The 56,500-nt window shown below is 72.8% G+C and carries 51 protein-coding genes and 1 pseudogene (2 of these 52 running past the window's edge); 24 read left to right on the top strand and 28 right to left on the bottom strand.

Features of this window, described 5'->3' with window-relative positions; translation table 11 throughout:
- The 3 genes from ACFV20_RS08560 to ACFV20_RS08550 all read right to left on the bottom strand — a co-directional run.
- A protein-coding gene (locus tag ACFV20_RS08560) for a TetR/AcrR family transcriptional regulator (protein ID WP_385653961.1) crosses the window boundary here: on the bottom strand, positions 1-281 show its 5' end (the start). The gene continues 355 nt to the left of window position 1, outside the view; the window shows 281 of its 636 coding nt (coding positions 1-281); it begins with the start codon at positions 279-281; the stop codon falls past the left edge of the window.
- 70 nt (positions 282-351) lie between these two features.
- The gene (locus ACFV20_RS08555; RefSeq protein ID WP_385653958.1) at positions 352-603 is read right to left on the bottom strand and encodes a YiaA/YiaB family inner membrane protein; all 252 of its coding nucleotides are present in this window, start codon (positions 601-603) and stop codon (positions 352-354) included.
- A gap of 60 nt (positions 604-663) precedes the next feature.
- Positions 664-1,815: an acyl-CoA dehydrogenase family protein gene (locus ACFV20_RS08550; RefSeq protein ID WP_385653955.1), complete on the bottom strand. Its 1,152-nt coding sequence runs from the start codon at positions 1,813-1,815 to the stop codon at positions 664-666.
- Between the two features lie 74 nt (positions 1,816-1,889).
- Between ACFV20_RS08550 and ACFV20_RS08545 the strand changes: the two genes are divergently transcribed.
- From ACFV20_RS08545 to ACFV20_RS08535, 3 genes are all read left to right on the top strand, one after another.
- Positions 1,890-2,540, top strand: coding sequence for a TetR/AcrR family transcriptional regulator (locus ACFV20_RS08545; RefSeq protein ID WP_221760243.1), 651 nt, complete (start codon positions 1,890-1,892; stop codon positions 2,538-2,540).
- A 46-nt stretch (positions 2,541-2,586) separates the two neighbouring features.
- Positions 2,587-3,297 carry an ArsR/SmtB family transcription factor gene (locus ACFV20_RS08540; RefSeq protein ID WP_385653951.1) on the top strand — a complete coding sequence of 237 codons (711 nt, stop codon included), beginning with the start codon at positions 2,587-2,589 and terminating at the stop codon, positions 3,295-3,297.
- 557 nt (positions 3,298-3,854) lie between these two features.
- A complete protein-coding gene (locus ACFV20_RS08535) occupies positions 3,855-4,823 on the top strand; it encodes a DMT family transporter (protein ID WP_385653950.1) in 969 nt (322 codons plus the stop codon).
- Here the strand turns inward: ACFV20_RS08535 and ACFV20_RS08530 are convergent.
- From ACFV20_RS08530 to ACFV20_RS08480, 11 genes are all read right to left on the bottom strand, one after another.
- Positions 4,812-6,191, bottom strand: coding sequence for an MFS transporter (locus ACFV20_RS08530; RefSeq protein ID WP_385653948.1), 1,380 nt, complete (start codon positions 6,189-6,191; stop codon positions 4,812-4,814). The two genes, ACFV20_RS08535 and ACFV20_RS08530, sit on opposite strands and share 12 nt — an antisense overlap.
- Positions 6,192-6,381: 190 nt before the next feature.
- Positions 6,382-7,464 carry a Zn-dependent alcohol dehydrogenase gene (locus tag ACFV20_RS08525; protein WP_385653945.1) on the bottom strand — a complete coding sequence of 361 codons (1,083 nt, stop codon included), beginning with the start codon at positions 7,462-7,464 and terminating at the stop codon, positions 6,382-6,384.
- A gap of 48 nt (positions 7,465-7,512) precedes the next feature.
- Complete coding sequence (locus ACFV20_RS08520) at positions 7,513-8,901, bottom strand: aldehyde dehydrogenase family protein (RefSeq protein ID WP_385653944.1); 1,389 nt, start codon at positions 8,899-8,901, stop codon at positions 7,513-7,515.
- Between the two features lie 146 nt (positions 8,902-9,047).
- Complete coding sequence (locus ACFV20_RS08515) at positions 9,048-10,379, bottom strand: ABC transporter ATP-binding protein (RefSeq protein ID WP_385653942.1); 1,332 nt, start codon at positions 10,377-10,379, stop codon at positions 9,048-9,050.
- 198 nt (positions 10,380-10,577) lie between these two features.
- The gene (locus tag ACFV20_RS08510; protein WP_385653939.1) at positions 10,578-11,804 is read right to left on the bottom strand and encodes a class F sortase; all 1,227 of its coding nucleotides are present in this window, start codon (positions 11,802-11,804) and stop codon (positions 10,578-10,580) included.
- A gap of 166 nt (positions 11,805-11,970) precedes the next feature.
- Positions 11,971-12,558, bottom strand: coding sequence for a hypothetical protein (locus ACFV20_RS08505; RefSeq protein ID WP_385653938.1), 588 nt, complete (start codon positions 12,556-12,558; stop codon positions 11,971-11,973).
- A gap of 100 nt (positions 12,559-12,658) precedes the next feature.
- Positions 12,659-13,972 carry an MFS transporter gene (locus ACFV20_RS08500; protein ID WP_385653935.1) on the bottom strand — a complete coding sequence of 438 codons (1,314 nt, stop codon included), beginning with the start codon at positions 13,970-13,972 and terminating at the stop codon, positions 12,659-12,661.
- Between the two features lie 23 nt (positions 13,973-13,995).
- Complete coding sequence (locus ACFV20_RS08495; RefSeq protein WP_385653933.1) at positions 13,996-15,447, bottom strand: CitMHS family transporter; 1,452 nt, start codon at positions 15,445-15,447, stop codon at positions 13,996-13,998.
- A gap of 135 nt (positions 15,448-15,582) precedes the next feature.
- Complete coding sequence (locus ACFV20_RS08490) at positions 15,583-17,850, bottom strand: molybdopterin oxidoreductase family protein (RefSeq protein ID WP_385653932.1); 2,268 nt, start codon at positions 17,848-17,850, stop codon at positions 15,583-15,585.
- Positions 17,851-18,388: 538 nt separating this feature from the next.
- Positions 18,389-19,009 carry a TetR family transcriptional regulator gene (locus ACFV20_RS08485; RefSeq protein ID WP_385653930.1) on the bottom strand — a complete coding sequence of 207 codons (621 nt, stop codon included), beginning with the start codon at positions 19,007-19,009 and terminating at the stop codon, positions 18,389-18,391.
- A complete protein-coding gene (locus tag ACFV20_RS08480) occupies positions 19,006-19,602 on the bottom strand; it encodes a hypothetical protein (protein WP_385653927.1) in 597 nt (198 codons plus the stop codon). Before ACFV20_RS08480 ends, ACFV20_RS08485 begins: the two co-directional genes overlap by 4 nt.
- A gap of 168 nt (positions 19,603-19,770) precedes the next feature.
- On the opposite strand from ACFV20_RS08480, the gene hmgA reads away from it, so the two are divergent.
- The 3 genes from hmgA (at position 19,771) to ACFV20_RS08465 (ending at position 23,271) form a co-directional block, all read left to right on the top strand.
- On the top strand, positions 19,771-21,147 hold the full coding sequence (gene hmgA / locus ACFV20_RS08475; protein WP_385653924.1) for a homogentisate 1,2-dioxygenase: 1,377 nt from the start codon (positions 19,771-19,773) through the stop codon (positions 21,145-21,147).
- Between the two features lie 27 nt (positions 21,148-21,174).
- Positions 21,175-21,921, top strand: a complete 747-nt coding sequence (locus ACFV20_RS08470; RefSeq protein ID WP_385653922.1) for a GntR family transcriptional regulator — start codon at positions 21,175-21,177, stop codon at positions 21,919-21,921.
- 195 nt (positions 21,922-22,116) lie between these two features.
- The gene (locus ACFV20_RS08465) at positions 22,117-23,271 is read left to right on the top strand and encodes a type ISP restriction/modification enzyme (RefSeq protein ID WP_385653920.1); all 1,155 of its coding nucleotides are present in this window, start codon (positions 22,117-22,119) and stop codon (positions 23,269-23,271) included.
- Here ACFV20_RS08465 and ACFV20_RS08460 read toward each other — a convergent pair.
- A complete protein-coding gene (locus tag ACFV20_RS08460; RefSeq protein WP_385653919.1) occupies positions 23,268-24,008 on the bottom strand; it encodes a TetR/AcrR family transcriptional regulator in 741 nt (246 codons plus the stop codon). The two genes, ACFV20_RS08465 and ACFV20_RS08460, sit on opposite strands and share 4 nt — an antisense overlap.
- Positions 24,009-24,071: 63 nt before the next feature.
- On the opposite strand from ACFV20_RS08460, the gene ACFV20_RS08455 reads away from it, so the two are divergent.
- Positions 24,072-25,100, top strand: coding sequence for an ATP-binding cassette domain-containing protein (locus tag ACFV20_RS08455; protein WP_385653917.1), 1,029 nt, complete (start codon positions 24,072-24,074; stop codon positions 25,098-25,100).
- Complete coding sequence (locus ACFV20_RS08450) at positions 25,097-25,879, top strand: ABC transporter permease (RefSeq protein ID WP_385653914.1); 783 nt, start codon at positions 25,097-25,099, stop codon at positions 25,877-25,879. Before ACFV20_RS08455 ends, ACFV20_RS08450 begins: the two co-directional genes overlap by 4 nt.
- Before the next feature lie 177 nt (positions 25,880-26,056).
- Here ACFV20_RS08450 and ACFV20_RS08445 read toward each other — a convergent pair whose 3' ends face one another.
- From ACFV20_RS08445 to ACFV20_RS08435, 3 genes are all read right to left on the bottom strand, one after another.
- Positions 26,057-26,323, bottom strand: coding sequence for a hypothetical protein (locus ACFV20_RS08445; RefSeq protein WP_234848210.1), 267 nt, complete (start codon positions 26,321-26,323; stop codon positions 26,057-26,059).
- A 126-nt stretch (positions 26,324-26,449) separates the two neighbouring features.
- Positions 26,450-27,268: an anti-sigma factor domain-containing protein gene (locus ACFV20_RS08440; RefSeq protein WP_385653913.1), complete on the bottom strand. Its 819-nt coding sequence runs from the start codon at positions 27,266-27,268 to the stop codon at positions 26,450-26,452.
- Entirely contained in the window at positions 27,265-27,807 is a 543-nt protein-coding gene (locus tag ACFV20_RS08435) for a sigma-70 family RNA polymerase sigma factor (protein ID WP_385653912.1), read from the bottom strand. The genes ACFV20_RS08440 and ACFV20_RS08435 overlap by 4 nt, the downstream gene beginning before the upstream one ends.
- A gap of 227 nt (positions 27,808-28,034) precedes the next feature.
- Between ACFV20_RS08435 and ACFV20_RS08430 the strand changes: the two genes are divergently transcribed.
- From ACFV20_RS08430 to ACFV20_RS08415, 4 genes are all read left to right on the top strand, one after another.
- Complete coding sequence (locus tag ACFV20_RS08430; protein ID WP_385653910.1) at positions 28,035-29,567, top strand: DUF4331 domain-containing protein; 1,533 nt, start codon at positions 28,035-28,037, stop codon at positions 29,565-29,567.
- A gap of 106 nt (positions 29,568-29,673) precedes the next feature.
- A complete protein-coding gene (locus ACFV20_RS08425) occupies positions 29,674-31,341 on the top strand; it encodes a tetratricopeptide repeat protein (protein ID WP_385653908.1) in 1,668 nt (555 codons plus the stop codon).
- Entirely contained in the window at positions 31,338-32,981 is a 1,644-nt protein-coding gene (locus ACFV20_RS08420; RefSeq protein ID WP_385653906.1) for a nickel transporter, read from the top strand. Before ACFV20_RS08425 ends, ACFV20_RS08420 begins: the two co-directional genes overlap by 4 nt.
- A gap of 115 nt (positions 32,982-33,096) precedes the next feature.
- Positions 33,097-34,755: a serine/threonine-protein kinase gene (locus tag ACFV20_RS08415; protein WP_385653904.1), complete on the top strand. Its 1,659-nt coding sequence runs from the start codon at positions 33,097-33,099 to the stop codon at positions 34,753-34,755.
- A 4-nt stretch (positions 34,756-34,759) separates the two neighbouring features.
- On the opposite strand, the gene ACFV20_RS08410 is transcribed toward ACFV20_RS08415, so the two are convergent.
- A complete protein-coding gene (locus tag ACFV20_RS08410; RefSeq protein WP_385653902.1) occupies positions 34,760-35,566 on the bottom strand; it encodes an SGNH/GDSL hydrolase family protein in 807 nt (268 codons plus the stop codon).
- A 332-nt stretch (positions 35,567-35,898) separates the two neighbouring features.
- On the opposite strand from ACFV20_RS08410, the gene ACFV20_RS08405 reads away from it, so the two are divergent.
- The 6 genes from ACFV20_RS08405 (at position 35,899) to ACFV20_RS08380 (ending at position 42,181) form a co-directional block, all read left to right on the top strand.
- Positions 35,899-37,104 (top strand): S8 family peptidase, encoded by a 1,206-nt coding sequence (locus ACFV20_RS08405; RefSeq protein WP_385653899.1) that lies wholly within the window; start codon positions 35,899-35,901, stop codon positions 37,102-37,104.
- 496 nt (positions 37,105-37,600) lie between these two features.
- On the top strand, positions 37,601-38,422 hold the full coding sequence (locus ACFV20_RS08400) for a glycosyltransferase family 2 protein (RefSeq protein ID WP_385653896.1): 822 nt from the start codon (positions 37,601-37,603) through the stop codon (positions 38,420-38,422).
- A complete protein-coding gene (locus ACFV20_RS08395; RefSeq protein ID WP_385653894.1) occupies positions 38,419-39,408 on the top strand; it encodes a glycosyltransferase in 990 nt (329 codons plus the stop codon). Before ACFV20_RS08400 ends, ACFV20_RS08395 begins: the two co-directional genes overlap by 4 nt.
- Positions 39,401-40,201, top strand: coding sequence for a polysaccharide deacetylase family protein (locus ACFV20_RS08390; RefSeq protein ID WP_385653890.1), 801 nt, complete (start codon positions 39,401-39,403; stop codon positions 40,199-40,201). The genes ACFV20_RS08395 and ACFV20_RS08390 overlap by 8 nt, the downstream gene beginning before the upstream one ends.
- Before the next feature lie 75 nt (positions 40,202-40,276).
- Positions 40,277-41,371 (top strand): DUF5925 domain-containing protein, encoded by a 1,095-nt coding sequence (locus tag ACFV20_RS08385; protein WP_385653889.1) that lies wholly within the window; start codon positions 40,277-40,279, stop codon positions 41,369-41,371.
- A 33-nt stretch (positions 41,372-41,404) separates the two neighbouring features.
- Complete coding sequence (locus tag ACFV20_RS08380) at positions 41,405-42,181, top strand: DUF72 domain-containing protein (protein WP_385653887.1); 777 nt, start codon at positions 41,405-41,407, stop codon at positions 42,179-42,181.
- Between the two features lie 198 nt (positions 42,182-42,379).
- On the opposite strand, the gene ACFV20_RS08375 is transcribed toward ACFV20_RS08380, so the two are convergent.
- Positions 42,380-42,748, bottom strand: a complete 369-nt coding sequence (locus ACFV20_RS08375) for a GntR family transcriptional regulator (protein ID WP_385653885.1) — start codon at positions 42,746-42,748, stop codon at positions 42,380-42,382.
- Between the two features lie 71 nt (positions 42,749-42,819).
- Between ACFV20_RS08375 and ACFV20_RS08370 the strand changes: the two genes are divergently transcribed.
- Positions 42,820-43,749, top strand: coding sequence for a GNAT family N-acetyltransferase (locus ACFV20_RS08370; protein ID WP_385653883.1), 930 nt, complete (start codon positions 42,820-42,822; stop codon positions 43,747-43,749).
- A complete protein-coding gene (locus ACFV20_RS08365; RefSeq protein ID WP_385653881.1) occupies positions 43,730-44,263 on the top strand; it encodes a DUF402 domain-containing protein in 534 nt (177 codons plus the stop codon). Before ACFV20_RS08370 ends, ACFV20_RS08365 begins: the two co-directional genes overlap by 20 nt.
- On the opposite strand, the pseudogene ACFV20_RS08360 reads toward ACFV20_RS08365, so the two are convergent.
- Positions 44,257-44,541 (bottom strand): annotated as a pseudogene (locus ACFV20_RS08360) (class I SAM-dependent methyltransferase); the annotation flags it as partial. The gene ACFV20_RS08365 and the pseudogene ACFV20_RS08360 sit on opposite strands and share 7 nt — an antisense overlap.
- 138 nt (positions 44,542-44,679) lie before the next feature.
- Between ACFV20_RS08360 and ACFV20_RS08355 the strand changes: the two are divergent.
- Positions 44,680-44,814: a hypothetical protein gene (locus ACFV20_RS08355; protein WP_385653879.1), complete on the top strand. Its 135-nt coding sequence runs from the start codon at positions 44,680-44,682 to the stop codon at positions 44,812-44,814.
- A 30-nt stretch (positions 44,815-44,844) separates the two neighbouring features.
- Here the strand turns inward: ACFV20_RS08355 and ACFV20_RS08350 are convergent, their stop codons facing one another.
- Positions 44,845-45,294: a GNAT family N-acetyltransferase gene (locus ACFV20_RS08350; protein WP_385653876.1), complete on the bottom strand. Its 450-nt coding sequence runs from the start codon at positions 45,292-45,294 to the stop codon at positions 44,845-44,847.
- 182 nt (positions 45,295-45,476) lie between these two features.
- Here ACFV20_RS08350 and ACFV20_RS08345 point away from each other — a divergent pair, with 182 nt between their 5' ends.
- Positions 45,477-46,508 (top strand): lytic polysaccharide monooxygenase, encoded by a 1,032-nt coding sequence (locus ACFV20_RS08345; protein ID WP_385653873.1) that lies wholly within the window; start codon positions 45,477-45,479, stop codon positions 46,506-46,508.
- A 112-nt stretch (positions 46,509-46,620) separates the two neighbouring features.
- On the opposite strand, the gene ACFV20_RS08340 is transcribed toward ACFV20_RS08345, so the two are convergent.
- Entirely contained in the window at positions 46,621-47,481 is an 861-nt protein-coding gene (locus tag ACFV20_RS08340) for an esterase/lipase family protein (RefSeq protein WP_385653870.1), read from the bottom strand.
- Positions 47,482-47,643: 162 nt separating this feature from the next.
- Complete coding sequence (locus ACFV20_RS08335; protein WP_385653867.1) at positions 47,644-48,090, bottom strand: MarR family winged helix-turn-helix transcriptional regulator; 447 nt, start codon at positions 48,088-48,090, stop codon at positions 47,644-47,646.
- An 80-nt stretch (positions 48,091-48,170) separates the two neighbouring features.
- Between ACFV20_RS08335 and ACFV20_RS08330 the strand changes: the two genes are divergently transcribed.
- Positions 48,171-48,545, top strand: a complete 375-nt coding sequence (locus ACFV20_RS08330) for a cupin domain-containing protein (protein ID WP_385653864.1) — start codon at positions 48,171-48,173, stop codon at positions 48,543-48,545.
- A 15-nt stretch (positions 48,546-48,560) separates the two neighbouring features.
- On the opposite strand, the gene ACFV20_RS08325 is transcribed toward ACFV20_RS08330, so the two are convergent.
- Complete coding sequence (locus ACFV20_RS08325; RefSeq protein WP_385653861.1) at positions 48,561-49,571, bottom strand: hypothetical protein; 1,011 nt, start codon at positions 49,569-49,571, stop codon at positions 48,561-48,563.
- Positions 49,541-53,014, bottom strand: coding sequence for a DNA polymerase III subunit alpha (locus ACFV20_RS08320; protein ID WP_385653860.1), 3,474 nt, complete (start codon positions 53,012-53,014; stop codon positions 49,541-49,543). The genes ACFV20_RS08325 and ACFV20_RS08320 overlap by 31 nt, the downstream gene beginning before the upstream one ends.
- A gap of 224 nt (positions 53,015-53,238) precedes the next feature.
- Here ACFV20_RS08320 and ACFV20_RS08315 point away from each other — a divergent pair, with 224 nt between their 5' ends.
- Positions 53,239-54,255 carry a DUF3533 domain-containing protein gene (locus tag ACFV20_RS08315; RefSeq protein ID WP_385653857.1) on the top strand — a complete coding sequence of 339 codons (1,017 nt, stop codon included), beginning with the start codon at positions 53,239-53,241 and terminating at the stop codon, positions 54,253-54,255.
- A 269-nt stretch (positions 54,256-54,524) separates the two neighbouring features.
- Here ACFV20_RS08315 and ACFV20_RS08310 read toward each other — a convergent pair whose 3' ends face one another.
- Positions 54,525-55,607 carry a S1 family peptidase gene (locus tag ACFV20_RS08310; protein WP_385653855.1) on the bottom strand — a complete coding sequence of 361 codons (1,083 nt, stop codon included), beginning with the start codon at positions 55,605-55,607 and terminating at the stop codon, positions 54,525-54,527.
- Between the two features lie 398 nt (positions 55,608-56,005).
- Positions 56,006-56,500: the 3' portion of a S1 family peptidase gene (locus tag ACFV20_RS08305; protein ID WP_385653853.1), read on the bottom strand. The gene runs 411 nt beyond the window's last position; 495 of the gene's 906 nt are visible here — the last part of the coding sequence; its start codon lies off the right edge, out of view — the gene reads right to left on this strand; the stop codon is at positions 56,006-56,008.

The raw sequence follows: 56,500 nt of genomic DNA, 5'->3' as shown, positions 1-56,500 counted from the left end.
GGGGTGCCCTCCCGCCGGGCCGCCGTCCGCAGGATCTCCAGGGCCTTCTCGTGCCCGATCCTGCTGATGCGGTGCAGCAGCTCTTCCTTGGTCTTGTAGTGGATGTAGAGCGCGGCCGGGCTCATCCCGGCGCGGCCCGCGATGTCCCGGGTCGTCGTGGCGTGGTAGCCACGCTCGGCGAAGGCCTCCACCGCGGCCACCAGCAGCCGCCGCGCCGCGTCGGGCGTGACCTCGCCCCACGCCTGCGCCTCGCCGCCGGCCGTCTCCTCCGCCGTACTCATCGCTCGCCCCTCTCCACTGTCAGGAGCAACACCATACCGCCGAAGGTGAGCGGGCGCTTAGTGTGGCCGCTCAGCGCTTCTCGTAGGGGGCGTACGAGGGGGCCGCTCCCGTGCCCTCCTGCCGGTCCCGGATCACCTTGGACAGGGTGAAGGAGGAGGTGACCAGGTACAGGACGGCGATGGCGAGGAAGGCCCGCACCCAGGCGTCGGCGCTCAGCTGGTAGATGCCGATGGCGGTGGCCGCCATGGCGACGGCGAAGGAGGCGACGGCCTGTCCGTAGAAGGCGGCCGTGTTCTGCTGCTTGCCCGGTGTGTCACTCATGGGGGAAAGCATCGGCGGACGTGGCCCGCGCCACATCCGCCGAAGTACTCAGACGCCTACTCAGAACGCCGAGACCCCCGTCAGCGCCCGCCCGATGACCAGCTTCTGGATCTGGCTCGTGCCCTCGTAGAGGGTCATCACCCGGGCGTCCCGCAGCAGTTTGCCCGCCGGGTACTCGTCGATGTAGCCGTAGCCGCCGAAGACCTGGAGCGCGTTGTTGGCGGCGCGGACGGCGGCCTCCGAGGCGAACAGCTTGGCCTTGGACGACTCCACGGCGAACGGCCGCCCCCGGTCGATGAGGTCGGCGACCCGCCAGGTCAGCAGGCGCGCGGCGTCGACGTCCAGGGCGATGTCGCTGAGCAGTTCCTGGACGAGCTGGTGGTGGGCGATGGTCCTGCCGAACTGCTCGCGCTCCCCGGCGTAGCGCACGGCCGCGTCGAGGGCGGCCTGGGCGATGCCGACGCAGCCCGCGGCGACCGACATCCGGCCCTTGGCGAGCGCCGACATCGCGATCGAGAAGCCCTTGCCCTCCTCCCCGAGCAGGGCGGACGCCGGTATCCGCACGTCCTCCAGGACGAGTTCGGCGGTGGCCTGGCCGCGCAGCCCGAGCTTGCCGTGGACGGCACGGCGGGTCAGGCCGGGCGTGCCGGTGGGGACCAGGAAGGCGGAGACGCCCTTGTGGCCGGGGGCGTCCGTGGAGCGGGCGAAGAGCAGGACCACATCCGCCCAGGTGCCGTTGGTGATGAACATCTTGGTGCCGTTGAGGACGTAGTCGTCGCCGTCCCGTACCGCCCGGGTCACCAGGTTGCCCGCGTCGGAGCCGGTGCCCGGCTCGGTCAGGCCGAAGCAACCGACCTCCGTGCCGGAGGTCAGGCCCGGCAGCCAGCGCCGCTTCTGCTCCTCGCTCCCCCAGGCGGCGACGGTCTTGGCCACGAGCCCCAGGGAGACGGAGACGATGCCGCGCACGGACGAGTCACCCCGCCCCAGCTCCTCCGTGACCAGGCAGTACGCGAGGTGGTCACCGCCGGAGCCGCCGTACTCCTCGTCGATCGTGAGGCCGAGGAAGCCGACCTCGCCGAGCTTCTCGACGATGCCCCGGTCGACCTCCTCGGCACGGTCCCAGGCGACGACGTGCGGGGTGATCTCGCGCTCCACGAAGTCCCGCGCGAGCTGCCGGACCGCGCTCTGCTCTTCGCTGAGCTCCAGATTCACCACAGGTCACCCCACTGAAAGCCGAAAGCTGTACGTTTAAATTAGCACTGCTAGTTTCTCCGTGCAGCCCTACTATGTGCGCCATGGCCCGACCGCGCAAGCCCCTGCTCAGCACCGACCGGATCGTCGAGACGGCCCGCGCGCTCGTGGACGCGGAGGGGCTGGCCGCCGTCTCCACGCGGCGGCTCGCCGCCGAACTGGGGGTCAGCGGGCCCTCGCTGTACAACCACTTCCGCACCAAGGACGAGATCCTGGAGGCGGTCGCCGACTCGGTGAGCGGCCAGGTGGACCTGTCGATGTTCCAGGACGGCCGGGACTGGCGGACCGCGCTGCACGACTGGGCCGTCTCCTACCGGGCCGCGCTGCGCGACCACCCGAACATCGTCCCGGTGCTGGCCCGCGGCCCCGGCCGCCGCCCGGCCGGACTGCGCCTCGCGGACGCCGTCTACGGCGCGATGGTCGCGGCGGGCTGGCCGCCGGCCCAGGCCACGTCCATCGGCGCGCTGATGCGGTACTTCGTGATGGGCTCCGCGCTCGGCTCCTTCGCCGGGGGCTTCGTGGACGACGCGAGCGCCTACGATCCCGCCGACTACCCCCACCTCCAGCAGGCCCATCTCCTCGCCGAGCGGCAGGAGAAGATCGACGAGCGCGCCTTCGAGACGGGGCTGACGGCCCTGCTGGACGGGCTTGCGCAGCAGTACGAGCAGGTGCGGCGCACGGCGTAGGGACGCTTCGGCACGGGCCGAACCGTCCGTGTCCCATGCTGGAGTCATGACCACGAGGGATCCGCAGGCGACGGCCCTGGCGGGGCTCGCCGCGCTGTTCGCGGACGAGACCCGGGCCGCGTGCCTGCTGGCGCTGCTGGACGGACGGGCCTGGACCGCGAGCGAACTGGCGCGGCACGCGGGAGTCGCCGCGTCGACGCTGAGCGAGCACGTGAGCCGGCTCGTCGCGGGCGGACTGCTCGCCGAGGAACGGCAGGGCCGGCACCGGTACGTCCGGCTGGCCGACGCGCGGGTCGCGCAGCTGCTGGAGGACCTGGCCGCCCAGGTCACGCCGGACCGGGCGGAACGGCCGCGCACCCTGCGGGCGTCGAGCGCCGGCGCGGCCATGGCCCGGGGCCGCACCTGCTACGACCATCTCGCCGGGCGCCTCGGCATCGCGGTCACCGACGCGCTGACGGCACGCGGGCTGCTGGAGCAGGAGACCGGGTTCGCGCTCACCGACGCGGGGCTGGCCTGGTTCGCGTCGGCGGGCATCGGCCTGGAGCGGCGGGGCCGGCGTCCGCTGGCCCGGGCGTGCCTCGACTGGACCGAACGCCGGCCCCACCTCGCGGGCGTGGCGGGCGCGGCTCTGTGCCGGCACGCCCTGGACGCGGGCTGGTGCGTGCGCATCGGCTCCGAGCGCGCCGTGAAGGTGACGGCGGCCGGCGAACGCGCCCTGCTCGACCTGCTGGGCGTGCAACCGACGGCACTGCGGTAACCAGGCACGACACCCCGACCGACCCCCGTGCCACACACACCACCCGGCCCGCCCGGCACGGCACACCCCGGCGACGCACGCCACCGGGCCGACCCGACACGACGCAACCGCCTGCCCCGTAAGCACCCCGGCCGACCCTCCGGTCACGCACGCCACCCGACTCGACGCAACCCCTGTCCCGAGAGCCACCCCGACCCGTCCTCCGGCCGCACCCGCCACCCCGCCGACCGGCACCGCGCACCCCGGCAACGCACGCCATCGGACCGACCCGACACGACGCAACCGCCTGCCGCGTAAGCACCCCGGCCGACCCTCCGGTCACGCACGCCACCCGACCGACCCGACCCGACGCAACCCCCGTCCCGAGAGCCACCCCGACCCGTCCTCCGGCCGCACCCGCCACCCCGCCGACCGGCACCGCGCGACCCCATGCACGCCCCTCGGCCGGCCCGGCACAGCGCGGTCTGCGGCCGTGGGCGGCGTCCTTGCCGGTGGTGGCGGTGCCCCGTCCGAAATCCGCGAGCCTTCGGGCCCCTGCCCCTCCTAGCCTCTGGAGCATGATGTCGAACTCCCCGTCCCGTCCCGGCCGCCGGGCGGAGCTGCTGGCCGCCGGTGCGGCCTCGGTCACCGTCGTGCTGTGGGCGTCCGCCTTCGTGTCGATCCGCAGCGCCGGCGACGCCTACGCGCCGGGTGCCCTGGCCCTCGGGCGGCTGCTGGCCGGGGCGCTGACGCTGGGGGTGATCTGTCTGCTGCGGCGGGAGGGGCTGCCGCCACGCCCGGCCTGGCGCGGGATCGCGATCTCCGGCGTGCTGTGGTTCGGCTTCTACATGGTCGCCCTGAACTGGGGCGAGCAGCAGGTCGACGCGGGGACGGCCGCCCTGGTGGTGAACACCGGGCCGATCCTCATCGCGCTGCTCGGGGCCCGGCTGCTGGGCGACCCGATGCCGCCGCGGCTGCTGGCGGGAATGGCCGTGTCGTTCGCCGGTGCCGTGACGGTGGGTCTGTCGATGTCGGGCGAGGGCGGTTCCTCGGTGCTCGGGGTCGTGCTGTGCCTGCTGGCGGCGATCGCGTACGCCGCGGGTGTCGTGGCGCAGAAGCCCGCGCTGGGCTCGGCGAGTCCCTTGCAGGTGACGACGTTCGGGTGTCTGGTCGGCGCGGTGCTGTGCCTGCCGTTCGCCGGGCAGCTCGTCGAGGAGGCCGCCGCGGCGCCCGTCTCGGCCACGCTCAACATGGTCTACCTGGGCGTCTTCCCGACCGCCCTCGCCTTCACCACGTGGGCGTACGCCCTGTCCCGGACGACCGCGAGCCGGATGGGCGCGACGACGTACGCGGCGCCGGCGCTGGTCGTGCTGATGTCCTGGCTGTTCCTCGGCGAGGTGCCGGGGCTGCTCACCCTGGTGGGCGGTGTGCTGTGCCTGGCGGGCGTGGCGGTGTCCCGGTCGCGGTCGCGGGCGGCGGCCCGGGCGGTGACTCCGGGGGTGGTTCCGGAGCCACTGCCCGAGGAGAGCGGGGACTCAGCTCGCTGACTCCGCCCGCGTCTCCGGTTCGCCCTTCACCTCCGGCGCGTCGGGTGCTCCGGCGCCGCGCGCCCGGTCCGCGAGGATCTTGATCGACACCAGGGCGATCACCGAGAGCACGACGATGTAGCCGGACACGGCCATCGACGTGCCGGTCGCCTCCAGCAGCAGCACCATCATGAACGGCGCGAGCCCGCCGCCCGCGACGGCCGCGATCTGGTAGCCGAGGGAGGCGCCGGTGTAGCGCATCTCGGGCGTGAACAGCTCGGCGAACAGGGCGGCCTGGGGGCCGTACATGATGCTCAGGAAGCAGCTGGCGACGAACGTGCCGACCGCGAGCCACAGCAGCGAGCCGGTGTCGATCAGCAGGAAGAGCGGTACGGCCCACAGGGCGATGCCGGCCGCGCCGAAGGCGTAGATCCGGATGCGGCCGACACGGTCGGAGAGCGCGGCGGCGGCCGGGATCAGCACCAGCTGGGTGAGGCTCACGCACAGCGAGACCAGGAGCACCGGGCCCTTCTTCATGTCCAGTTCCCGGGTCGTGTAGTCGAGGACGCCGGTGATGAGGATGTAGAAGGTGGCGGTGTTCACCGCGAACGAGCCACCGGCCAGGAACACCGTGCCCAGGTGGCCGCGCAGGATGGTGCGCAGCGGCGAGTTCTGCTCGGACTTCTCCTTCTCGGCGAGCGCCCGCTCGGCTTCGCGGAACGCCGGGGTCTCCTCGACGCGGGTGTGGATGTACCAGGCGAGGGCGAGCACCAGCAGACCGACCAGGAACGGCACGCGCCAGCCCCAGGCGGCGAACGCCGAGTCGGTGGTGAGCGCGCCGGCCAGCAGGAAGACGGTGTTGGCGGTGACCACGCCGATGGGGACGCCGAGTTGTACGACGCTGCCGTAGACACCGCGTTTGCCTTCCGGGGCGTACTCGGTGGCCAGGAGCATCGCGCCGCCCCACTGGGCGCCGACGGCGACGCCCTGCGCGACCCGGAGCAGGACGAGCAGGATCGGGGCGGCCACGCCGATCGTGTCGTAGGTCGGCAGCAGGCCGATGGCGGTGGTGGAGACGCCCATGAGGGTGAGCGCGAGGACGAGCATCGGCTTGCGGCCGCGTTTGTCGCCGAGGTGGCCGGCGACGACGCCGCCGATCGGCCGGGCGAGGAAACCGACGGCGAAGGTCGCGAACGAGGCGAGGACGCCCGCCGTGGCGCTGCCGGAGGGGAAGTAGAGGTCGCCGAGTACCAGGGCGGCGGCGATACCGAAGACGAAGTAGTCGTACCACTCGACGGCCGAGGCGAGCGCCGCCGCGGTGGCCACCCGGCGGCGGTTGCCGACGGCGGGTGAGGTGGTGACGGGTTGAGCGGAAGGTGCCGTGTCCATGCGGTTGCACGCTCCGGGGGTGCGGGGACGGAACGGGGGGTGGCTCGGGTTCCGGGAACGTACTGACCGGACGGTATGGACGTCAACGGGTCGCGCACCAGGAGTTTTGCCTGTACTTGGCAGGGACCACGGGCCCGGGCATGCCGAAGGCCCCGGCCTCGCGCGGAGGCCGGGGTACGCGGGAGCCGGGCTAGAAGACGACCAGCGCCCTGCCGCCCTTGCCCGCCAGCATGTTTTCGAAGGCCGCCGGAATACCGTCCAGGGAGATGCGTTCGGTCACCAGCGCGCCCAGGTCGAGACGGCCCGCCCGGATGTGGCCGGCCAGGACCGGGAGGTCCACCGCCGGGTCGGAGTTGCCGTAGACGCAGCCGGAGAGGGTGCGGCCCCAGTGGAAGATCTCCAGGGCGTTGAAGGTGACCTGCTGGTCCTTGCCGCCGATGCCGACGACGGTGGTGCGGCCGCCACGGCGGGTGGAGTCCCAGGCCGCCCGGATGCTGACCGCGCGGCCGGCGCACTCCACGGCCACGTCCACGCCCTGCTTGCCGGTGAGGCCGCGGATGTCGCGGGCGGTGGTGTCGGAGGCGACGACGTAGTCGGTGGCACCGGCCGCCCTGGCGAGGTCCTCCTTCTCCGGGGACACGTCCACCGCGACGATCCGCGAGGCGCCCGCGATCCGGGCGGCCTGGAGGGCGGACAGACCCACTCCCCCGACGCCGAACACCGCGACCGTCTCGCCCTGCCGGACCCGGGCCGAGTGGTGGACGGCACCGTAGCCGGTGAGGACGGCGCAGCCGAGGAGGGCCGCGTCGGTGAGCGGGACGCCGTCGGGGACGGGCAGCGCGCAGGCGGCGGAGACGACCGTCTCCTCGGCGAACGCGGCGACGTTCAGACCGGGGTGCAGGTCGGTGCCCCCGGTGGTGCGGGCGTAGACGTCGGCGGCGCCGCTGAGGGCGTTCGCGCACAGCCACACCTCGCCGAGCGAGCAGGCGTGGCAGGCGCCGCAGGACGGGGCCCAGTTGAGGACGACCCCGTCGCCGGGCGCGACATGGGTGACGCCCTCGCCGACGGCGACGACCGTGCCGGCACCCTCGTGGCCGAGGACGGCGGGGACGGGCACGCGCATGGTGCCGTCGGACAGGGACAGGTCGGAGTGGCAGACCCCGGCGGCGGCGAGCCGGACGCGGACCTGGCCGGGTCCGGGGTCGGGCAGCTCGATGCCGGTGATCTCCAGCGGGGAGCCGACGGCGGGCAGAACGGCGGCGCGGACAGCCATGACGGTGGGAACTCCCTGGCTAGAACTGGCTGGGCTGGCTGGAGCTGGCTAGAACTGGAGGGACTTGGTCTGGAGGTACTCGGCCAGGCCGTGCACGCCGAGTTCGCGGCCCACGCCGGACTGCTTGTAGCCGCCGAAGGGCGCGAGGGGGTTGAAGCGGCCGCCGTTGATGTCGACCTGGCCCGTCTCCATACGGCGCGCGAAGGCCACCGCCTCGGACTCGCCCCCGGCCCAGACGGCACCGGCCAGGCCGTAGACGGTGCCGTTGGCGATGCGCAGGGCGTCCTCCTCGTCCTCGTAGGCGAGGATCGACAGGACGGGGCCGAAGATCTCCTCCTGCGCGATGGTCATGTTCTCGGTGACGTCGGCGAAGACGGTCGGGCTGACGAAGTAGCCCCTCTCGCGCGGGGCTTCGGGGCCGCCGGCGACCAGGCGGGCGCCTTCCGCGACGCCCTTCTCGATGTAGCCGCGCACCCGGTCCCGCTGCTTGGCGTTGACGACCGGGCCGATGCGGTCGCCGTACTTGGCGGCGGCCTCGGCGGCGAGCTCGACGGCCTGGTCGTACCGGTCGCGATGGACCAGCATCCGCGTCCAGGCGCTGCACGTCTGACCGGAGTTGGACATGACGTTGGCGACCCCGACGTTGACCGCCTTGGCCAGGTCGGCGCTCGGGAGGATGACGTTGGCGGACTTGCCGCCCAGCTCCAGCGCGACCTTCTTGATCTGCCCGGCGGCGATCGCGGCGATCCGCCGGCCGACGGCGGTGGAGCCGGTGAAGGAGACGAGGTCGACACCGGGGTGCTCGGCGAGGGCCTGGCCGGCGACCGGGCCGAGGCCGGTGACCAGGTTGAAGACACCGGCCGGGACGCCCGCCTCGTGCACGGCGTCGGCGAACAGGCGGGCGACCAGCGGGGTGTCCTCGGCGGGCTTCACCACGATCGTGCAGCCCGCCGCGAGGGCCGGGGCGACCTTGGCGACGATCTGGTGCAGGGGGTAGTTCCAGGGCGTGATCGCGGCCACGACGCCGACCGGCTCCTGGTGCACGACCGAGTTGCCGGTCTTCTCCTCGAAGGCGTACGTGGCCGCCAGTTCGGCGTAGGAACCCGCCACCGCGATCGGCACACCGGCGTGGACGGCCTGCGAGAACTTCAGCGGCGATCCCAGTTCGGCCGTGACGGTCTCGGCGATCTCGTCGGCGCGGGCCACGAGCACGTCCCGCAGGGCGGCCAGACGCGCCGCGCGCTCGGCGGGCGGGGTCGCGGCCCAGCCGGACAGGGCGGCGCGAGCGGCCCGTACGGCACTGTCGACGTCCTGGGCGGTGCCCGCCGGGACCGTACCGATGACCTGCTCGTCGACCGGGTTCACGACCTCGATCACGTCCGGGCCGGCGGCGGGGCGCCAGGCGCCGTCGATGTACATGCCGTCGTGTGCCTTCATCGCGCTTCCTCCGGGGGGCGGGGCGTCGTCGTCCGGCACATAAACTAGCGGCGATAGTTTTCTGGCGCCAGACACCACCGGTCACTGGCGCCAGACACCACCGGTCATGAGAGCACGCGGACGGTCCCACCCGGGTGTGCCGCTCCTCACTCCCCCAGGTCGGGCAGGCGGTCCGGGTGCGGGCAGATCCGGTCGCCGTGCTGATCGAAGACGAACAGGTGGGCGAGGTCCACGAGGAGCGGCACCTGCATGCCGTGACGGAGGGCCAGGTCCGGGGTGGTGCGGACGATGAGGTCGCCGGGCAGGCGCACGTCGGCGGTCGCGGGGGCGGCGGCCTCGGGACGGTCCACGGCGATCACGGGTCCGGCCCGCCCGGCCCCGGTCCGCTCCCGCAGCCGGGTCAGGACCGAGCCGTCGCGGCGGCGCCGGACGGGGCGGCCGGGGCGGGGGCGCGGGGCCTCCAGTTCGGGGACGACGGCCGGGCTGGAGCCGGTGTTGAAGTGGACGAGGATCTCGTGCCCCTGGAACTCCACGTGCTCGACCAGGCCGGTGATCGGCACCTCGCCCGGGCGGGCCGCGCTGTGCTTGGCGATCCGGACGGCCTCCGAGCGCAGCCCGACGATGACCTCGCGGCCCTGCTGGACCCGCAGCAACTGGTGGTCGAGGGAGAGCGGCTCGGGCAGGCGCAGGAACTGCTTGCCCAGGCTGATGGTCATCGCCCCGTCCAGCGGGGCGCGCACCAGGCCGCGCAGCAGGTTGATGCGCGGGGTGCCGATGAACGCCGCGACGAAGACGTTGCTGGGCAGCGCGTAGACCACGCGGGGGGTGTCGACCTGCTGCAGGACGCCGCCGCGCAGCACCGCGACGCGGTCGCCGAGCGACATGGCCTCGGCCTGGTCGTGCGTGACGTAGATCGTGGTGACGCCCAGTTCCTGCGTGAGCCGGGCGATCTCGGCCCGCAGATGGGTGCGGAGCTTGGCGTCGAGGTTGGACAGCGGCTCGTCCATCAGGAAGGCGGAGGGATGGCGGGCGATGGCCCGGCCCATGGCGACCCGCTGGCGTTCGCCGCCGGAGAGCTGACCGGGCAGACGGTCGAGGAGGTCCTCGATGCCGAGCATGCGGGCGGTGGCGTCGACGCGGGGGCGGGGGTCCGCGCTCGGATCCTCGATGCGCAGCGGGAAGCCGATGTTGTCGCGGCCGGTCATGTTCGGGTAGAGGGCGAAGTTCTGGAAGACCATCGCCATGTGCCGGCCGGACGGCGGCAGGTCGTTGGCGTACTCCCCGTCGAGCAGCAGCCGGCCCTCGTCGATCTCCTCCAGCCCGGCGATCATTCTGAGCACGGTCGACTTGCCGCAGCCGGACGGGCCGAGCAGCACGAGGAACTCGCCGGGCGTGATGTCCAGCGTCAGGCGGTCCACGACGCGGGCGCCCCGCGTGTAGGCCTTGCTCACGTCGTGCAGGGAGATGGCGCGTGTCATGAGGGGCCCCCGAGGGGTCATCAGGGCGCTGGTGCTCCCCGGTCGGAAGCCCCGTGCGGGTCGTACGGGGCTGTGGGTCACGGAAGTTAACGGAATGTGTGCGGCCTGGGGAAGAGACCGGACAAGATCGGGGGCTCCGGTCCATCTGGTGAGAAGGCGGACGGACCGGATCGGCCACCGGCCCGGGGCGGTTCCTGGTCAGTGGACGGCGGTGAGGTGGGCGAAGACGACCAGGTTCCCGGAGTAGCCCTTCCGGCGGTCGTAGGTGCCGCCGCAGGTGATCAGCCGCAGCTCGGGGCGGCCCCGGGTGCCGTACACCTCCTGGCTCGGGAAGTGGGCCTTCTCGTACGACTTGATCTTGTCGACGGTGTAGACGGCGATCCGCCCGTCGGCGCGCCGGGCCTCGACGATCCGCCCCGGCTTCAGCTCGGTCAGTCCCGCGAAGACGGCCGGGCCGCTGTCCGTGTCCAGATGTCCGACGGCCACGGCCGTGCCCTGCTCTCCGGGCGAGGCGCCGTGCCGGTACCAGCCGACGAGCTTCGGATCGTCGTCCGGCGGTGCGGTGAGGCGGCGGTCGCGGTCGAGGCCGAGGTCCATGACCGGGGCGTCGAGACGGAGGTAGGGGATGAGGAGGCGGGTGGCCCGGGACCGGGGCAGGGTGCGCGGGCCGGCCGGAGGCACCGTCTTCCGGGCGGCCCGGGCGGGAGCGGCGGGCTCGACCGCGGGGCGGCGCGGGGCGGCGGCAGCGGGTCGGGGGGTCGGGGCGGCGGGCGCCCGGGAGCGGGGGTGGCCGGTGGCGGCGGATCCGGCACGCCGGTGCGGGGCGTTGCGGGGGCCTGTGGTGTGGGGGGCGTCGCCCGGGCCGCTGCCCGCATCGGCGGTTCCCGGCGAGGCGGTCGTGCGGGTTCCGGCGGCTTCCGGCCGGGCAGCCGGGCCCTGGTCGGGGCGGGGCGCGTGGTCGGCCGTGCCCGTGCCGGAGCCCGCCGGGTGGGCGGCGGCGGTGAAGCCCGGCGGGAGGGCCGTGACCGTCGGGCCGGGCTCTTCCCCCCGGCCCCAGGAGACCCCGGCCACCACCAGCAGCGAGACGGCCACCACGATCGTCCGCGCCAGCCGGTAGGCACGCCTCCGCCGCCAGTGGCCACGGGAGCGCCGGGACCTCCCCCGGGGCGCACCGGCGGCCACCACGTACCGCCCGGCGGGGGCGGAACCGGAGACGTAACGGTAGCGGTAGCCGTGGTCGCGGGCGTAGCCGGAGCCCTGGCCGGAGGCGGAGGTGCGGGCGGAGGCGGAGCCGTAGCCGTAGCCGTGGTCGCGGGCGTAGCCGGAGCCCTGGCCGGAGGGGGAGGTGCGGCCGGGGCCTGAGCCCTGGCCGGACCCGTCGTCGTGGGCGGAACCGGAGCCGGGACCGGAGCGCCGCCGGACCACCGGAACCTCGTCGGCCCCGGCCCGAGCCGGCCGAACCGGCCGGGCGGGGCGAACCGACGAGGCGGCGCCGGGGCCGGCGCCGCCTCCTCGCCGCCTCGTCCCGGGGGCGGGCACGGGCGCGCCCCCGCCCCGCCCCGGCCGGGCGGGGCGATCCGCGGGACCCGGCCTACGCGGCGCCATCGGGACGGCGACGGAGCCGGAACCAGACCGTCCCCGCGACGGCGGCCAGGCCGACCGCTGCCGCGCCGGTGACCGGTGTGAAGGCCTCACCGCGCGCGATGCCGCCCCCGCCCGCGGGCGGGCCGCCGACCGGCGTGGTCGGCTTGGAGGTCGGGCAGTCGACCTTGAAGACCTTGAACTTGCCGGCGCCGTGGGCCTGGTCGGTGAGCCACGTCAGCTTGTACTGCCCGTTGGGCAGGTCGATGGCCGCGGTACGCCCCGCGCCGGTCGGGTCGGCGGTGAAGCTCCCCGTGCGGGTGGCGCCGCCCGGGACCTCGGGCTGGGTCTGGATGGTCCAGTTGACCTTCTCACCCGCGTCGAAGTTGAACGCCGCGAGGTAGAAGTCGCAGACCTTCGGGTCGTTGCGCTGGTTGACCACGGCCGTCGTGCTGGCGTGGATCTTGACGTCTCCGTTGTCCCCCGGAATGGGGGCGGCGACGGCGGACACCCCGCTCAGGGCGGTCCCTGCGAGGGTGAGGGCGGCCAGGACGGCGGTACGGGTGCCGGCTCGGCGCGCGAGGGGAACGACGGGCATGAACATGCCTCCAAGTCAGATGATTTACATACAAACACCTCGTCACCTGACTCTCTGTCACCTCACGGCCGAAAAGACCGCAGCACCGCCCTACGACGCGTCAGATATCGCTCTTCCGGCGCAGCGGCACCCCACCCGCGAAACCCTTCCGCCCCGTACGTCTCCCCCGGCCCGGGCCCGCCCCCTCGCCCGGCTCGTCAGACCCGCCCGGCTCGCCCGGCTCATCGGGCCCGTCCGGATCCTCCGGCTCCCTCGGTGTCCGGACGGCGACCCCGGACGACAGCAGCAACAGCACGCCCAGCATCACGAACGGCGCCGCCACCCCCGCGACCCCGGCGATCAGCCCGGCCGCTGCGGGCGCGGCGACCTGCCCGAGCCGGTTGCCGGTCAGCCGCAGGGCCAGGGCGGTGGAACGGGCGTCGTCGGGGGCCGCCTGCACCACCGTCGTCATCGACAGCGGCTGCCCGACCCCGAGGCAGAAGCCCAGCGCGACCAGCAGCAGCCCGAGCGCCCACACCGGCACCGGCAGGGCGATGCCCGCGCACAGCAGGGCCGCCAGCAGACAGGTGAGGGTCAGCAGCAGGGTCCGGCCGAGCAGGCGCAGCAAGGGCGTCAGCACCAGGCGGCAGGCGATCGTCGCCGCCGCGCGCAGACTCAGCAGGACACCGATCACGGACGGCGCGATGCCGCGGTGCTCGCCGACCACCGGCAGGTAGGCGGTCAGGATGTCCGTCGCGGACAGCACGGCCAGGCTGATGAGGATGCCCGCCGGCACCCCACGGGTGCGCAGGATGCCGCCGACCGGGACCCGGGCGCCCTTGTCCGCGCCGGACGCGGACGGCGTACGGCGATGCTCGATGCGCCACAGCGAGGTGAACGCGACCGCCGCGGTCGCGCCCGCCACGATCAGGGCGAGCGCGCTGCTGCCGGCCATGTCCTCGCCGCCGATCAGCGCGCCCGCGGCGACCGGGCCGACCAGCTGGCCGAGGGCGGCGCCGATGGTGAAGTGGCCGAAGTTGCGGTCCTGTTCGTGCGGCGCGGACTGGCGGGCGACGAGGGACTGCGAGCCGATGACGAAGCACAGGTGCCCGAGACCCATCACCCCGCTCCACAGCGCCATCGTCCCCAGGGAACCGGCGACGCCGCTGAGGGCGCAGCCGCCGGCGATGAGCACCACGCCGACCGGGAGCAGCGGCGCGCAGCGGCCGTGATCGGTACGCCGGCCCAGAGGCACGGCGGCGAACAGGGGCAGCAGCGCGTAGACACCGGCGATCACACCGACGGCGCGCTCGTCCGCGCCCAGCGCGAGGGCCCGGTAGGAGACGGCGGGCCGGGCCATCGACACCGCCCCCTGCGCGAAGGAGAAGGCGATGACGAGGCGGAGCAGCCAGCCGCGGTTCCCACCGGGCCTCACGATGACGTCCTCCATGAAGTGGCTCAGATGATCCCGAACAGCATGCCCGCGCCGAGGATGACCAGGCAGGTGAGGGCGGCCCACTTCACGACGAACCTGGTGTGGTCGCCGAACTCGACCTTGGCCATGCCGACCAGGACGTAGACGGCCGGCACGAGCGGGCTGGACATGTGCAGCGGCTGGCCGACCAGCGAGGCGCGGGCCATCTCCAGCGGGGTGACGCCGTGCGCGGCACCGGCCTCGGCGAGGACGGGCAGGACACCGAAGTAGAAGCCGTCGTTCGACATGAAGTAGGTGAGCGGCAGGCTCAGGATGCCGGTGACGAGGGCCATGTGCGGGCCCATGCTGCCGGGGATGACGTCCACCATCCACTTGGCCATGTGGTCGACCATGCCGGTGCCCTGGAGGACGCCGGTGAAGACGGCGGCGGCGAAGACCATGCCGGAGACGTTCAGGACGTTGTCGGCGTGGGCGGCCAGGCGGGCCTTCTGGGCGGGGATGTGCGGGAAGTTGACGGAGAGGGCGAGCGCGGCGCCGATGAGGAACAGCACCGGGATCGGCAGCCACTCCATGATCATGGCGGTGAGCAGGCCGACCGTGAGCAGCGCGTTGAACCAGTACAGCTTGGGGCGCAGGGTGGCCCGGTTCGGGTCGAGGCCCTGGAAACCGTCGTCGTCCGCGGGGGCTGCGGAGTCACCGGAGGCGGCGGAGCCCGTGGCACCGGCGGGGGCGTCCGTGCCGGTGACCGCGGCGGCCGTGCCGCCCTTGCGCATCGAGACCTTGCCGTCGCCGGAGGCACCGGAGCCGACGAGGACCGTCTCGGTCTCCTGCTCCTCCTCCAGCACCTCGTCCAGGGTCAGCACGCCCAGCCGCCGGCGCTCGCGCACACCGAGCACGTAGGACAGGACGAAGACGAAGAGCAGGCCGACCAGGAGCGCCGGGATCATCGGGACGAAGATGTCGCTGGCGTCGAGCTTCAGCGCGGTCGCGGCGCGGGCGGTCGGGCCGCCCCAGGGGAGGGTGTTCATCACGCCGTTGGCCATGGCGGCCACACCGGTCATCACGACCAGGCTCATCTTCAGGCGCTTGTACAGCGGGTACATCGCCGAGACGGTGATCATGAAGGTGGTCGAGCCGTCGCCGTCCAGCGACACGATCGCGGCGAGCAGGGCGGTGCCGACGACGATCCGCATCGGGTCGGCCTTACAGAACTTGAGGATGCCGCGGACGATCGGGTCGAAGAGACCGACGTCGATCATCACGCCGAAGTAGACGATCGCGAACATGAGCATCGCCGCGGTGGGGGCGAGGTCGGTCACGCCGTCGAGGACGTAGTCACCGAGCTTGGCGCCCTTGCCGACGAACACGCAGAAGAGCGCGGGAATCAGCACGAGCGCCGCGATCGGCGACATCTTCTTCATCATGATCAGGACCAGGAAGGTCGCGATCATGGCGAAGCCGAGGATGGTCAGCATGAGTGGATACCTAACGTTCGCCCTTGAACATCCCACCAGGGCCGGCGGTTCCCGAGACGTTAGGTCCCGTCAAGCAGCGTTAACAAGACGTTGACCTGCGAGCAATAAGCGCAAAACTGCTGGTCACAGCTTTACTCAGGTCAGAGCGGTGCGCGTTTCGGTCACGGCGGCGGGTGGGGCGGAGCTCGCGGGGGTGACCTCGACGGGCACTCCGTTGAGGACGGCGTTGCCCGACAGCGGGTCGAGGAGACGGCCGTCGAGGAGCTGGTTGACGTTGACGCCGGGGTCCGTGGAGGCATGGCTCAGGCGGGTGCCCGGGCGGTTGTGGCCCCAGCCGTGCGGCAGGCTCACCACGCCCCGCCGGATGGCGTCCGTGACCTCGGCGGGTGCGACGACCTCTCCCCCGGCGCCCTTCACGCGCACGGCGGCCCCGTCCTCGACGCCCAGCCGCTCGGCGTCCTCGGGGTGGAGGTGCACGGTGCAGCGGTTGGAGCCGCCGGTGAGGGCGGGCACGTTGTGCATCCAGCTGTTGTTGGAGCGCAGATGACGGCGGCCGACCAGGACGAAGCCCGCGGGGCGTTCGGCGAGGGCCGCGCGCAGACGGGGCAGGTCGTCCGCGATCGGACCGGGCAGCAGCTCCACCTCGCCGCTGCGGGTCTTCAGGGGCTGCGGCAGGCGGGGCCGCAGCGGGCCGAGGTCGATGCCGTGCGGGTGCGCGAGCAGCTTCTCCAGGCTGAGCCCGTCCGGTCGTACGCCGAAGCCGTCGCCGTAGGGGCCGAGGCGCAGCATCATGTCGAGCCGCCGCTCGGGGCCCGTGTCGCCGGTGAGCCGGCCGGCGAGCTCGCGCGGATCGCCGCCGTGGACCGGCGAGTGCGGTTCCGTGACCGCCTTGCCGAGGGTCTGGTCGATGACCATCCGGTCGACGTCCGCCGGGTCGGCTCCGTGCATGCCCGTGACGGCGAGGGTCAGCCGGGCGAGGATCTCCGTCTCCGCCATGCGGCCCGCTTCCAGCGGGATCGCCGGGCGGGTGTAGCGGACCTGGTTGCGCACGGCGAGCGTGTTGAAGGCGAAGTCGTGGTGGGGGCTCTGGGAGGGCGGGGGCGGGGGCAGGACGACGTCGGCGTGGCGGGAGGTCTCGTTGAGGTAGGGGTCGACGCTGACCATGAAGTCGAGCGAGTCGAGCGCCTTGTCGAGCCGGTCGCCGTCGGGCGCGGACAGCACGGGGTTGGCGGCCACGACGATCAGCGCCCGCACCGGCTCGCCCTCCTCGGTGGCGGTGTCGATCTCCTCGGCGAGGGCGGAGAGGGGCAGTTCGCCCTTCGCCTCGGGGTACCGGCTCACCCGGGAGTGCCAGCGTCCGAGGGCGAAGCCGCGGCCGGGGCCCGCGGGGCGCGGGGTCTTGTCGGTGGCGGCTTGCGGGAAGAGCGCGCCGCCGGGCCGGTCGAGGTTGCCGGTGAGGATGTTCAGGACGTCGACGAGCCAGCTGGCGAGGGTGCCGTGCGGGACGGTGCAGCTGCCGATACGGCCGTATACGGCGGCGGTGGGGGCGGCGGCGAGTTCACGGGCGAGGGTGCGGATGAGGCCGGCGTCGACGTCGCACGCCCCCGCGACGGCTTCGGGGGTGAACTCCGCGAGTTCCGCGGCCAGTTCCTCGACGCCCCGCACGTGCGGTGCCGGTGCGACGAGGCCCTCTTCGTAGAGCACCTGTGCCATCGCCGCCAGCAGCAGCGCGTCCGTGCCGGGCCGGACGGCGATGTGCCGGTCGGCGAGCTTGGCGGTGCGGGTGCGCCGCGGGTCGATCACGACGAGGGTGCCGCCGCGGGCCTTGAGGGCCTTCAGCTTGCCGGGGAAGTCGGGGGCGGTGCACAGACTGCCGTTGGACTCCAGCGGGTTGGCGCCGATCAGGAGCAGGTGGTCGGTGTGGTCGAGGTCGGGCACCGGGATGGCGTGCGCGTCGCCGAAGAGGAGGCCGCTGGAGACGTGCTTGGGCATCTGGTCGACCGTGGAGGCGGTGAAGACGCTGCGGGTGCCGAGCCCGGCGAGCAGGACGGGCGGGTAGAGGGCGCCGGCCATGGTGTGCACGTTGGGGTTGCCGAGCACGACCCCGACGGAGTTCGGGCCGTGGCGCTCCACGACCGGGCGGACACCGGCCGCGACCGCGTCGAAGGCCTCCTCCCAGGTGGCCTCGCGCAGCTCCCCGTCACGGCGTACGAGCGGCGTGCGCAGCCGGTCGGGGTCGGAGTCGACCGCGCCGAACGAAGCGCCCTTGGGGCAGATGAACCCCCGGCTGAACACGTCGTCGCGGTCCCCGCGGGCACGGGTGACGCGCGTGCCCTCGATGGTGAGCGTCAGGCCGCACGTGGCCTCGCACAGGGGACAGATACGCAGGGCGGTGCGGGACACGGGTCCTCCCGGGGACGGCGGCTACGGCGACGCGCTGACGCGCTGACGCGCCGAGCATACCGACCGGTATGCACGCTGGGGAGGCCCTGACGGAATCGAGACCGGCCGAGCACCTGGGCGGGACCGTCGAGGATCTTGGGCGAGGTCGGTCAGGGACCCTGGGCGAGGCCGGTCGAGCGATCCGGCGAGGTCGGTCGAGCGGTCCGGCAGGTTCGCCGAGCGATCCGGTAAGGCCCGTCAGGGACCCTGGGCGAGGCCGGTCGAGCGGTCCGGCGAGGTCGGTCGAGCGGTCCGGCAGGTTCGCCGAGCGATCCGGTAAGGCCCGTCAGGGACCCTGGGCGAGGTCGGTCGAGCGGTCCGGCGAGGTCGGTCGAGCGGTCCGGCAAGGCCCGGCAGGGACCCTGGGCGAGGCCGGTCGAGCATTCCGGCGAGGCCCGGCCGCGAGGCCCTGGCGAGGCCAGTCGAGCACTCCGGTCCGGCGAAGTCAGTCGAGCACTCCGGTCCGGCGAAGTCAGTCGAGCACTCCGGTCCGGCGAAGTCAGTCGAGTACCCGGGCGAGGTAGGCCCGCAGCATCTCCCGGGCCTCGTCGATGATCCGCTGCTCCCCCTCCGGCGCTACGCGGAACGCCAGGTGCACGAGGGTGTCCGCGGTCTCGACCGCTATGAGGAAGACGCGCCGCAGGTCCTCGTCGGGCTCACGTCCGAGGTGACCGGAGAGGAGCTCGGTGAGGCGGTCGGCGACGCGGTGGTTGGGCTCCGCCTGGCGGGCGCCGACCGGGATCTGGTTGCCGAAGTCGACGAGGGAGAAGCCGGGCGCGGTGCGCTTCATGTCCAGGTACTCGTCGAGGACGGCGTCCATGGCCGTACGCCAGCCCCCGCCCTCCCCGGCCTCCCGCAGACGCTGCGTGACGCGCTCGGAGTACCGCTCGAGGTTGCGCTGGGCCAGGGCGTCGGCCATCTGCCGCTTGTTGCCGAAGAACCGGTAGACCGAGCCGATCGGGACCGAGGCCCGCTGGGCGACGGCTCGCGTGCTCAGGCCGTCGTAGCCGACCTCGTCGAGGAGGTCGGCGCAGGCGTCGAGGATCCTGGTCAGGCGTTCGGCACTGCGCCGCTGCACGGGCGCACGACGGAGCGATGTCGCGTGGGGCACGGGCTTCATGATGCCCCGCGCGCGCGGTCCGGTGAACCTCGCCCCCCGGCCCGCCCGTCCTGCGTCCGGGCCGTGCGCCGGGCGGCGGCGTCCGGACTCGTTCCCGGGCCCGGCTCCGACGCGGTGATGTCGGCCGTGCTCTCCACGGGCTCGCCCTCCACCGCCCACACGGTGCCGTCGTCGGCGTAGAGACGGGCCGTGACGCGGTGCGTGCCGCGTGGCACCAGACGGGTGTCCAGCCGGTGCGCGGGGGTACGGAGCCGGGCCACGGGGCGGTCGTCGACGAAGAGGCGCGCGAGGCCGCGTCCGGCCACCGGACGGGCCGCCGCGCCGTCCGGCGAGAAGCGGAAGTTGCGCAGGGTCAGGTGGACGTCCCAGCCGCCGGCCGCGTCGGGCTGCACCTCGATCCCGACGCCGGGGGCGTCCTCGGGTCCCACCTCACGGTAGGGCCGCCCGTCCTGGTCCCGGTCCTCGAGGATCTTGCCGACCGGTGCGGGTGACGCGTCGTCCTTCCGGGCGTCGTCAGAGCCGCAGCCCGCGGATCCGGTCACGAGCAGGACACCGGCCACGAGCGCGGCCCAGGGTCTCCGTGTCCACGACATGTTCGGGAGCGTAGAACACCTGTCCGTCTCCGCGGATCATTCTCAAGTCGGGTTCCGGTCATCCGTGAAGAGGAGGGCGCGTGCCCCTCTTGCGTCGGGGAAATCGCAATCCTACGGTGTCGCATAGGAATCGGATGAGTCCGTCACGGCCGCAAGGGAGCAGCGATCATGGGCGATGGGGGCACCACCCGCGCGAGCACGTTCGAGCGCGGGGAAGCGCGGAAGACCGCCGAAGGGCTGGTCTACCTGTCCGGCTTCGGCAACGAGCACAGCTCGGAGGCGGTCCCGGGCGCGCTGCCCGAGGGCCGCAACTCCCCCCAGCGGGCCCCCCTCGGGCTGTACGCGGAGCAGCTGAGCGGTACGGCGTTCACCGAGCCGCGGGCCCACAACCGCCGCTCGTGGCTCTACCGCATCCGCCCCTCGGCCGCGCACCCGGCGTTCACCCGCACCGACAACGGCGCGCTGCGCACCGCTCCCTTCACCCAGACCGTGCCCGACCCCAACCGCCTGCGCTGGAACCCGCTGCCCGACCCGGCACCCGGGACCGACTTCCTGGCGGGACTGTGGACCCTGGGCGGCAACGGCGACGTCACCCAGCGCACCGGCATCGCCGTGCACCTGTACGCGGCCGACACCTCCATGGACCGGGTGTTCAGCGACGCCGACGGCGAACTGCTGATCGTCCCGGAGCGCGGCGGGCTGCTGCTGCGCACCGAGTTCGGTCTGCTCCATGTGGAGCCGGGACATGTGGCTCTGATTCCGCGTGGTGTCCGCTTCCGTGTGGAACTGCTCGATGAATCCGCCCGCGGCTATGTGTGCGAGAACTACGGCGCGCCCTTCACCCTCCCCGACCTGGGCCCGATCGGCGCCAACGGGCTGGCCAACGCCCGGGACTTCCGCGCCCCCGTCGCCGCGTTCGAGGACGTGGAGGGGCCGGTGGAGGTGGTGAACAAGTTCTGCGGCAACCTGTGGACCGCCACCTACGACCACTCCCCCCTCGATGTGGTCGCCTGGCACGGCAACCATGTGCCGTACATCTACGACCTGCGCCGCTTCAATGTGCTCGGCACCATCACCTACGACCACCCGGACCCGTCGATCTTCACGGTGCTGACGTCGCCGTCGGACACCCCGGGTCTGGCCGGCGTCGACTTCGTGGTGTTCGCGCCGCGCTGGCTGGTGGGCGAGGACACGTTCCGGCCGCCGTACTTCCACCGGAACGTGATGAGCGAGTACATGGGCCTGATCGAGGGCGCGTACGACGCGAAGGCGGAGGGCTTCGTGCCGGGCGGCGGTTCGCTGCACAACATGATGTCGGCGCACGGCCCGGACCGGGAGACCTTCGACCGGGCGAGCGCCGCCGAGCTGAAGCCGCAGAAGATCGACGACGGCCTGGCGTTCATGTTCGAGACCCGCTGGCCGCTCACCCTCACCCCGCACGCGGCCGAAGCGGACCACCTCCAGCAGCACTACGACGACGTCTGGCAGGGCCTCCAGCGGCACTTCCGCCCCCAGGGGGTCCCGGCAGAACCCCCCTTGCACTGATCATTTCCTGACGGTACGGATGGCCCCGTGACCTCCTTCGCCCCGGACTCGATCGTCCTGAACCGCAAGCTGCCGCTCTGGTACCAGGTGTCGCAGTCGCTGCGCGCCTCGATCCTCGGCCGTTCGCCGCAGGACCCGTTGCGGCTGCCCACCGAGGAGCAGTTGGCCGGGCACTACGGCGTGAGCGTGCTGACGATGCGGCAGGCGCTGAAGGAGCTGGAGGACGAGGGGCTGATCACGCGCCACCGCCGCCGGGGGACGTTCATCGAGCCGCACGCGCGCCGGGGTTCACCGGTGCGTCTGCTCGGCTCGGTGGACGCGATCGTGGCCCAGCAGTCCGGCATGACGACCGAACTGCTGGAGCACGGCAGCGCGCCGGTGCCCGGCGAACTCGCCGAGTACTTCCCGGACCTGCGGGAGGTGTCGACGTACCACCGGCTGCGCAGCGACGAGAAGACCGGTGAGCCCACCAATCACGCCCGCAACTACGTCCGTCCCGAACTGGCCGCGCGGCTCGACCCGGACGACCTCGCCCGCTGGCCCATGACCAAGGTGCTGCGGGACGTGGTGGGCGCGGACCTCAGCCGCATCACGGACACGGTGCAGGCGCGGCTGGCCGACCCGGAGACCGCCAAGCTGCTCCAAGTCCCGCTGCTGAGCCCGATCCTGCACTACACGGGCGTGACGTACGACAGCGAGGGGCGGACGCTGGACGTGGCCGTCATCCAGTACCGCGGCGACCGGTTCTCCTTCACGGTGACCCTGGATGCGTAGGCAAGGGACCGCGGACCACCGGGGATCGGCATCGGACCACCGGGAACCGGCATCGGGCCGTCGGGGGCCGGCATCGGGCCGTCGGGGGCCGGCATCGGACCGTCGAGGGCCGGACGCGGACCCTCGAAGGCCGGCCCCGTCCGCGCGGCGGAACCGCACAGGTCCCCGCCCCGCGCCCCTCGGACGCGTCGTACGATGCCCGGCGTGACGCACGACGACGCTCCGCCGCTGGCGGACCTCATGCCGTGGTCCGTCGCACCGCCGCGGCTCGGCCGGGGCTGGCCGGCGGCGCCGGACGCGGCGTCCCTGAAAGCCCGTTGGGACGCTCTGGTGAAGACCGAGGGGCCCGACCGCGCGTCCCTGTTCGAGCCGACCCGCTCGCGCACCCTGCACACGGCCGTCGGCCAGTTGCCCGGCCGGACCGGCAGCGGCACCGAGAAGCTGGTGCGCGCCTCGGGGCCCTGCCCGGAGCCGGTGCGCGTCCTCCTCGCCCCCTACGACGAGCAGTGGCTCATCCCCGACCAGCGGCTGATCGACGCGGCCCGCCCGGAGCTGTGGCGGGTGGCGGACGAGCGGCAGGTCTTCGTCGTGGAGGCACCCGGGACCGACCCGCCCCTGCTCGTCACCTCGCTGCTGCCGCTGCTGCGCCCCGGCCGGATCCGCCCGCTGTTCCGGCGCCCCGGCGGCCGCGAACCGAACCTGGCCCCGGGCCTGCCGGAGCACCTCGGTGCCCGCCTGGGCGCCGTCCCCACCCCGCTGGACGTCCTGGCCTGGATCGCGGCCACGGCCCGCCCGGACCTCACCGTCCCGCTCACCGGGGACCGGGCCGCGTGGGAGCGGGGCCTCGAACGGGGCCGCCGGCTGCTTTGGCTGATGCGCCGCGACGGCGACCGCCCCAAGCTCCCCGGCGGCCGCCGGCCCTACGTCCGCGCCCCGTTGCCCTCCCGCCCGCTGGAGCTGCGCTACGACCGGGAGGAGGAGGCCCTGTTCCTGGACGAGGGCCGTATCTCCCCGGTGCCGCCGCAGGCCTGGGACTTCGAGGCGGGAGGGGTCCACGTCCTCCAGGAGTGGTTCGCCACCCGCGTCGCGGTCCACGAGCCGGGCACGCTGGCGGCGATCCGTCCCGCCACCTGGCCGCAGGCCTGGACGTCGGAGCTGCTGGAGCTCATCACCGTCCTGGCGCTCCTGGCCGAGCTGCGCACGCCGCAGGAGCCGGAGGTTCCCGACCCGGTCACGGCGACGGAGCTGGCCGAGGCGGGCGTCCTCCCGGTGCCGGGCGCGGCCCGCCGCCCGGCGTCGGTGCTGGAGGGGCCCGAGGAGGGCCCGGAGGGTCAACTGGCGCTGCTCTAGGCGCCGCAGGGCCGTCCCCCCTGGCGCAGCTCGGGGTCGAAGGCGTCCAGGACGCGTTCGAGGGCCCGCCGGAACACCGCCTCCAGGTCGACCGGCCCGCTCTGCTCCATGAAGGCCGCGGCCAGCCGCGGATAGGCGCCGGTGGCGATCCGGCTGCCCAGGTAGGCCATGCGGACCGCGTTCTCCTCCTCGGCCGACCACGGCATGGAGCGGGCGCGTTCGGCGGTCGCGATGTCGTTCCCGGTATACGTCGTCACGACGCCGTTGAGCAGCGCGACCAGCTCCGTCTTCGTGCCGGCCGGTACGTCGAGCGGTTCGAGACAGGCCAGACAGTGCTCCAGGTAGCGCAGGGTGCTGGGGCTGAAGCCGAACACCCCCGCCATCAGGCGCGGCGCCCAGGTGTGGCGGCGCATGATGGCGCGCGTCTGCTCGGCGTTGCGCAGCATGTCGGCGCGCCAGTCGCCGGTGGGCTCGAACATCTCGTGCTCGGCACCGATGGCGTCGATCATCAGCTCGTACAGGTCCTCCTTGCGGGGGACGTAGTTGTAGAGCGACATCGTGCCGCAGCCCAGCTCAGCGGCGACGTGCCGCATGGTGACCCCGTCCAGCCCCTCGGCGTCGGCGATCCGCACGGCCGCCGCCGCGATGTCGGCGCGGGTGAACGCCGGTTTCGGCCCACGGCCGGTGCGCTCGGGGCGCGCCCAGATCACTTCGGGTACGGCAGCTCGGCCCGCCATCGGTCATCACCTCGGCCACCATCCTAGTTACGTACACCGTACGTAGTGCGCTATGGTCCTGCCATGACTTCTACGTACGCTGTACTTAGTGAGGGTCTGGAGAAGCGGTTCGGGCAGGTCCACGCCCTGCGCGGGCTGGACCTCGCGGTCGCGGAGGGGACGGTCTGCGGGATCCTCGGGCCGAACGGGGCGGGGAAGACGACGGCCGTGGGGCTGCTGACCACACTGCTGCGGCCGGACGCCGGCTCCGCGCGGGTCGCGGGGCACGACCTGGTCCGCGAGGCCGCCGCGGTACGCCGGAGGATCGGCGTCACCGGGCAGGAGACGTCGATCGACGGGGACCTCACCGGGCGTCAGAACCTGCGGCTGTTCGGCCGGCTGCACCGGGTGCGCGGCCCGGCCGACCGGAGCGCGGAGTTGCTGGACCGCTTCGGTCTGACCGAGGCCGCCGACCGCCCCGCGTCCACCTGGTCCGGCGGGATGCGCCGCCGCCTGGACCTCGCCGCGAGCCTGATCCGCCGCCCGGACGTGCTGTTCCTGGACGAGCCGACGACCGGACTCGACCCGGTCAGCCGCGCCCTGATCTGGGACGTGGTGCGCGGCCTGACCGACGAGGGCACCACCGTGCTGCTGACCACGCAGTACCTGGAGGAGGCCGACCGGCTGGCCGACGACATCGCCCTGGTGGACCGCGGACGGGTCACCCAGACCGGGTCGCCGGCGCAGCTCAAAGCGCTGGTCGGAGCGCACGCCGAGGTCGTCGTGGCGGACGCCGGCGTCCTCGCGGAGGCGGCGGCCGTGCTCGACCGGCTGACCGGAGCGCAGCCGACGCTGGACCGCGAGCGCAACGCCGTCGGCGCCGTCAGCAAGGACCCGACGCTCACGATCCCGCTGCTGGTGCGCGCCCTGGACACGGCGGGCGTGCCGCTGCTCGATGTGAGCCTGCGCCCGCCGACCCTCGACGACGTGTTCCTGCGCCTGACGGAGCCCGCGCCCGGGAAGACCGGGACACCCACGACACCCACGAAGACCACGACGACCACGAAGACCACGACGACCGCGACGACCGACGAGAGGGAGTGTGCCGCATGAGCATGCTGGCGTACGACGGGACCGCGATGCTGGGCCGCCAGCTGCTGCGGCTGCGGAACAACCCGGGCCTGCTGATCCTGACCCAGACCATGCCGATCAGCATGCTGTTGTTCTTCGGCTACGTCTTCGGCAGCGCACTGGCGGTGCCGGGCGAGGCGTACCGGTCGTTCCTCGTGCCGGGCCTGCTGGTGGCGACCGCTTCGGGCGGGATCATGGCCGGGATGTTCCAGGCGGCCCAGGACACGCACCGGGGGGTGACCGACCGTTTCCGCACGCTGCCGGTGAGCCGGGCGGCCGTACCGCTGGGACAGGCCGTGGCGGACCTGGTGGCCACGGCCCTCGGGACGGTGCCGTTCGTCCTGGTGGGCCTGGCGGTGGGCTGGCGGGTCGAGGGAAGTCCGCTCGCGGCCGTGGGGGCGTTCGCGCTGCTGCTGCTGTTCCGCTTCGCGTGCACGTGGGCCGGGATCTACCTGGGCCTGCTCACCCGGAACGAGGAGGCGGCCGGCCAGCTGGGCGGGGCGACGTTCCTGCTGCCGCTGCTGTCCAGCGCGTACATTCCCACGAACGGGCTGCCGGGCCGGCTGCGGACGGTCGCGGAGTGGAATCCGATCAGCGCGGTGGCGACGGCCCTGAGGGACCTCTTGGGCAACGCGCCGGTGCCCGGCGGGGCGGCCTGGCCGGTGGCCCATCCCGTCGCGGGATCGCTCCTGTGGTGTGCCGTGCTGCTCGGGGTGTTCGTGCCGCTGGCCGTGCGCCGGTACGCGTACGGGGAGCGCTGAACACGCGACCGCGGTCTCGGGCACGGCCCCCGGTCACTGCCGGGCGGGGAGAGGCACCGACGGGGGGCGTACCGCGCTCGGGAACACACCTGGCGCCGCTGCGTGCCGCGGGGATGACGGACGACGGGTGTCGCAGCGCCGGCGCCGGGGGCGGTGTGACCGCCCGAGCGCGGGCCCCTACCTGCTGCCGAAGAGCGAGCGGCGCAGCCGGCGCAGCGGCGCGAAGAGCGAGACGCGACGGACGCGTGCACCCCTGCCACTGCGGTCGTGCGACTGACGCGCGGTCAGTTCCCGCATGAGCGAGGTCGCCTCGACCGTCTCCCGCTGGGGGACGGCGGGGCCGCCCAGCACCGAGAGGTGGCGGTCGAGGCGCGAACTGGTCGCGCTGCTCCCGCAGGTGATCGCAGGGACCCTGGCCCTGCTGCGCACTGTTATCTGTTCCATGTCACTCCCCACCCGTACGAGTCCACCCGGCCCGGGCAGGCTAACCCTATCGCCCCGTCCCGGCACTCGTGTATCGCGGTCACAGGATTCACCTTCCCCATAAGGGGGTTGACGATGTATCTCCGATCACTCTCCGAATCCAACAGATTTCAGGGCGAGTTGGACGAACGGCTGGGTGGTGGGCTGCGGCGATCCCCCGGCGGGCTCGACGGTCACGGCCAGTGACGTCGCGGACGTTCCCAAACCCGTCGCGACCAGGGGCGTGTCGCCCTGGAAGAGGCCCAGGGAGCGTGGTTGCGCGCCCGGGCGCATGAGCCACAACTGGTGCACGCGGCCGCCCGTCGGGGCGCCGTATCCGCCGAGGGTGACCACCGCGCTCCCCTCCGTGGCGGAAGCGATCACTCCGATCGTGCGTCCCCGTCCGTCCCGGCCGGTGCTGGCACGGGCGTCCGGAGCGGCCAGAACGTGGGCGATCTCACGTGACCGATCTTGCTCGGCGGTCAGCCGGTCCTGGGTCCGGTTCGCCTGCACGGCGAACAACGAGGCGACGACGAGAGCCGCGGCGGCGGTGGCCGTCGCGAAGGGCACGAACAGCGGGATGCGACGGCGTTGCCGCTGCCGCGGCGGCGGCTGGGCGCCCCACACGTGCGGGGGCAGCTGTGCGGCCCGTGCCCTCGCCGGCTCACGCACCACCCCCTGCGGCGGCGGGTCCTGGGGAGTCGTCCGTACGGCGAACATGACCCGCTCGCGCATCGCGGCCGGGGGCGGGGCGGTCGTGGACCAGGCGAGCCGCACGGCGTCCTCGGACAGCGCGCGCACCTCCGCGGCGCAGCGGTCGCAGTCCGCGAGGTGCCTCTCGAAGCGGAGCCGCTCCGGGGGTTCCAGGGCGTCGAGCGCGTAGGGCGCGGCGAGCGAGTGCAGGTCCTCGCGGCGGAAGAGGCTCATGCCACACCTCCGAGGCACTCGCGCATACGGGTCAGCCCGTCCCGCATCCGGGTCTTGACGGTGCCCAGCGGCAGGGACAGCTGCTCGGCGACCTCACGGTACGTGTAGCCCTCGTAGTAGGCGAGCGTGACCGACTGGCGTTGCAGGACGGTGAGCCGGTCGAGGCAGCGGCGCACCCATTCCCTTTCGAGTCCCGCCTCGACCTCCTCGGTGACCTGGTCGAAGGCGGGCTGGTTCGCGCGCAGTGCCTCGCGCTGCTCGCGTTCACCGGCCGCGCGGGCGCTGCGCACCCGGTCGACGGCCCGGCGGTGGGCGAGGGTGAGGATCCACGACATCGCGCTGCCCCGGCCCGGGTCGAACTTCGTGGCCGAGCGCCACAGTTCGAGCAGCACCTCCTGAGCCACCTCCTCCGACTGGGCGGGGTCGCGCACCACACGCCGTACGAGTCCGAACACCGGACCGGACACGAGTCCGTACAACTCCTCGAAGGCCTTCTGGTCCCCCCCTGCCACGAGCAGCAGCAGCTCGTCCGCCTCCACTCGGTCCCCCTTCCCGAGGCCGCACCGGGCCTGTCCCCTCACACGAGGCATTCGCAACGCACACACCTCCGGATGGGGTTACGGATCAGCGTGCCGAAAACGCGGGTCGCCCGGCGATGAAACAACTTTCCCGATGCGCCGTAAGAACGTTTGAGATTCGACCAATCCGCTTCGCCGACCGCTCCGAATGGCGTGTGTCAGGCAAGTTGGCACGGAGGACGGACGGCATGACACCTATCTCCAGGACCGGTGCGGGACGCGCGAGCATCGCGACCGTGATCTGTGGCGCACTGGCCGCCGGCGGGCTCGCAGCCGCCGGTGTGACCGCGCTGGCACCCGAGGAGGCCTCCGCCTCCAGCCACCGCGAGGCTCCGCTGATCTCGGGGACACCGCAGTACGACAACACCGACGTGTACGCGTTCGTCAGCCCGGACAAGCCGGACACGACGACCATCGTCGCGAACTGGATCCCCTTCGAGGAACCGGCCGGCGGGCCCAACTTCTTCACGTTCGCCGAGGACGCCCAGTACGACCTGCGCATCGACAGCAACGGCGACGCGCAGGAGGACCTGCTCTTCCGGTACACGTTCAAGACGCACACGAAGAACGACAAGACGTTCCTGTACAACACGGGCCCGGTCGAGAGCCTCGACGACCCCGACCTCAACATCACGCAGACCTACGACCTCGAACTGATCAAGCTGAAGCACCTGAAGGCCGTGTCGAAGACCAAGGTCGCCGACGACGTGCCGGTCGCGCCGTCGAACGTCGGCAAGGCGTCGATGCCGGACTACAACACCCTGCGCCAGCAGGCCGTGCACAAACTCGCCGGGGGGGCGCAGACGTTCGCCGGTCAGGCCGACGACCCGTTCTTCCTGGACCTGCGCGTCTTCGACCTGCTGTACGGCGGAAACCTCTCCGAGGTCGGCAACGACACCCTCAAGGGCTACAACGTCAACTCCATAGCCCTGCAGGTCCCCAACAGCCTCATCACCGAGTCGCACGAGCAGCCGGTGGTCGGCATCTGGTCGACGACCCAGCGCAAGAACGCCAAGGGCTACTTCACCCAGGTCTCCCGCCTCGGCAACCCGCTGGTCAACGAGGTCGTCAACCCCATCAAGGACAAGGACACGTTCAACGCGTCCACCCCGCGCGACGACGGTCAGTTCCTGAAGAACGTCACCAACCCGGAGCTGCCGAAGCTCATCGAGGCGATCTACAAGATCCCGGCACCGGCCGAGCCCCGCAACGACCTGGTCGACGTCTTCCTCAAGGGAGTGAAGGACCTCAACCAGCCGCCGCACGTGACGCCATCGGAGCAGCTGCGGCTCAACACGTCCATCAAGCCGGCCGCCAAGCCCAAGCGCCTCGGTGTCCTCGACGGTGACAACGCGGGCTTCCCGAACGGCCGTCGCCTCACCGACGACGTGATCGACGCGTCGCTGCAGGTCGTCGAGGGCGAGCTGCTCGGTGCGAAGAACGACCTCGGTGACGCGGTCGACAAGAACGACAAGAAGTTCGAGAAGTACTTCCCGTACGTGGCTCTGCCGACGGAGGGTTCGCGCGGCCCGCTCGCCAAGGGCGTGGACGGCGGCAACGACGTCCGCAGCCAGCTGGGCGACGCGCTCCAGCCGGCCGGTGCGCAGAGTTCGGACGACATGGGTCTGATGGCCGCCTCCGCGGGGGCCGGCGCGGGCGGCATCGTCCTCATCGGCGCGGCCCTGATGTGGTGGCGCCGCATGCGGAACCGGGCGTACTGACCCGCTCCGCTGCCACCGACTGGCGCGGCCCGTTCCCATCCCCCACGGCGCGGGCCGCGCCGCCGACTTCCGCACCCGCACCCGCACATCCGACCGAGGAGTGGTCATGCCCCCGCGTACGACCGACAGCACACCGGGACACCCCGACGACCACCGGTCGCCGTCGACGTCCCCCGTGCACCCGGAGCCCGAGGGGCGGCCCGATGTCCCTGCCACCGGGGCGGGGGCCGACTCCGGCCCGGCAGACGCCGGCACGGCCGGCACCAGCGCCGGCTCCGGCTCCGGCTCCGGCTCCGGCTCCGGCGGCGACAACGACAGCGACAGCGACAGCGACAGCGACAGCACGTCCGGGGCCCGCCCCGAGGGGAGCGGCTCCGGCTCCGTACCGGATGCCGGCCGGCGGGTCGTCGCCGTGCGGCGGGCCGCCGCCGGGGGCCGGCGGTGGCGGGCCCTGCATGTCGCCGGATGCGCGATGCTGCTGGCGGTCGCGGTGACCGGCGGGGCCATCGCCGTCGGGGGTGCGCAGGACCGGGGTGCGGGGGTCGACGCCGTGTCGGCGGCCGGGGCGCTGTCGCCCGGCGAACTCGCGCGGGGCGACCTCGACGCGGGCATCGCGTCCCTGCAGCAGCACCTGCGTGCCCAGCCGCGGGACTTCGGCAGCTGGGCCACCCTCGGGCTCGCCCATGTCGAGCAGGCCCGCACCAAGGGCGATCCGTCCCGCTACCCCCAGGCCGAGCGCGCCCTGAACCGGTCCCTGCGATTGGAGCCGGGCAACGACCAGGCCCTGGCGGGCCGCGCCGCCCTCGCCGCCGCCCGGCACGACTTCCCCGGCGCCCTGTCCTACGCGGACCGGGCCCTGAAGCGGAACCCCTACAGCGAACGCGCCCTGTGCACCCGCGTCGACGCCCTCGTCGAACTCGGCCGGTACGACGACGCCGCGAAGGCCGCCGACACCGCCGACGACCGGCGCCCGGGCGTCCCCGTCTTCACCCGGTACGCGTACGTGCACGAGCTGCGCGGCGACGTCCGTACGGCGCGTGCCGTACTGGAGCGCGCCCTGGCCTCGGCGAACGCGCCCGGTGACGTCGCATACGTCGCCACGGCCCTCGGCCAGCTCGCCTGGAACCAGGGCCAGTACAAGACGGCCCTCGGCCACTACGCCCGCGCCCTGGCCGCCGACGACGCCTATCTGCCCGCCCTGGAGGGCCGCGCCCGTGCCCAGGCCGCGAGCGGCGACCGGGCGGCGGCGGTGAAGGGGCTGGAGCAGGTCGTCGCCCGCTTCCCGCTGCCCGGGCCGCTCGTCGCGCTCGGCGAGCTGTACGAGGACCGCGGTGCCGACGGCGACCGTGCGAAGGCCGGCGACCAGTACGCCCTCGTCGACGCCTGGACGGCGCTGGCCCGCGCCGGCGGCGCCAACACCGACCTCGAGACGGCCATGGCCGCCGCCGACCACGGCGACAAGAAGGAGGCCCTGCGTGCCGCCCGCGCCGAGTGGGACCGCCGCCACAGCGTGCACACCGCCGACGCCCTCGCCTGGGCCCTGCACGTCAACGGCCGTGACGAGGAAGCCCTGCCCTACGCCCGCCGGGCGACCGCCACCGGCTACCGCAACGCCGTCTTCCTCTATCACCGCGGTGTCATCGAACGCGCCACCGGCGCCGGCCGAGAGGCCCGTACGCACCTGAAGGCCGCGCTGGACCTGAACCCCGGCTTCTCGCCCCTCGGCGCGCGTGAGGCCCGTACCGCACTCGAGGATCTGGAGGGGAACCGGTGATCCTGCGCCGGCTGTTCGCGTCCGGCGCCGCCGTCCTCACGGCCGCCTGCGCGCTCACCCTGCTGCCCGCCGCCACGGCGAGCGCCCACCCGCTGGGCAACTTCACCGTCAACCGCTACGACGGCCTCGTCGCCGCCCCCGGTGAACTGCGGGTCCATCACGTCGAGGACCTCGCGGAGATCCCGGCGACCCAGGCGGGGCCGGACATCGAGCGGCTCGGCATCGCCATGTGGGCGCGCGAGCGGTGCGCCACGGCCGCCGAGGACAGCCGCGCGACCGTCGACGGCCGCCGGGTCGCCCTCACCACCGAGCGCAGCCGCGCGCGCGTGCGGCCCGGGCAGGCGGGGCTCGACACCCTCCGGCTGGAGTGCGAACTGACCGCCGCGCTCCCTTCGGGCGGCGGGACCATGGCCCTCGGTTTCCACGGCGCGGGCGCCTCCAGCGGCCCGGGCTGGCGGGAGATCACGGCGCGGGGCGACCGGATGACGCTCGCCGCGTCGGACGTGCCGGAGAAGTCGATCTCGGACGAACTGACCAGCTATCCGGAGGAGTTGCTGTCGTCCCCGGCCGACACCGCGTCGGCCGCCCTGCGGGTGCGCCCCGGTGGTGCCGCCCTGGCCGAGGAGCAGCCGGACACGCCGGCGGCCTCCGTGCTCCCGCGCGGTGCGGACCGCTGGACCCGTGCCCTGGACGACCTCGTGGCCCGGCAGGACCTCACGGCCGGCTTCGCCGCGCTGGCCCTGCTCATCGCCGTCGTCCTGGGCGCGATGCACGCGCTCGCCCCGGGCCACGGCAAGACCATCATGGCCGCGACGGCGGCGGCCCGGGGCGGCCAGGCACGGATGAAGGACGTCCTGCCCATGGCCGCCTCGGTGACCGTCACGCACACGCTCGGCGTGGTCGCCCTGGGCCTGCTGGTCACGGCCGGTTCGGCGGCGGCCCCTTCGGTGATCGCCTGGCTCGGCGTCGCCAGCGGCGTGCTGGTGACCCTGGCGGGTGCGAGCCTGGTCCGCCGCGCCCTGCGCAACCGCGCGCACACCCACCACCCGCACGGCACACACCACCATGGCGGCCACACCCACGACGGCGACCACCACCACGGTCACCCGCACGGCCACGAGCACGACCACACGCACCACCACCACGAGCACCCGCACGGCCACGACCATGACCACAGCCACGAGCACGACCACGACCACGACCACGACCACCCGCACGATCACGCCCACCCGCACTCCCACCCCCACACGGTGGAGCACACCCACGGCGGCTTCACCCACTCCCACCCCGTCGCCCCCACCCTCCGCGGCACGATCCTCATGGGATTCGCGGGCGGCCTCGTGCCCAGCCCGTCCGCCGTCGTGGTGCTGGTCGGCGCCGCCGCGCTCGGGCAGGCCTGGTTCGGTCTGCTGCTCGTCGTCGCCTACGGCGTCGGGCTGGCGCTGACCCTCACCGCCGCCGGGTACGCCGTCGTCAAGGCGGGCAGCGGCATGACCCGGTTGCTGGAGCGGCGCCCCCGCTGGACGGCGGGCCCGGTCGCCGCCCTGGTACGCCGCACCGCACCGCTCGGCTCGGCCTTCGCCGTGCTGGTTCTCGGGGCCGGACTCGTGTTCAAGGGGGCGGCATCCGCGCTCGGCTGAGTTACGTTCGTGAGGCATCGGACGTCAGGAGAAAAAGCGGACGTCGTGAGGAAATCCGACCGCGTGGGGAAAACACTCCCCATGGAGATTTCGCCCGGCTGCGAATGGGGGCGCCGTGTTCGAAGAACCGGGCCATGAGCGTGTGATCGCGGGCCGCTACCGGCTCCTGGCGCCGCTCGGCGAGGGCGGTATGGGCACCGTGTGGCGCGCCCGCGACGAGGTGCTGCACCGCGAGGTCGCCGTCAAGGAGGTGCGCGCCCCGTCCGGGCTGGCCGGCGACGACGTGCAGCGGATGTACGCGCGGCTGGAGCGCGAGGCGTGGGCGGCGGCCCGGGTCGCCAACCGCAACGTGGTGACGGTGTACGACGTGGCGACGGACGACGGCCGGCCGTGGATCGTCATGGAGCTGGTCCGCGGCCTGTCGCTGGCCGAGATCCTGGACGCCGAGGGCCCGATGGCACCGGAGCGTGCCGCGCACATCGGCGCGGAGGTGCTGGCCGCGCTGCGGGCCGCGCACGAGGCCGGGGTGCTGCACCGCGACGTGAAGCCGGCCAACGTGCTGATCTCGAACGACGGCCGGATCGTGCTGACCGACTTCGGCATCGCCATGGTCGAGGGCAGCTCCGCGCTGACCATGACCGGCGAGGTCATCGGCTCGCCCGAATTCCTCGCACCGGAGCGGGCGCTGGGCCGCACACCGGGCCCGGAGTCGGACCTGTGGTCGCTCGGTGTGCTGCTCTACGCCGCCGTCGAGGGCCACTCCCCCTTCCGTCACGACACCCCCCTGAGCACACTGCGGGCGATCGTCGACGAGGAGCTGCCGCCGCCGTACCGGGCCGGGCCGCTCGCCCCGGTGATCGAGGGGCTGCTGCGCAAGGACCCCGAGCAGCGGCTGCCGCCCGAGCGGGCCGAGGAGGATCTGCGGGTGGTCGCGGCGGGCGGGTCGCCGCGCGCGGACACCACGCGCGCGGTGCCGTTCCCGCCGACGGTGGTGGGCCACCCCGAGCCCGCTCCCACGCCTCCCCCGGCGTTCCCGGGCCGGTCGGCGGCCGGTTCGGGTGTGACCACGACGGCCACGGGGCAGGACGGGGGCCGGGACCGCCGGGCCGGCCGCGTGCTGGTCGTGGGCGTGGTCGCGCTGGCGCTCGCGGTGGGCGGGCTGACGTACGCGCTGCTGCACGACGGGGACGGCTCCGGCGGCCGGGACCAGGGCGCCGGGAACGGTACGCCCACCGCGACCAAGAGCCCGCCCCGCAACACCGGGACGGAGAAGTCCAGCCCGTCCCCGACTCCGAGCGAGTCGAAGGAGAGCAGTGCGCCGCCGCAGTCGGTGAAGGTGTCCCTCCAGGGCCGGCGCACCGACTACTCGGGCACGTGCCCGCCACCCGCCGCTCGGGCACCCGAGTTCACGGCGACGCTCACGGTGGGGCGGCTGCCGGCCGAGGTCAGCTACCGCTGGGTGACGCAGGACGGCCAGGTGCTCGACGGGGGGTGGAAGACCCTGTCGTTCCCGGAGGGCGGCGGCCGCTCGAAGCAGGACTCGGTGCGGGTGTCGACGCAGGCGCAGACCGGAACGTTCGAGAACGAGATCGGCGTGGAGGTGCGGGAGCCGGTGCGTACGACGTCCGAGTCGGTGCCCTTCTCGGTGACGTGCGAGACGGAGACCCCGACGGGCGGGGCCTCCCCTTCTCCCTCCGGCACGGATCCGGACGCGAACCCGGGCTCGGGCTCGGGTTCCGGCTCCGGCTCCGGCTCCGGCTCGGACGACGGCTGAGCGGTCAGTCGTTGCTGTTCAGGACGGGCAGGTAGCCACCCGACTGACCGGGAGCCTTCGGGTGGTACGACTCGCCGATGTTGAGCCAGCTGACGCTGTGCAGCCACGAGTCACCGGAGCAGATCTCGTGACCGGTGAAGGTGGTGCGGACGTCGCCGAAGGCGAAGCCGTGGTTCGCGGCCCGCTTGGCGATGGCGGTGTTGAGGTGGTCGGAGGCGTCGTTGATGGCCTTGCGCTTGGTCTCGGACAGACCGAGGCAGGTGGTGCCGAGCTTGTAGAAGCGGGGGTAGCCGAGGACGACGACCTTGGCGGCGGGGGCCTTGGAACGGATCGCCGAGTACACGCCGTCGAGGTTGCCGGGCAGCGTGGAGTCGACGTACGCGCGGGCGGTGTTGATGCGGGAGACGCAGGCGCTGTCGGACTGGGTCACACAGGTCGTCATGACGTCGGCGAAACCGGCGTCGTTGCCGCCGATGCTGATCGAGACGAGGGCGGTGGAGGCGCTGAGCGGAGTGAGCTGACTCGCCAGAACATCACCCGTTCGGGCGCCCGAGCAGGCGGTGAAGTCGAAGGTCGAGGGGGCGTGGGCGGCTGCCCAGAGGTAGGGGTAGGCCTTGGTGCTGCGCTTGCAGTCGCCGCTGGAACTGATGTAGCTGCCGGCTCCGACTCCGGAGGAATAGGAGTCACCGAGGGCCACATAGCCGCCAGTTGCGGCGAGTGAGGACGCCTGCGCCGTCGCCGCCCCGGTGAGGGCGGTGCCGACGGCGAGGAGGAGCGAGCTCACGAGCACGACAAGTCGGGAACGTCTCATGGAACCTCCCTTTAGCAGGATCTCTGCCATAACCGTGGTAGCAGCTACGCGTGTTGACAGGAAGTGTCCATGCCAAGTCTGTTGCGTTCCCTCCCCGGATTCCCGGCGCGTTCCCCACACCTCTCGTCACGCCCGACCCCTCTTGTTGCGTGCTCATGACAGGTTTGTTGACTGATCCTCAACTCCCTTGTTCCGCACCGGTGGTTGGCAGACGCTTTACTCCGGCCGGGAGCGGAACGCGACGCTCCCCGGCTCGTGTGCGCGAGCACGCGCACACCCCCCACACGACGCGCGCCCCACCCGGGCGCGCGCTGGAGGAGGACTCCCCCGTCATGGCACAACAGCGCAGCAAGAGACTCGGATCCGCCGCACTCACCACACTGGCGACGGCCGCCCTCGTGGGCGGGCTCACCACGCTTCCCGCCCAGGCCGCACCCGCCGAGGGCCGGGTGCTCGCCGCGGGCTCTCCGACGGCGATCAAGGACAGCTACCTGGTCACGCTCAAGAAGAGCGCGGGCCTCAAGGCGTCCTCGGCCGCGGGCAAGGGCCTGGTGAAGGAGTACGGCGGCTCGGTCGACACCACGTTCGGCAAGGCGCTGAACGGCTACTCCGCCACCCTCTCCGCCGCCGAGGCCCGGCGGCTCGCCGCCGACCCGGCGGTGGCCTCCGTCGAGCAGAACCAGCGCGTCACGCTCGCCGCCACCCAGACCGACGCCCCCTGGGGCCTGGACCGCATCGACCAGGCCTCACTGCCCCTGACCGGCACCTACTCCTATCCGGACAGCGCGGGCAGCGGTGTGACGGTCTATGTGATCGACACCGGTGTGCGCATCACCCACCAGCAGATCAGCGGCCGCGCCTCGCACGGCTACGACGCCGTCGACGGCGACAACGACGCCTCGGACGGCAACGGCCACGGCACCCATGTGGCCACCACGATCGCCGGCACGACCTACGGCGTCGCCAAGAAGGCGAAGATCGTGGGCGTGCGCGTGCTGAACAACAGCGGCTCCGGCACCACCGCCGGTGTGATCGCGGGCATCGACTGGGTCACGAAGAACCACTCCGGCCCCTCGGTCGCCAACCTGTCGCTCGGCGGCGGCGCCTCCGCGACCCTGGACACGGCCGTCCGCAACTCCATAGCCGGCGGTGTCACCTACGCCGTCGCCGCGGGCAACAGCAGCACCACCGCCTCCTCGTCGTCCCCCGCCCGGGTCGCCGAGGCCATCACGGTCGGCGCCACCACCGGCACCGACGCCAAGGCGAGCTACTCCAACTACGGCTCCGTCCTGGACATCTTCGCGCCCGGCTCGTCGATCACGGCCGGCTGGCACACCAGCGACACCGCCACCAACACCATCTCCGGCACCTCGATGGCGACCCCGCACGTCGCGGGCGCGGCGGCGGTCTACCTGGCCGGCCACGCCTCCTCCACCCCGGCCCAGGTCGCCACGGCCCTGGTGAACGGCGCCGTCACCGGCAAGGTCACCAGCGCGGGGTCCGGCTCGCCGAACCGCCTGTTGCAGATCGTGCGGTGACCGGCGTCCGCACCGGCACCTGAACACGCGTTCCCCGGAGGCCCAGATCACCTCCGGGGAACGCATGTTTATGGGACGGGAACGTGCAACTTACGTCACACAACGTGTCTCTCGCATCGACCAAACCAACAAAAACGTGAGAGGCCGTTCCAGGTCTTGCCATACGGGTTCAATCGTCAATACCGTCATACATCTCACCCGCATCGGTCCGTCAGTACGCGGCTCTAGGGGAGGGCTCAAGGACCGCGACGAACCGGCGCGGGGCGCGGTAGGGGGGTGCCGTGCTCGGTGACCGCAACTGTCTCCGGGCCGTGCCGCGCGGTCGGCTGCCGTCGTGCGCGGCCGGCCAGCTTTGCCAGCTCACCCGGCGTGCCGGAGCGTCATCCCGGCATGCCTCGCCGTCTCGGCGTGCCTCGGGTGAGAACCCCCCTTTCGAACCGGACTGGATCCGGACTGCCCTGGGGGGGCGGTCCACCGGACGAGAGGGACCAGACTCATGAGCTCAGTTCTGCAGTCGGCCGCGACGCAGCAGCGTCCGCCGACCGCCTCCAAGTACCGGCCCGTCTCCTCTCACCTGGCCATCGCGCCGCCGGTGAGCGTGGTGATCCCGGCCATGAACGAGGCGGAGAACCTGCCGTACGTCTTCAAGACCCTGCCCGACTGGATACACGAAGTGGTCCTGGTCGACGGCAACTCCACCGACAACACCGTCGACGTGGCCCGCGAGCTGTGGCCCGAGGTGAAGGTCGTCGAACAGCGCGGCAAGGGCAAGGGCGACGCCCTGATCACCGGCTTCCAGGCCTGCACCGGCGACATCATCGTGATGGTCGACGCCGACGGCTCGGCGGACGGCGGGGAGATCCTCAGTTACGTCTCCGCCCTGGTCTCCGGCGCCGACTTCGCCAAGGGCTCCCGCTTCGCCAACGGCGGCGGCACCGACGACATGACCTTCATCCGCAAGATGGGCAACTGGGCCCTGTGCACGGCCGTCAACCGCAAGTTCGGCGCCCGCTACACCGACCTGTGCTACGGCTACAACGCGTTCTGGCGGCACTGCCTCGACAAGATCGACCTCGACTGCACCGGTTTCGAGGTCGAGACCCTGATGAACATCCGGGTGGTCAAGGCCGGGCTCAAGGTGCAGGAGATCCCGAGCCACGAGTACCTGCGCATCCACGGCGTCAGCAACCTGCGGGCCGTGCGGGACGGCTTGCGCGTGCTGAAGGTGATCCTCCAGGAGCGCTCCAACCGCCGTGCGCTGCGGCGCCGTTCGCCCCGGTCGTCGACGCCGGCCGCGATGCGGGGAGAGGTGTCTTGAGCGGTCCCGGCATCTCCGTCGTGATCTGCGCGTACACCGAGGACCGCTGGGAGGACATCCTCGCGGCGGTCTCCTCGGTCCGCGCGCAGTCACGGCCGGCCCTGGAGACGCTGGTGGTCGTCGACCACAACCAGGCCCTCCTGGACCGTCTCGGCAAGGAGTACAAGGAAGTCGAGGAGGTGCGGGTGCTCGCCAACGCGGGCCCCCGCGGCCTGTCCGCCGGCCGCAACACCGGCATCGCCGCGGCCCGGGGCGAGGTCGTGGCCTTCCTCGACGACGACGCCGTGGCCGAGCGCGACTGGCTGCGGCACTTCGCCGAGGCGTACACCGACCCGCGGGTGATGGCCGTCGGCGGGCGCACGGAGCCGGTCTGGGCGTCGGGGCGGCGGCCCGACTGGTTCCCCGAGGAGTTCGACTGGGTGGTGGGCTGCACCTACCGGGGCCTGCCCCGCGGCCGGGTGCGGGTGCGCAACGTGCTCGGCGGCAACGCCTCGTTCCGCCGCAGCGCCTTCGACGCGGCGGGCGGCTTCGCCACCGGCATCGGCCGGGACGGCGACAAACGCCCGCTGGGCTGCGAGGAGACGGAGCTGTGCATCCGTCTGTCCCGGGCCCGGCCCGACGCGGTGTTGCTGATCGACGACCGGGCGGTGATCCACCACCGGGTGCCCGAGGTCCGCGAGCACTTCCGCTACTTCCGCACCCGCGCCTTCGCCGAGGGCCTCTCCAAGGCTCTGGTGGCCCGGAGTGTCGGGGCCGGCAAGGGCCTGGAGTCGGAGCGCCGGTACGCCACGCGGGTCCTGCCCGCCGGTGTGGCCCGGGGCCTGCGCGACGCGCTGCTGGCCCGGCCGGGCGGTGCGGGGCGGGCCGGCGCGATCGTGGCCGGGGTGCTGACGGCGGCGGGCGGTTACGTCGTCGGCAGCGTCCGGGCACGCCGGGGCGGGACCACGTTCCAGGTGCCCGGGGTGGAGGGGGCGGCCCGTGGATGACGTCCGCGTACCGATCCTCATGTACCACGCGGTCGCGACCGACCCGAACGAGGCGACGCGCGCGCTGTCGGTGACCCCGGAGGCGTTCGCCGAGCAGATGGCGGTGCTCGCCGACCGCGGGTTCAGGCCGCTCACCACGGGCGGGCTGGCGGCGTGCTGGCGCTCCGGCCGGGCCCTGCCCGAGCGGCCGGTGCTCATCACCTTCGACGACGGCTACGAGGGCGTGCACCGCCACGCCCTCCCCGCGCTCGCCAAGCACGGTTTCCCGGCCACCCTGTTCGTCTCGACCGGGTGGCTCAGGGGGCCGTACGACACCGGGGGCGGCCTGGACACCATGCTGGACTGGGACCAGGTCCGCGACCTCGCGGCGGCCGGCGTCGAGATCGGCGGGCACAGCCACAGCCATCCGCAGCTCGACCAGGTCTCCGACGCCACGCTGCGGTTCGAGCTGATCCACTGCAAGGAGATCGTCTCGGACCAACTGGGCTCCGTCCCGGCCTCGTTCGCCTACCCCTACGGCTACTCCAGCCGCCGGGTCCGGCAGGCCGTGCGCGAGACGGGGTACGCCCAGGCCCTCGCCGTCGGCAACGGTCTCGCGCGGCGCGCCCAGGGACCGTACGCGCTGCGGCGGGTGACGGTGCGCCGGGGCACCGGCGTCGAGGAGTTCGAGCGGGTGGTCGAGGGCCGCGCGATCACCCGTACGTTCGCCGGGGACCGGGCCCTGACCAAGGGGTACGCCGTGGTCCGCAGGGCCCGGCAGGCACGCCGGCTGGTCTCCCGCTCTGGGGGCTGACCTGCACGGGGACGACATGCCGCGGGCACGCGGAAACCGGGTGCACGCGGCGTCGTCGTGCCGGATCATGGCGGCATGTCTGGAAACCCGCACGAGGCGCTGCCGATCCGGCTCAACGTCGACGACTCCGACTCCCCGTCCGACGTCGTCGACGCGCTGTTCCTCGGCCGCTTCGCGACGGGCGAGCAGCCGTACTCCCACGCCGTGAACATCGACCGGGTGCGGTCCGGGGCGACGCTGATGCCGCCCGGCGCCCGGGTGCTGCGCGTCGCCCGGGACGACGACCGCAGCGCGACCCTCGCCGAGGGCGACGGCTGGACGCTGCTGGTCTCCCGCTGGAACCGGGGCGCCGACGTCACCGTGACGGCGACCGGCGAGGAACTCGCGAAGAAGGTCCTCGACCAGGCCACGGACGGCGCCGCGGACGAACCCGAACCGCAGCCGGAGAACGTCCCGATGGGCTTCTGGTACGTCTCCCCGCGGCGTGGCCCGCACCGCACCACCCGCCAGATCGCCGCGGGCACCTGGGACGAGGTCCGGCCCAACTACACCGCTCCGGTGGCGGACGCCATGGACCGCCTGATGAAGACGACCCCCGAGGACATCGCGGGCCGGCTCCTGCTGCTGCACGGCCCGCCGGGCACCGGCAAGACCTCGGCGCTGCGCACCCTGGCCCGGTCCTGGCGCGACTGGTGCCAGGTCGACTGCGTCCTGGATCCCGAGCGGCTCTTCTCCGACGTCGGTTACCTCATGGACATCGCCATCGGTGAGGAGGACGCCACGGGCAAGGGCCGCTGGCGGCTGCTGCTCCTGGAGGACTGCGACGAACTGATCCGCGGCGAGGCCAAGCACACGGCCGGCCAGGCACTGTCCAGGCTGCTGAACCTGACGGACGGCCTGCTCGGCCAGGGCCGCAACGTGCTCGTCGGCGTCACGACCAACGAGGACCTGGAGCGTCTGCACCCGGCCGTGGTCCGCCCCGGCCGCTGCCTCGCCCGCATCGAGGTCGGGCCGCTGACCCGGACGGAGGCGGTGAACTGGCTCGGCCGGGAGGACGGCGTCGGCCGCGAGGGCGCGACCCTGGCGGAGCTGTACGCGCTGCGCCGGGGCACGTCCCCGACGGCCCTGCCCGAGCCGCGCGGGGGTGTCGACGCGGGCCTGTATCTGTAGGAGCCCCGCCCTCCGCGGTGTTTTGATGGACGTATGACCCTGTTCGTCGGCACGTCCGGATGGCAGTACAAGGACTGGCGGGACGTCCTGTACCCGTCCGGGCTGCCGATGCGGCTCTGGCTGGAGGAGTACACGGGGCACTTCGCCACCGTCGAGATCAACAACGCCTTCTACCGGCTGCCGGCCCGGGAGACGTTCGAGGACTGGCGGCGGCGGGTGCCCGGCGACTTCGTCGTCGCGGTCAAGGCGAGCCGCTATCTGACCCACATCAAGCGGCTGAAGGACCCCGAGGAGCCGGTGCACCGGCTGATGAGCCACGCGGCGGGCCTCGGCGACCGGCTCGGCCCGGTGCTGCTCCAGCTCCCGCCCACCCTGCGCGCCGACCCGGGCCTGCTGGACGCGTGCCTGGCCTGCTTCCCTGCCTCGACCCGTATCGCGGTCGAGCCGCGCCACGACTCGTGGTGGACGCCGCAGGTCCGGCGCGTCCTGGAGGCCCGGCGCGCCGCCCTGTGCTGGGCCGACGTGCTGGCCCGCCCGGCGACCCCGCTGTGGCGCACCACCGACTGGGGCTATGTCCGCTTCCACCAGGGCCGCGCCAAGCCCTGGCCCCGCTACGGGCGCCGCTCGCTGGCCACCTGGCTCGACCGCATCGCCACCACCTGGACCGACGGCGAGGACGTCTACGCGTACTTCAACAACGACCCGGGCGGCGCGGCGGTGGAGGACGCGATGGCGTTCGCACGGGCGGGGAGGTCTGCGGGACTGGACGTCACCCGGACCCCGGAACGCCTGACACAGCCGTCCGGTTGAGGGGCGCCACCGGCCGCCCGGTCGAGGAGTGCCACTGGCCGTCCGGCTGCGGGGTGCCGGCGTCCGTCCCGGTTGCGGGTGCCGCCGGCCGTCCGGTTGTGGGGACCGCCAGCCGCAGGCAGGGGTGCCACCGGCCGTCCGGGCGAGGGATGCCGTCGGCCGCAGCGAGGGGGTGCCGCCGGCCGCACCCCCGTCCCGCTACCGGCCGTACGCCGCTCGCAGGGCGTCCCGGACCGCGGCGAGGGCGTCGTCCTCGCCCAGTCCCAGTCTCCTGGCGCGCTCCGCGTAGGCCTGGGCGGCAGAGGCCAGTTCACGGTCCGCCGCCGCGCCCGCGGCGGCGACGAACGTGCCGTTGCGCCCCCGCGTCTCGATCACCCCGTCCGCCTCCAGCGCCCGGTACGCCTTGGCGACGGTGTTCGCGGCGAGGCCCAGCGACTCGGCCAGCCCCCGTACGGTCGGCAGCCGGTAGCCCACCGGCAGCGCACCCGACCGCGCCTGCTCGGAGATCCGCGCCCGCACCTGCTCGTAGGGCGGAGCACTGTCGTCGATGTCGATCTTCAAGGTCACAGGCCCGATTGTCGCGCACCCGCCGGAAAATGAGAGGCACCCGGAAGGGGCCACGCGTAGCGTGCGCCTCCATGACCGTGATCGTGCGCGACCTGCGTCCCGACGTCCGAGCCGATGCCGAGGGGTTCTCCGAGACCCGCCGCCTCGCCCTGCCCTACCTGTTGTCCACCCCCGAGTCGGTGGTGCACACCCTGACGCACGTCCACCCGGACGCCCACTTCGGGCAGCTCGTCGCCGAGGAGGACGGCGAGATCATCGGCACCGCCCAGGTCAGCGTCGCCCACGACAGCCCGGAGCCCGGCCAGGGCTCGGCCAACATCTATGTGCGCCCCGACCGCAGGAACCGCGGCGCCGGTTCGCTGCTGCTGCGTACGGCGCAGGAGCGCCTGGGACGCCTGGGCGTCACGAAGCTGTTCACCTGGGTCCTGGACGAACCGGACCACCGCGCCTTCGCCGAGCGGCACGGCTTCCGGGCCAGCCGCTCCGCCTTCTTCCTGCGCCTGGACCTGGCGGGCGGCACGCTTCCGCCCCGGCAGGAGCCGCCGGCCGGCGTCGAGCTGCGCACGGCCGCCGACTTCGCGGACGATCCGCGCCCGGTGTTCGAACTGGACGCGGCGACCTCGTCGGACGAACCGGGCGACATCGAGGTGGAGTTCACCGACTACGAGGCCTGGCTCGAGGAGCACTGGAAGCACCCGCTGCTGAACCGCGACCTGACGACGGTCGCGGTCGTCGACGGCCGGCCCGCCGCGTTCAGCGTGGCGTACACCGACGGCGCGTCACGCTATGCCACGGCCATGACCGGCACCGCCCGGGAGTTCCGCGGCCGGGGCCTGGCGAAGCTCGCCAAGAACGACTCGCTGCACCGCGCCCGGGCGGCAGGGTGCACGGAGGCGTTCACCGGCAACGACACCGGGAACGAGCCGATGATCGCCATCAACAAGTGGTTCGGTTACGAGATCTGTGCGAAGGAAGTGCGCTATGTCCGCGAACTCGGCTGACGGGGCCCCGCAGCTGGACGTCGTGCTCGTCAAGGCGGGCCGTACGAAGATCCGTTACCGGGGCGAACTGCTGTCGGACGACGGCACGCGGGTCGCGGTCCGCGCTCCGTGGGCCGGCTCCGGCGTGCGGGACTTCGGCTTCGTCCGTTTCGAGTCCGGGGACGTCTTCACGGAGTACTACTGGCGCGACCTCCCCCACTGCCTTAAGGGCGTGGGCGGTACCCCCAGGTACGCGATCAAGGAGGTGCGCTCCGCGACGGGCGCGCTGAAGGGCTGGTACTGCGACGTCACCCGCCCCGCCCGGCGCTCCGGAGCGGAGCTGGTCGTGGAGGATCTCGACCTCGACCTGTGGCGCTCGGCGGACGGCACGGACGTACGGCGTCTGGACGAGGACGAGTTCACCGAGAGCGGCCTGGCCGAGTCGGACCCGGACGCGGCCCGGGCCGCGCTGGCCGCACTGGACGAACTGGAGTCACTCGCCCGGGACGGCGGCTTCACCGCACTCCTGGCCTGAGCGAGGAGGAACACGGCGTCGCGGCCGGCGAGCTTCTCGCGGGCCAGGGACACCATGGCCGGGGACGCGTCCACGCCCGTCACGCGGTGGCCCTGCTCGGACGCGAGGAGTGACAGGCTGCCCGTGCCGCAGCCGCGGTCCAGCACGTCACCCGGGCGCCCCGGCAGCCAGTCCCGCAGCCGTCCGGCCCAGGCCAGACGCACCTCGGGGTCGCGCAGGCCGTGGTCCGGCTCCTCGTCGAAGGAGGCGGCCTCGGCGTCCCGGTCCACGTCGGTCATGGCCTCAGGGTGACACCCACCACTGACACTCGGATCGTGACTGCCGCCACTGACAGACCAGGAGCGATGAGTAACCCTCCCCCGAAAGGTCTACCTCCGTGAGAACGCGGAACCCGGTAGGCCCTGAAGGAGGCAGCCATGCGCCGTGTGACCGTGCAGAAGCCCCTGAAGAAGCCGGTCGTCCGCCGGGTCCTGGAGGAGGCCGACGAGCGCCGTGCCGGGCGCCCGGAGGTCCGCAAGGACATCGCACGCACCTGGTGGCCGGACGCCTGAGCGGCCGGTGCCGGTCATGGGACGCGACGCTCACAGCAGCCGTTTGCGGTAGTGGACGCGGTCGTAGGGCGCGTCCACGCGGCGCTCCACACGTACGTAGCCGTACTTCGGATAGATCCGCTGGTTCTCCCACATCAGCGCGTTCGTGAAGAGCCTGATCTCGTGCAGGCCGAGGGCACGCGCGTGCGCGTCGACGAACCGGAGCAGGCGCCGCCCCACTCCCCGGCCGTGCGCGGCGGGGTGCACGGCGATGGTGTCGAGGTAGAGGTGGTCGTCGAACGCCTCGACCACGACGAGCCCGGTCACCGGGTCGCCCGTCACGAACACCTTGCCCGCGGCCACGTTCGCCGCGTGGTCCTCCCGCATGGGCTTGGGCACCTGCCCGATGCGCTCGATGTAGGGCCGGAAGGCGGCGTCGACCACCTCCGCGACGGCCTGTACGTCGGCGGCCCCGGCCGGCCGGATCTCCTCGTCTGCCATGCCGTGACGGTACCTACCTGATGCCAGTCCGAACACTCCCTTAAGCGGGCCATAAGGATCTCCTCCACCCGCTCCCAGCAGGCGATTTCACGGTTCTTCGGAGTTAGTTTCGAACAACCCCACGGGATCCGGCCCCCTCGGGCCGGGACCTGCCCCCCTGCACCGTTTCGAGGAGTTCCCGCATGCCCGCACGCCGTACGGCCGCCGTCGTCACCGCCCTCGGCGGCCTCCCCCTCGCCCTGACCGCGCTGACCGCCGCCCCGGCCGCCGCGCACGGGTCGATGGGCGATCCGGTCAGCCGGGTCTCGCAGTGCTACGCCGAGGGGCCCGAGAGCCCGAAGTCGGCGGCCTGCAAGGCCGCGGTCGCGGCGGGCGGCACCCAGGCCCTCTACGACTGGAACGGCATCCGCATCGGCGACGCGGGCGGCCGGCACCGGCAGCTCATACCGGACGGCAAGCTCTGCAGCGCGAACAACGCGGAGTTCAAGGGGCTCGACCTTCCCCGCCGCGACTGGCCGGCGACCGGCGTCCGCAGCGGTTCGCACACCTTCAAGTACCGCGTGACGGCCCCGCACAAGGGCACCTTCACCGTGTACATCACCAAGCCCGGCTACAACCCGGCCAAGCCGCTCGCCTGGAAGGACCTGGATCTCGCGAAGCCGGTCGCGACCTCCACCGACCCGGCCGCCACCGGCGGTTTCTACACCTTCTCCGGCAAGCTGCCCCAGCGCTCCGGCAAGCACGTGCTGTACGCGGTCTGGCAGCGGTCGGACAGCCCGGAGGCGTTCTACTCCTGCTCGGACGTCTCCTTCGGCGGCGGCACGACAGGCGGCGGCACGACAGGTGGCGGCACGACAGGCGGCGCCGCGGCCCCTGCCCCGTCCGCCTCCGCTCCCAGCGAGAAGCAGATCAAGGACGGCAACGCCAAGTCGAGCGTCGAGCACCACGGACACGGCGACAACGACCCCCGCACCTCGGCGGCACCGGCCGCGGCCCCGAAGAAGCAGGCCACGCCGGACCGGCCCGAGGCCGCCGCGCCCGCGCCGAACCGGCCCAAGGCGGCCGGTGCCACGGAGAACCTCGCCGAGACCGGCGGGGACGGCAGCACCCCGTACGTCGCGATCGGCGGTGCGGCGGCCCTGGCGCTGGGCGCCTCGGCTCTGTTCCTCTCGGCCCGGCGCCGGGCGGTGGGCGGCGGCCGGCACGGCCGCTGATCCCCACCACCGCGCCCATGACTCGGGTCCTGTCCGGCGGCTCAGGCCGGACAGGACCCGAAACGTTTCCCCGACACGTGTCAACGGGCGGCACGCCAACGGGTGACACGTGTCATTCGAAGGCCGACAGACAGGTGGTGGGCGTCGCGCGGCCCGGGTCGAGGGCGTTGGCCACCTCGTGGAAGACGACCCGGTCGAGCAGCCCGGCGGCCACGTGCTCGGACAGGTCGACGGCGCACAGGTCCTGGAGCAGGACGTTGCGCACGTCCGGCCCGCTCAGGTACTGGGTGCGCCACGGCGTGACCACCTCGTCGTACCGGGTGGCGATGACGGTGTAGCGCACGCCGGGCACGGTGTCGCCGCCCGCGTTGAGCTTGGTGAGGAAGGCGGAGCCGGTGACCTGGTCGGCGAGGGCGGGGGTGTTCTTCGAGAGCAGGTCCGCGGCGCCCGGGAAGTAGGGCAGCAGGTTGGTGAAGCCGTTCAGATCGGTGCCGTGGTTGCTGGGCGCGATGCCGACCAGGGCGTGCACCTGGGCGGCTCCGCCGAGGAACTTGAGGTAGTAGCGGGGCATCATGCCGCCCTGCGAGTGTCCGACGATGTCGGTCTCGGCGGCGCCCGTGGCCGCGAGCACCTTGCCCACGAAGTCCTTCAGCTGGACGGCGGACCTGTCGACGGGGCCGAGGCCGTGGAAGAGGGGGACGCCTTGCAACTGGCCGTAGTCGAGGGAGAAGACGCAGTAGCCGCGGACCTGCAGGTAGGGGGCGAGGCCCAGCCAGTTGTCGACGGAGTTCCCGAGGGTGCCGTGGACCAGGACGACGGGGCGGGGGTGGGCGGCGGACGGCTTGCAGGAGTAGTCGTTCCAGCCGGAGCTCGGGGCGCCGGCGGCCTGGGCGGTGGTGGCGGGGACGGTGACGGCGGCGGCGGTCAGCAGCAGCGCGGCCAGGGGTCTGAGCACTCGTTTCCAGGGCAGCATCGGGTGATCTCCTTGCGGCTCAAGGGAGGTGCGACGGCACGGGGCCCTGTGATCCGGATCACGGGATGCTGTTCATTCGTCAAGTTACGGGCGAGTAGCCGAACTGGGAAGTTACGCGTCAGTAAAAACTTGCGGCGACAACCGGCCCGGGCCGGCACCCCCTCACCAGGCGGGCCGCACCGGCCCACGCGGGGCGATCCGCAGCAACTGCTCCGCCAGCGTCCGCAGTTCCCGCTCCCCCAGCAGATCCGCCCACTCCCGTACCGCTTCCGCGGCCACCTCCTCCGCGGCCCGGGTGCAGCTCCACCCGCGCTCGGTCATCACGACCAGCCGCGCCCGCGCGTCCCGGGGGTGCGGCCGCCGCTCGGCGTACCCCTTGCGCACCATCTCGTCGACGAGCTGACTCGCGGCCTGCTTGGTCACCCCGAGGTGGGCGGCGAGGTCGGTCACCGTCGCGCCGTCCGGCGCGAGCCGGGCGAAGGCGAAGCCGTGCGCGGGCCGCATCCCCTCGAAACCGCGGGCGATCACGCCCTCGTTGATGCGTTGCGTGAGCCCGCCGGCGACGGCGAGCAGGGCGGCGGACAGGGCCATGGCCTCGGAGTTCTGCACAGGGGCATTGAAACACCCTTGACGCGATGGTCAAGCTGCTTGACTATATGGTCAAGCAGCTTGACCAATTGGGAGGCCTCATGCCCTTCGTCCGATCGTCCGAAGCCGTCATCCACGAGATCCACGGCGCCCGTTTCGTCTCCTACGCCACCCCGGGCAGCGGCAGCAAGGAGTTGTGCGCCTGGCGCGGTGAGATCCCGGCCGGCCTCAAGGCGCCCGCGCACACGGTCAGCCGGGAGGAGATCTTCCATCTGCTCGACGGAGAGCTGCTGATCACCCTCGACGGCCGCACCGAGCGGATCGCGGCCGGTGACACGGTGATCGTCAACCCCGGCGCCACCCTGACCGTCGAGAACCCGACCGACCGGACCGCGTACTCCTGGGTCACCACCTCGATCGGCCTGGAGGCCCGGCTGACCGACGGCACCCGCATCGTGCCGCCGTGGGCCAACTGAGCCCGGGGCGTCCGGTCAGGCGACATGGAACGTCACCGCTCCCGCCGGCCGCACCGCCTGCGCGCCGAACCGGTCCCGGGCGCGATCGGCGGCGGCCTCGACACGGCGGGCCTTCTCGTCGGCCGGCTCGAAGAGCAGCTGACGGGAGGCCCGTTCGGCGGCGATCAGGTTCTCCGCCCGCAGCGAGACGGTACGGACGCGGGCGCGCTGCAGGGCGAGTCGGTCGTGGAGGTCGTAGGCGAGTGCCGTCAGCGCGCGGGTGTGGGCGGTGGGCTCGTGCAGCGTGCGGGTGCGGGTGGTCGTGGAGCGGTCGGCGTAGCGGACGGTGAGCGTGAGGGCGCAGGCCACCTGGGACTCGCCGCGCAGCCGTAGACCGAGGCGGTCGGTGAGGGCGAGCAGGGCGGCGCGCTGCCGGTCCCGGTCCAGCTCGTCCTGGGTGAAGCGGTGTTCGACGCTCATCGAGCGGGGCGGGGCCGAGGGGACCACCGGTGTCGGGTCGAGTCCGCGGGCCGCGTCGTGGAGCCGGCGTCCGGCGGTGGCACCCAGGATGCGCTGCAGCGTACCGAGTGGCGCGGCGGCGATTCTGCCGACACTGTCCAGGCCGTACGAGGACAGGGTGCGGGCCGTCGCCGGTCCCACGCCGTGCAGGGCGGCGGAGGGTTTCTCCGCGAGGAAGGCGGCGACCGCGCCGATGTCGTCGGGCAGGGTGCGGACCGCCGAGGGCGGGCCGCCGGCGGCGACCATACGGGCGAGCAGCGGGTTCGCCGCGACACCGACCGTCGAACGGAGCCCGTACAGCCCGCCCGTGCGCGCTCGGATGCGCTCGGCCAGCGCCGTGGCGTCCGTGCCGAAGTAGCGCAGACTGCCGGAGACATCGGCCAGCGCGGCGTCCGGGGGCAGCGCCTGCACCAGGGGGGTGTACTCGGCCAGCAGGGCGAGAAGACGGCTGTAGAGCTGCTCGTCCGCCAGGTCGTGGAAGTGGATGTAAAGGATGTTCACCCTGCGCTCCCGGGACTCTGGTGCCACAGCTTGCGGCTCTGTTTGACGGACTCGCCGGGCGGCTGCAGATCCGCCCAGGGATGCAATGCGTAACCGGTCTCCAGCCGGAGGCTCCGGCCGCTCTCGGCCCTGCCCGGTGCCGTATCGGCCCGGGTGAGCCGTTCCGTCACCGTCGACAGGCCGCCTTCGCGGCGCAGCTCGGCCAGTTCGGTGAGGTCCCAGGCGGCGGAGCCGGTCACCGACAGCGCCTTTCCGCTGCCTCCTCCCCGGCGCTGCACCACTCCGCGCACGAGCAGCAGCCAGGAATGGAAGACGGTGTGCGCGCAAGCCTCGTGGCTGTCCTCGAAGAACGCGCAGTCCACCAGGCCCGTCGTGTCGTCGAGCGTGGTGAAGATGACGCGTTTGCCGGAGCGGACCGGCGGGGTCTGAACGGCTCCCTTCGCCCCTGCGACCAGCACCACCTGGCCGTGCGGCAGGTCCTGCAGCCGCTTCGCGGTGACGACGCCGAGTTCGTCCAGCAACTCCCGGTGGTCGCCCATGAGGTGGCGGGAGGCGTCCATGCCGAGCACTCCGAGCTCGGCTCCGAGCCGCTCGGCGTCGTCCAGGTCGGGCAGCCCGGCGGGGGCGACCGTGCCGTGGGCGCCACCGGCCTCCCCCAGTGTCAACTGGCCCTGCGCGGAGCTCCGCCGGCCGCGGTGCAGCTCGGCGAGGTGCAGCAGCAGATCGCGGCGGTTGCGGCCGAAGGCGTCCAGCGCACCGACCTGCGCGAGGCGTTCGGCGACGGGCCGGGAGGGCCGGGCCCGGGAGGCGAAGTCCTGGAGCGAGCTGTAGGGGCGCCCCGCCGCGATACGGGCCGCCTCACCCTCGCTCATCCCCCGTACGTCGCACAGCGCGAGCCGGATCCCGTGCACCGGCCGACCCGGCCGGCCCCCCTGCGCATCAGACACCAGTTCGATTCGATAGGCGGCGTCCGACGCGTTCACATCCAGCGGCAGGATCGGCACACCCCGCCGCCGGGCGTCCGCGAGCAACAGCCGCTTCGGGTACATCCCCGGGTCGTGCGTGAGGAGTCCCGCGTAGAAGGCGGCCGGATGATGGGTCTTCAGCCACGCCGACTGGTACGAGGGCCCCGCGAAGGCCACCGCGTGGGCCTTGCAGAAGCCGTACGCCCCGAACGCCTCGACGATCTCCCAGGTCCGTTCGACGACCTCCTCCTCGTACCCCCGCCCGCGGGCCTCCTGAGCGAACCACGCCCGCACTCGTCCGACCTGCTCGGCGTTGGACAGCGCCCGTCGCGTGTAGTCGCCGAAGGCCAGGGTGCAGCCGGTCATGACCGACAGGATCCGGATGATCTGTTCGTGGAAGACCACCACGCCGTACGTCTCCCGCAGCGCGGGCTCCAGATCGGGGTGGGGGCAGCGGGGTGCCTGACGCCCGTGCCGGGACTTGATGAACGGATCGACCATGTTGGCCGCGACCGGTCCCGGCCTGAACAACGAGATGTCGACGACGAGATCGTGGAAGGTCTCGGGCTGCAACCGGGCGATGAGGTCGCGCTGGCCGGGCGACTCGGTCTGGAAGCACCCCAGGGTCTGCGAGGACTTGATCAGCTGGAACGTCTTCGGGTCGTCCGGCGGCACCTGGGCGCTGTCGTCCAGGTCGACGCGGTGGCCGGTGGCCCGTTCGATCTCGGCGACGGCGTGCGCCATGGCGGACTGCATGCGCACCCCGAGCACGTCGAGCTTGAGCAGCCCGAGATCCTCCACGTCCTCCTTGTCGAACTGGGACATGGGGAAGCCCTCGCCGCTGGTCGGCATGACCGGGGTGCGGTGCAGCAGCGTCGCGTCGGAGAGCAGGACACCGCACGGGTGCATGGCGATGCCGCGCGGGAGCGCGTCCAGGGCCTCGACCAGGTCCCACATCTGCGGGCCGTACGACTCCGGGTCGATGCCGCGCAGCTCCGGCAGTTCCCGCAGAGCGGCCCGGGCGTCCCGGGCCCGGATGTGAGGAAACGATTTTGCAAGCCGGTCCACGTCGGCCGGGTCCATACCGAGGGCGAGGCCGACATCGCGTACGGCATGCCGCACCCGGTAGGTCTCCGGCATGGACACGGTGGCCACCCGCTCCGGACCGAAGCGGTCGAGGATCGCCCGGTAGACCTCCAGGCGCCGGGCGGACTCCACGTCGATGTCGATGTCGGGCAGTTCCGTACGCCGGTCGGACAGGAAGCGCTCCATGAGCAGACCGTGTTCCACGGGGTCGGCGGTGGCGATCCCGAGGAGGTGGTTGACCAGGGAACCCGCGCCGGAGCCACGGGCGGCGACCCGGATGCCGAGGTCGCGGGTGTCGGTGACGACCTGGGCGACGGTGAGGAAGTACGAGGCGTACCCCAGTCTCTCGATCAGACGCAGTTCGTCCTCCAGCCGCGCCCAGCGGCGGCGGTCGCGGTCGTAGCCGCGCAGCACCATGGCGGCGGCGCACTTCGAACGCAGCACCCGCTCGGGGGTGCGCCGGTGGCCTCCGACGAGTTCCGGCTCGGGGAAGTGCACACGGCCGAGCCCCAGATCGTCCTCGGGGTCGACGCGGCATGCGGCGGCGGTCTCCTCGGTGACCTCCAGCAGCCGGCGGGCGGTGTCCGCACCGTATCCGGCGGCTTCCGCGACCTGCCCGGCGATACGGGCCATGTCCGCCGCCGGCTTCAGCCACCGCTCGCCGCAGTCACGCTCGCCGCGCGGATCGATCGGCACCAGGCGACGCGCGGAGTCCAGGACGTCCGCGACCGGGCCCTGGCCGGGGTCGGCATAGCGCACGGCGTTGCTCAGGACGGGCGTGATCCCCTGGTCCGCGGCGAAGCCGAGGGCGCGGGCCGCGAGCCGGAGCGAACCGGCGCCCGTGCCGCCGCGGCCGTGGCAGACGACCTCGACGCGCAGCGCCGCGTCCCCGAACCGTTCCCGCCAGGGCGCGAGCAGCTGGGCGGCGCGGTCCGGCCGCCCTGCGGCCAGGGCGCGGCCGACGTCCGAGGTGGGGCCGAGCAGCACGGTGAGACGGTCCCCGCCGAGGTCTTCCCAGGGCAGCAGGGGCCGCCGGTCCCCGGCGGTGTCCGCGTGCGCCGCGCTCACCAGCCGGCACAGCTCGCCCCAGCCCCGCGCCCCGTCCCGGGCCAGGAACACCACGCGCTGGGCGGACTCGTCGACGAACGCGCCGCCGCGCGCCGGTGCGCGTCGCCGCTGGGTGCGTCCGGCCGTCCCGGGAGGCTCCGCCACCGCGAGATCCACGCCGAACAGCGGACGGACACCGGCCTGACCTGCGGCCTTGGCGAACCGGACGGCCCCGCCGAGCGTGTCCCGGTCGGTCAGGGCGACCGCGTCCATTCCCCGCTCGACGGCCCGCTCCACGAGCTGCTCGGGGTGCGAGGCGCCGTACCGCAGGGAGAACCCGGAGACGGCGTGCAGATGCGTAAACCCGCGCATCCCGACCACCTCGCCACTGCCTGCCCCCTGTCTTCACGTTGCCACTCCGGCCCCTCCGGGGTGATGACACCACCCTAGACCAGCATCGAACATTTATGCGATTCGAGGGGAGGGTGTCGCGCACCGCCGGAGGAAGGCAGCGCACGCCCCCGCCGCATACGCGCGCGACACCCATTCGACCCACCCCACCTGCAAGAACGCCCCCGCCCCCTGACGGTGAAGGCATGCACCGCTCCTTCCCGGCCGAAGTGAGAGACGCCGTCACCCCGCGGGCCACCCTGCTCATCGTCGGCGTGGTCGCGCTCCAGCTGCTGTTCATCGCCTCGTACGTGGGAGCGCTGCACGATCCGAAACCCAAGGACGTGCCCTTCGGCGTGGTCGCCCCCCAGGCCGCGGCCGGCCAGGCGGTCAGCCGGCTCGAGCAGCTCCCCGGCACCCCCTTGGATCCCCGCGCGCTGCCGAACGAGGCGGCGGCCCGGACCCAGCTCACCCACCGTGACATCGACGCGGCGCTGATCATCGACCCCAGGGGCGACACCGACACCCTCCTGGTCGCCTCGGCCAGCGGCAGGATCCTCTCCACCACGCTGACGGCCCTCGTCACCACCCTGGAGAAGTCCGAACGGCGCACCCTCCGCACGATCGACGTGATCCCGGCCGCGCCCCACGACCCCAACGGGCTCTCGTCCTTCTACCTGGTGATCGGCTGGTGCGTCGGCGGCTACCTGGGCGCCGCGGCCCTCGCCATCAGCGCCGGGGCGAAACCCTCGAACCCCGCCCGCGCCGCGATCCGTCTGGCGGTCATGGCCCTGGTCGCGATCATCGGCGGCCTCGGCGGAGCCCTCATCACCGGCCCCGCCCTGGACGCCCTGCCGGGCGGCACCGCGGCCCTCTGGGGCCTGGGCACCCTGATCATCTTCGCCGTGGGCGCCGCCACCCTCGCCCTCCAGGGCGTCTTCGGCACGATCGGCATCGGCCTGGTCATCCTGCTGGTGGTCATCCTCGGTAACCCCAGCGCGGGCGGGGCCCTGCCCCCGCCCCTCCTCCCACCCTTCTGGAAGGCGATCGGCCCGGCACTGCCCCCCGGCGCCGGCACCTGGTCGACCCGCTCCATCGCCTACTTCGACGGCAACGCGATGACCGGCCCCCTCCTGGTCCTGTCGGCCTGGGCGGTGGCGGGAGCCGCGATCACCATGGCGGCGGCCGTCGCACGAAAGCGCACACGAGCGACTGCCCCGTGACCACCGCCGGCCCCGCACCCGCGTACGGCGAGAAGGGGCCGTGTCGGGGGGCCGCCCGCAGCGGTCGGCGCGTCGACGAACAGTCAGTCGGCACGCAACCCCATCGCGCCGTTCCGAGGACGGACACCCCCCGGCGCGGCCCCGACCCACCCCCACCGCGAAGGCGAAACGAACGCGCACCCACCGAACAGCCGCACACCTCAACAGCCGCACACAGCGAAAAGCCCCGCCCCACATGAGGGGGGCGGGGCTCCACACACTCCGAGGCGTCAGCCGATCTGCGTCCCGGTAGCCGACAGCGCCTCGGTCACCGGCTGGAAGAACGTCTCCCCGCCCGAGGTGCAGTCACCGCTGCCGCCGGACGTGAGCCCGACCGCCTTGTCCCCGGCGAACAGCGACCCGCCACTGTCACCCGGCTCCGCGCACACGTCGGTCTGGATCAGCCCGTTCACGATGTCGCCGTTGCCGTAGTTCACGGTGGCGTCCAGACCCGTGACCTTGCCGTCGTGCACCTGCGTGGTCGACCCGCTCCGGGTGACCGCCATGCCGACGGTCGCCTCCGCGGCGCCCGAGATCTTCTGGGTGGACCCGTTGTACAGGTTCACCTCACTCGGATGCGCCACCTCGGCGGTGTACTTGACCAGCCCGAAGTCGTTCTCCGGGAACTGCGAGTCCGCGTTGGTGCCGATCTCCTTGCCGCTGGAGTCCGACCACGTGGAGATGCCCTCGGTGCAGTGACCGGCGGTCAGGAAGAACGGCTCGCCGCCCTTGACCACGTTGAAGCCCAGCGAGCAGCGCCCGCTGCCTCCGGTGATCGCGTCACCACCGGCGACGAAGGGCTTGTACTCCCCCTTGGACCGCTTGAGTTCGGCCTTCGCGCCGAGCCCGTCCACGACCTTCGTCAGGGTCGCCCACTCGGCCTTGGAGACCGTACGGTCGGCGGTCACGACGACCTTGTTCGTCGTCGGGTCCGTCACCCAGGCCGTACCCGGGATCGTCGCGTCCTGCTTCAGCGTGCTGCGGGCACTCTTGAGTTCGGCGAGCGAGTTCGCCACGACTCTCGCCTTGGCGCCGGCCTTCTCCACGGCCTGCGCGGCACTCTCGTCGAGCACGTTCACCGTGAGGCTCTTGCTCTTGGTGTCGTAGTACGTCCCGGCCGCGTCGCCACCCAGGTCCTCGGCCAGCGACGAGGCGAGCTTTCCGGCCGCGGTGACCGACAGGGTCCGGGGCGCGGAAGTCTCCGGGGTCTCACTGGCGTTCGCGGTCTGGAACGTCACTCCCGCGGCGACCAGCGCGGCAATGCCCGCACCTGCCACGGCTGCACGCCGCTTGGGTATGCGTCGGTGCTTCAACTTTCGTCCTCCAGTGGGGGGTCGGCGCGGGAGATTGTGGGGATCTCCGCGAGCCGGAAGGCTTCGTTGACGAGCGCCACTATTCCGACGCCGCCGGGGAGCACACAAGGGTGAGTTCGAGACGCGCGTAGACAGCGCTTCGCACGCCCCCTCATTTTGACCGTCCGCGATCAAATCGGACCCAACTCCCGTGCGTTCGCAGGGCAAACATTACGCGTGAGTAATGTGTGCCCACTCTGTGACGTCGCCCCATGGCTGAATTTCGCCCCTCCTGGAACCGGTTGAGAGGGGCTCTGGCACAACGAGGAGACCCCCTCTCCCCACACGCGGAAGCCCCCGCACGCCAGGTGCGGGGGCCTCGAAGTGCTGCGAGGTGCTGCGAACTGCCGCCGGGGGGCTCAGTACACGCTGAGGCCGTAGGCGCTCAGGGCCTCCGTGACGGGCTGGAAGAACGTCGTACCGCCGGAGGAGCAGTTGCCACTGCCGCCCGAGGTCAGACCGTACGCCGTGCCGTTGCTGCCGTAGAGCGAACCGCCGGAGTCACCGGGTTCGGCGCAGACGGTGGTCTGGATCAGGCCGGAGACGACGTCACCGCCGCCGTAGTTGACGGTGGCGTTGAGCGCGGTGACACGACCGCTGTGCGTACCGGTCGTGGAGCCGTCGCGGATGACGGTGGTGCCCACGCTCGGGGTGGCCGCACGCGTGATGTCCACGCCGTTGGCGGTGCCGGGACGGCTGACGGACCCGCTGTAGCGCACGAGACCGTAGTCGTTGCCCGGGAAGCTGGAGCCGGCGGTCGAGCCGATGACCGTGGTGCGGCCCGAGTTGGAGTACCAGGTGCCCGCGCCGTCGGTGCAGTGACCGGCGGTCAGGAAGAACTGCTGCCCGCTGCT

It is taken from the genome of Streptomyces sp. NPDC059696, from assembly GCF_042733745.1.
Taxonomy (GTDB): Bacteria; Actinomycetota; Actinomycetes; order Streptomycetales; family Streptomycetaceae; genus Streptomyces.
Note: the sequence above shows the minus strand (reverse complement) of the source record. Positions and strands in the feature narration are given on the sequence as shown.

Coding starts and splice junctions, on each gene's coding strand:
- ACFV20_RS08355 (WP_385653879.1), top strand. CDS start 44,680: ATGCGCCGTGTGACCGTGCAGAAGCCCCTGAAGAAGCCGGTCGTCCGC.
- ACFV20_RS08480 (WP_385653927.1), bottom strand. CDS start 19,602: ATGTCGTGGACACGGAGACCCTGGGCCGCGCTCGTGGCCGGTGTCCTG.
- ACFV20_RS08525 (WP_385653945.1), bottom strand. CDS start 7,464: ATGGCTGTCCGCGCCGCCGTTCTGCCCGCCGTCGGCTCCCCGCTGGAG.
- ACFV20_RS08445 (WP_234848210.1), bottom strand. CDS start 26,323: ATGGAACAGATAACAGTGCGCAGCAGGGCCAGGGTCCCTGCGATCACC.
- ACFV20_RS08400 (WP_385653896.1), top strand. CDS start 37,601: ATGAGCTCAGTTCTGCAGTCGGCCGCGACGCAGCAGCGTCCGCCGACC.
- ACFV20_RS08365 (WP_385653881.1), top strand. CDS start 43,730: ATGTCCGCGAACTCGGCTGACGGGGCCCCGCAGCTGGACGTCGTGCTC.
- ACFV20_RS08505 (WP_385653938.1), bottom strand. CDS start 12,558: ATGCCCGTCGTTCCCCTCGCGCGCCGAGCCGGCACCCGTACCGCCGTC.
- ACFV20_RS08330 (WP_385653864.1), top strand. CDS start 48,171: ATGCCCTTCGTCCGATCGTCCGAAGCCGTCATCCACGAGATCCACGGC.
- ACFV20_RS08520 (WP_385653944.1), bottom strand. CDS start 8,901: ATGAAGGCACACGACGGCATGTACATCGACGGCGCCTGGCGCCCCGCC.
- ACFV20_RS08410 (WP_385653902.1), bottom strand. CDS start 35,566: ATGAGACGTTCCCGACTTGTCGTGCTCGTGAGCTCGCTCCTCCTCGCC.
- ACFV20_RS08465 (WP_385653920.1), top strand. CDS start 22,117: ATGCCCGGCGTGACGCACGACGACGCTCCGCCGCTGGCGGACCTCATG.
- ACFV20_RS08440 (WP_385653913.1), bottom strand. CDS start 27,268: ATGAGCCTCTTCCGCCGCGAGGACCTGCACTCGCTCGCCGCGCCCTAC.
- ACFV20_RS08350 (WP_385653876.1), bottom strand. CDS start 45,294: ATGGCAGACGAGGAGATCCGGCCGGCCGGGGCCGCCGACGTACAGGCC.
- ACFV20_RS08320 (WP_385653860.1), bottom strand. CDS start 53,014: ATGCGCGGGTTTACGCATCTGCACGCCGTCTCCGGGTTCTCCCTGCGG.
- ACFV20_RS08545 (WP_221760243.1), top strand. CDS start 1,890: ATGTGCGCCATGGCCCGACCGCGCAAGCCCCTGCTCAGCACCGACCGG.
- ACFV20_RS08380 (WP_385653887.1), top strand. CDS start 41,405: ATGACCCTGTTCGTCGGCACGTCCGGATGGCAGTACAAGGACTGGCGG.
- ACFV20_RS08370 (WP_385653883.1), top strand. CDS start 42,820: ATGACCGTGATCGTGCGCGACCTGCGTCCCGACGTCCGAGCCGATGCC.
- ACFV20_RS08455 (WP_385653917.1), top strand. CDS start 24,072: ATGACTTCTACGTACGCTGTACTTAGTGAGGGTCTGGAGAAGCGGTTC.
- ACFV20_RS08450 (WP_385653914.1), top strand. CDS start 25,097: ATGAGCATGCTGGCGTACGACGGGACCGCGATGCTGGGCCGCCAGCTG.
- ACFV20_RS08515 (WP_385653942.1), bottom strand. CDS start 10,379: ATGACACGCGCCATCTCCCTGCACGACGTGAGCAAGGCCTACACGCGG.
- ACFV20_RS08405 (WP_385653899.1), top strand. CDS start 35,899: ATGGCACAACAGCGCAGCAAGAGACTCGGATCCGCCGCACTCACCACA.
- ACFV20_RS08425 (WP_385653908.1), top strand. CDS start 29,674: ATGCCCCCGCGTACGACCGACAGCACACCGGGACACCCCGACGACCAC.
- ACFV20_RS08345 (WP_385653873.1), top strand. CDS start 45,477: ATGCCCGCACGCCGTACGGCCGCCGTCGTCACCGCCCTCGGCGGCCTC.
- ACFV20_RS08495 (WP_385653933.1), bottom strand. CDS start 15,447: ATGCTGACCATCCTCGGCTTCGCCATGATCGCGACCTTCCTGGTCCTG.
- ACFV20_RS08430 (WP_385653910.1), top strand. CDS start 28,035: ATGACACCTATCTCCAGGACCGGTGCGGGACGCGCGAGCATCGCGACC.
- ACFV20_RS08555 (WP_385653958.1), bottom strand. CDS start 603: ATGAGTGACACACCGGGCAAGCAGCAGAACACGGCCGCCTTCTACGGA.
- ACFV20_RS08460 (WP_385653919.1), bottom strand. CDS start 24,008: ATGGCGGGCCGAGCTGCCGTACCCGAAGTGATCTGGGCGCGCCCCGAG.
- ACFV20_RS08535 (WP_385653950.1), top strand. CDS start 3,855: ATGATGTCGAACTCCCCGTCCCGTCCCGGCCGCCGGGCGGAGCTGCTG.
- ACFV20_RS08315 (WP_385653857.1), top strand. CDS start 53,239: ATGCACCGCTCCTTCCCGGCCGAAGTGAGAGACGCCGTCACCCCGCGG.
- ACFV20_RS08540 (WP_385653951.1), top strand. CDS start 2,587: ATGACCACGAGGGATCCGCAGGCGACGGCCCTGGCGGGGCTCGCCGCG.
- hmgA (WP_385653924.1), top strand. CDS start 19,771: ATGGGCGATGGGGGCACCACCCGCGCGAGCACGTTCGAGCGCGGGGAA.
- ACFV20_RS08340 (WP_385653870.1), bottom strand. CDS start 47,481: ATGCTGCCCTGGAAACGAGTGCTCAGACCCCTGGCCGCGCTGCTGCTG.
- ACFV20_RS08385 (WP_385653889.1), top strand. CDS start 40,277: ATGTCTGGAAACCCGCACGAGGCGCTGCCGATCCGGCTCAACGTCGAC.
- ACFV20_RS08485 (WP_385653930.1), bottom strand. CDS start 19,009: ATGAAGCCCGTGCCCCACGCGACATCGCTCCGTCGTGCGCCCGTGCAG.
- ACFV20_RS08530 (WP_385653948.1), bottom strand. CDS start 6,191: ATGGACACGGCACCTTCCGCTCAACCCGTCACCACCTCACCCGCCGTC.